Origin of the sequence: Exiguobacterium sp. SH5S4 (assembly GCF_004337045.1) — a bacterium.
In the GTDB taxonomy this organism is placed as follows: domain Bacteria; phylum Bacillota; class Bacilli; order Exiguobacteriales; family Exiguobacteriaceae; genus Exiguobacterium; species Exiguobacterium aurantiacum_A.
In genome coordinates this window covers 53,679-111,349 of sequence record NZ_SJUQ01000005.1, presented here as the reverse complement: position 1 = coordinate 111,349, position 57,671 = coordinate 53,679, and the positions used below count along the sequence as shown (strand labels likewise).

At 45.5% G+C, this 57,671-nt stretch carries 60 protein-coding genes and 3 pseudogenes (2 of these 63 cut by a window edge); 16 read left to right on the top strand and 47 right to left on the bottom strand.

The window, feature by feature from the left end:
• The 16 genes from EVJ32_RS05155 to EVJ32_RS05080 all read left to right on the top strand — a co-directional run.
• Nucleotides 1–425: the 3' portion of a tyrosine-type recombinase/integrase gene (locus EVJ32_RS05155; protein ID WP_131457213.1), read on the top strand. The gene continues 547 nt to the left of window position 1, outside the view; 425 of the gene's 972 nt are visible here — the last part of the coding sequence; its start codon lies off the left edge, out of view; it ends in the stop codon at nt 423–425.
• Nucleotides 426–440: 15 nt separating this feature from the next.
• On the top strand, nt 441–875 hold the full coding sequence (locus tag EVJ32_RS05150; protein WP_161568780.1) for a DUF1617 family protein: 435 nt from the start codon (nt 441–443) through the stop codon (nt 873–875).
• 98 nt (nt 876–973) lie between these two features.
• Nucleotides 974–3,508 carry a hypothetical protein gene (locus EVJ32_RS05145; RefSeq protein WP_131457209.1) on the top strand — a complete coding sequence of 845 codons (2,535 nt, stop codon included), beginning with the start codon at nt 974–976 and terminating at the stop codon, nt 3,506–3,508.
• Nucleotides 3,509–4,187: 679 nt separating this feature from the next.
• The gene (locus EVJ32_RS16470) at nt 4,188–11,186 is read left to right on the top strand and encodes a peptidoglycan DD-metalloendopeptidase family protein (protein ID WP_131457207.1); all 6,999 of its coding nucleotides are present in this window, start codon (nt 4,188–4,190) and stop codon (nt 11,184–11,186) included.
• Nucleotides 11,187–11,222: 36 nt separating this feature from the next.
• On the top strand, nt 11,223–11,975 hold the full coding sequence (locus EVJ32_RS05135; protein ID WP_131457205.1) for a phage distal tail protein: 753 nt from the start codon (nt 11,223–11,225) through the stop codon (nt 11,973–11,975).
• Between the two features lie 191 nt (nt 11,976–12,166).
• A complete protein-coding gene (locus tag EVJ32_RS05130; protein WP_131457203.1) occupies nt 12,167–13,537 on the top strand; it encodes a hypothetical protein in 1,371 nt (456 codons plus the stop codon).
• Complete coding sequence (locus tag EVJ32_RS05125) at nt 13,537–15,447, top strand: hyaluronate lyase N-terminal domain-containing protein (protein ID WP_131457201.1); 1,911 nt, start codon at nt 13,537–13,539, stop codon at nt 15,445–15,447. Before EVJ32_RS05130 ends, EVJ32_RS05125 begins: the two co-directional genes overlap by 1 nt.
• Before the next feature lie 170 nt (nt 15,448–15,617).
• The gene (locus tag EVJ32_RS05120) at nt 15,618–17,462 is read left to right on the top strand and encodes a hypothetical protein (RefSeq protein WP_131457199.1); all 1,845 of its coding nucleotides are present in this window, start codon (nt 15,618–15,620) and stop codon (nt 17,460–17,462) included.
• Nucleotides 17,463–17,675: 213 nt separating this feature from the next.
• The gene (gene xerA, locus EVJ32_RS05115; RefSeq protein WP_131457198.1) at nt 17,676–18,674 is read left to right on the top strand and encodes a site-specific tyrosine recombinase/integron integrase; all 999 of its coding nucleotides are present in this window, start codon (nt 17,676–17,678) and stop codon (nt 18,672–18,674) included.
• A gap of 66 nt (nt 18,675–18,740) precedes the next feature.
• Entirely contained in the window at nt 18,741–22,346 is a 3,606-nt protein-coding gene (locus tag EVJ32_RS05110; RefSeq protein WP_131457196.1) for a phage tail protein, read from the top strand.
• Between the two features lie 70 nt (nt 22,347–22,416).
• A complete protein-coding gene (locus tag EVJ32_RS05105) occupies nt 22,417–23,061 on the top strand; it encodes a M23 family metallopeptidase (protein WP_131457194.1) in 645 nt (214 codons plus the stop codon).
• Nucleotides 23,062–23,082: 21 nt separating this feature from the next.
• Nucleotides 23,083–23,643 carry a phage holin family protein gene (locus EVJ32_RS05100; RefSeq protein WP_161568779.1) on the top strand — a complete coding sequence of 187 codons (561 nt, stop codon included), beginning with the start codon at nt 23,083–23,085 and terminating at the stop codon, nt 23,641–23,643.
• 12 nt (nt 23,644–23,655) lie between these two features.
• Nucleotides 23,656–23,964: a hypothetical protein gene (locus EVJ32_RS05095; protein ID WP_131457190.1), complete on the top strand. Its 309-nt coding sequence runs from the start codon at nt 23,656–23,658 to the stop codon at nt 23,962–23,964.
• Between the two features lie 1,701 nt (nt 23,965–25,665).
• The gene (locus EVJ32_RS05090; RefSeq protein ID WP_131457188.1) at nt 25,666–25,923 is read left to right on the top strand and encodes a hypothetical protein; all 258 of its coding nucleotides are present in this window, start codon (nt 25,666–25,668) and stop codon (nt 25,921–25,923) included.
• Between the two features lie 191 nt (nt 25,924–26,114).
• Nucleotides 26,115–27,020 (top strand): ParA family protein, encoded by a 906-nt coding sequence (locus tag EVJ32_RS05085; RefSeq protein ID WP_161568778.1) that lies wholly within the window; start codon nt 26,115–26,117, stop codon nt 27,018–27,020.
• Nucleotides 27,001–27,510, top strand: a complete 510-nt coding sequence (locus tag EVJ32_RS05080) for a hypothetical protein (RefSeq protein WP_131457184.1) — start codon at nt 27,001–27,003, stop codon at nt 27,508–27,510. The genes EVJ32_RS05085 and EVJ32_RS05080 overlap by 20 nt, the downstream gene beginning before the upstream one ends.
• 18 nt (nt 27,511–27,528) lie before the next feature.
• Here the strand turns inward: EVJ32_RS05080 and EVJ32_RS05075 are convergent, their stop codons facing one another.
• The 47 genes and pseudogenes from EVJ32_RS05075 to EVJ32_RS04845 all read right to left on the bottom strand — a co-directional run.
• Nucleotides 27,529–27,990 (bottom strand): DUF1064 domain-containing protein, encoded by a 462-nt coding sequence (locus EVJ32_RS05075; protein ID WP_131457182.1) that lies wholly within the window; start codon nt 27,988–27,990, stop codon nt 27,529–27,531.
• Complete coding sequence (gene dnaE, locus EVJ32_RS05070; RefSeq protein ID WP_131457180.1) at nt 27,977–31,180, bottom strand: DNA polymerase III subunit alpha; 3,204 nt, start codon at nt 31,178–31,180, stop codon at nt 27,977–27,979. The genes EVJ32_RS05075 and dnaE overlap by 14 nt, the downstream gene beginning before the upstream one ends.
• 31 nt (nt 31,181–31,211) lie before the next feature.
• Nucleotides 31,212–31,868 carry a hypothetical protein gene (locus EVJ32_RS05065; protein WP_131457178.1) on the bottom strand — a complete coding sequence of 219 codons (657 nt, stop codon included), beginning with the start codon at nt 31,866–31,868 and terminating at the stop codon, nt 31,212–31,214.
• A complete protein-coding gene (locus EVJ32_RS05060; protein ID WP_131457176.1) occupies nt 31,865–32,551 on the bottom strand; it encodes a hypothetical protein in 687 nt (228 codons plus the stop codon). Before EVJ32_RS05060 ends, EVJ32_RS05065 begins: the two co-directional genes overlap by 4 nt.
• Entirely contained in the window at nt 32,505–33,083 is a 579-nt protein-coding gene (locus EVJ32_RS05055) for a dihydrofolate reductase (protein WP_161568777.1), read from the bottom strand. Before EVJ32_RS05055 ends, EVJ32_RS05060 begins: the two co-directional genes overlap by 47 nt.
• A 57-nt stretch (nt 33,084–33,140) precedes the next feature.
• Nucleotides 33,141–33,446, bottom strand: a complete 306-nt coding sequence (locus EVJ32_RS05050) for a thymidylate synthase (protein ID WP_131457172.1) — start codon at nt 33,444–33,446, stop codon at nt 33,141–33,143.
• Between the two features lie 216 nt (nt 33,447–33,662).
• Nucleotides 33,663–34,820, bottom strand: a complete 1,158-nt coding sequence (locus EVJ32_RS05045; protein ID WP_131457170.1) for an NUMOD3 domain-containing DNA-binding protein — start codon at nt 34,818–34,820, stop codon at nt 33,663–33,665.
• Nucleotides 34,821–34,934: 114 nt separating this feature from the next.
• Nucleotides 34,935–35,540, bottom strand: coding sequence for a thymidylate synthase (locus EVJ32_RS05040; RefSeq protein WP_131457168.1), 606 nt, complete (start codon nt 35,538–35,540; stop codon nt 34,935–34,937).
• A 105-nt stretch (nt 35,541–35,645) separates the two neighbouring features.
• Nucleotides 35,646–36,044 (bottom strand): ribonucleotide-diphosphate reductase subunit beta, encoded by a 399-nt coding sequence (locus EVJ32_RS05035; protein WP_131457166.1) that lies wholly within the window; start codon nt 36,042–36,044, stop codon nt 35,646–35,648.
• Nucleotides 36,045–36,286: 242 nt separating this feature from the next.
• On the bottom strand, nt 36,287–36,877 hold the full coding sequence (locus tag EVJ32_RS05030; protein ID WP_131457164.1) for a ribonucleotide-diphosphate reductase subunit beta: 591 nt from the start codon (nt 36,875–36,877) through the stop codon (nt 36,287–36,289).
• Between the two features lie 12 nt (nt 36,878–36,889).
• Entirely contained in the window at nt 36,890–37,840 is a 951-nt protein-coding gene (locus EVJ32_RS05025; protein ID WP_131457162.1) for a ribonucleotide reductase large subunit, read from the bottom strand.
• Between the two features lie 268 nt (nt 37,841–38,108).
• Nucleotides 38,109–38,540 (bottom strand): annotated as a pseudogene (locus EVJ32_RS05020) (ribonucleotide-diphosphate reductase subunit alpha); the annotation flags it as partial.
• A gap of 282 nt (nt 38,541–38,822) precedes the next feature.
• Nucleotides 38,823–39,539, bottom strand: a pseudogene (locus tag EVJ32_RS05015) (ribonucleotide reductase N-terminal alpha domain-containing protein); the annotation flags it as partial.
• The gene (gene nrdI / locus EVJ32_RS05010) at nt 39,511–39,891 is read right to left on the bottom strand and encodes a class Ib ribonucleoside-diphosphate reductase assembly flavoprotein NrdI (protein WP_131457156.1); all 381 of its coding nucleotides are present in this window, start codon (nt 39,889–39,891) and stop codon (nt 39,511–39,513) included. The gene nrdI and the pseudogene EVJ32_RS05015, both read right to left, overlap by 29 nt.
• 1 nt (nt 39,892) lies before the next feature.
• A complete protein-coding gene (locus EVJ32_RS16355) occupies nt 39,893–40,363 on the bottom strand; it encodes a dCTP deaminase/dUTPase family protein (protein WP_236639481.1) in 471 nt (156 codons plus the stop codon).
• A 75-nt stretch (nt 40,364–40,438) separates the two neighbouring features.
• Nucleotides 40,439–40,639: pseudogene (locus tag EVJ32_RS16435) on the bottom strand (hypothetical protein); the annotation flags it as partial.
• Between the two features lie 860 nt (nt 40,640–41,499).
• A complete protein-coding gene (locus EVJ32_RS05000) occupies nt 41,500–41,742 on the bottom strand; it encodes a hypothetical protein (RefSeq protein WP_131457152.1) in 243 nt (80 codons plus the stop codon).
• Nucleotides 41,743–42,018: 276 nt separating this feature from the next.
• Nucleotides 42,019–42,225 (bottom strand): hypothetical protein, encoded by a 207-nt coding sequence (locus tag EVJ32_RS04990; RefSeq protein ID WP_131457148.1) that lies wholly within the window; start codon nt 42,223–42,225, stop codon nt 42,019–42,021.
• Between the two features lie 32 nt (nt 42,226–42,257).
• Complete coding sequence (locus tag EVJ32_RS04985) at nt 42,258–42,623, bottom strand: hypothetical protein (protein ID WP_131457146.1); 366 nt, start codon at nt 42,621–42,623, stop codon at nt 42,258–42,260.
• Between the two features lie 140 nt (nt 42,624–42,763).
• Nucleotides 42,764–43,189: a hypothetical protein gene (locus EVJ32_RS04980; protein ID WP_131457144.1), complete on the bottom strand. Its 426-nt coding sequence runs from the start codon at nt 43,187–43,189 to the stop codon at nt 42,764–42,766.
• A 97-nt stretch (nt 43,190–43,286) separates the two neighbouring features.
• Nucleotides 43,287–43,562: a hypothetical protein gene (locus EVJ32_RS04975; protein WP_131457142.1), complete on the bottom strand. Its 276-nt coding sequence runs from the start codon at nt 43,560–43,562 to the stop codon at nt 43,287–43,289.
• 79 nt (nt 43,563–43,641) lie between these two features.
• Nucleotides 43,642–44,016, bottom strand: coding sequence for a hypothetical protein (locus EVJ32_RS04970; RefSeq protein ID WP_131457140.1), 375 nt, complete (start codon nt 44,014–44,016; stop codon nt 43,642–43,644).
• A 52-nt stretch (nt 44,017–44,068) separates the two neighbouring features.
• Nucleotides 44,069–45,274, bottom strand: coding sequence for a phosphoadenosine phosphosulfate reductase family protein (locus tag EVJ32_RS04965; protein ID WP_131457138.1), 1,206 nt, complete (start codon nt 45,272–45,274; stop codon nt 44,069–44,071).
• A gap of 20 nt (nt 45,275–45,294) precedes the next feature.
• On the bottom strand, nt 45,295–45,786 hold the full coding sequence (locus EVJ32_RS04960; RefSeq protein ID WP_131457136.1) for a hypothetical protein: 492 nt from the start codon (nt 45,784–45,786) through the stop codon (nt 45,295–45,297).
• Entirely contained in the window at nt 45,771–46,235 is a 465-nt protein-coding gene (gene nrdG / locus EVJ32_RS16480) for an anaerobic ribonucleoside-triphosphate reductase activating protein (RefSeq protein WP_370276216.1), read from the bottom strand. Before nrdG ends, EVJ32_RS04960 begins: the two co-directional genes overlap by 16 nt.
• Nucleotides 46,236–46,240: 5 nt before the next feature.
• Nucleotides 46,241–48,523, bottom strand: a complete 2,283-nt coding sequence (gene nrdD / locus EVJ32_RS04950; RefSeq protein ID WP_161568776.1) for an anaerobic ribonucleoside-triphosphate reductase — start codon at nt 48,521–48,523, stop codon at nt 46,241–46,243.
• A gap of 310 nt (nt 48,524–48,833) precedes the next feature.
• Nucleotides 48,834–49,376, bottom strand: coding sequence for a hypothetical protein (locus EVJ32_RS04945; RefSeq protein ID WP_131457130.1), 543 nt, complete (start codon nt 49,374–49,376; stop codon nt 48,834–48,836).
• A gap of 109 nt (nt 49,377–49,485) precedes the next feature.
• Nucleotides 49,486–50,469 carry a metallophosphoesterase gene (locus tag EVJ32_RS04940; protein ID WP_131457128.1) on the bottom strand — a complete coding sequence of 328 codons (984 nt, stop codon included), beginning with the start codon at nt 50,467–50,469 and terminating at the stop codon, nt 49,486–49,488.
• A gap of 5 nt (nt 50,470–50,474) precedes the next feature.
• Nucleotides 50,475–50,681 (bottom strand): hypothetical protein, encoded by a 207-nt coding sequence (locus EVJ32_RS04935; RefSeq protein WP_131457126.1) that lies wholly within the window; start codon nt 50,679–50,681, stop codon nt 50,475–50,477.
• A gap of 14 nt (nt 50,682–50,695) precedes the next feature.
• The gene (locus tag EVJ32_RS04930) at nt 50,696–51,070 is read right to left on the bottom strand and encodes a hypothetical protein (protein WP_131457124.1); all 375 of its coding nucleotides are present in this window, start codon (nt 51,068–51,070) and stop codon (nt 50,696–50,698) included.
• 34 nt (nt 51,071–51,104) lie between these two features.
• A complete protein-coding gene (locus EVJ32_RS04925; protein WP_131457122.1) occupies nt 51,105–51,410 on the bottom strand; it encodes a hypothetical protein in 306 nt (101 codons plus the stop codon).
• Nucleotides 51,411–51,440: 30 nt separating this feature from the next.
• Nucleotides 51,441–51,773, bottom strand: a complete 333-nt coding sequence (locus tag EVJ32_RS04920; protein WP_131457120.1) for a hypothetical protein — start codon at nt 51,771–51,773, stop codon at nt 51,441–51,443.
• Nucleotides 51,774–51,813: 40 nt separating this feature from the next.
• A complete protein-coding gene (locus EVJ32_RS04915) occupies nt 51,814–52,272 on the bottom strand; it encodes a hypothetical protein (RefSeq protein ID WP_131457118.1) in 459 nt (152 codons plus the stop codon).
• Between the two features lie 64 nt (nt 52,273–52,336).
• Nucleotides 52,337–52,843, bottom strand: a complete 507-nt coding sequence (locus tag EVJ32_RS04910) for a Panacea domain-containing protein (protein WP_131457116.1) — start codon at nt 52,841–52,843, stop codon at nt 52,337–52,339.
• A gap of 35 nt (nt 52,844–52,878) precedes the next feature.
• The gene (locus tag EVJ32_RS04905) at nt 52,879–53,061 is read right to left on the bottom strand and encodes a hypothetical protein (protein WP_131457114.1); all 183 of its coding nucleotides are present in this window, start codon (nt 53,059–53,061) and stop codon (nt 52,879–52,881) included.
• A 214-nt stretch (nt 53,062–53,275) separates the two neighbouring features.
• Complete coding sequence (locus EVJ32_RS04900) at nt 53,276–53,524, bottom strand: helix-turn-helix domain-containing protein (protein WP_131457112.1); 249 nt, start codon at nt 53,522–53,524, stop codon at nt 53,276–53,278.
• Between the two features lie 26 nt (nt 53,525–53,550).
• Nucleotides 53,551–53,721, bottom strand: a complete 171-nt coding sequence (locus EVJ32_RS04895; protein WP_131457110.1) for a response regulator — start codon at nt 53,719–53,721, stop codon at nt 53,551–53,553.
• A 65-nt stretch (nt 53,722–53,786) separates the two neighbouring features.
• Nucleotides 53,787–53,975 (bottom strand): hypothetical protein, encoded by a 189-nt coding sequence (locus tag EVJ32_RS04890; RefSeq protein WP_131457108.1) that lies wholly within the window; start codon nt 53,973–53,975, stop codon nt 53,787–53,789.
• A 25-nt stretch (nt 53,976–54,000) separates the two neighbouring features.
• Entirely contained in the window at nt 54,001–54,201 is a 201-nt protein-coding gene (locus EVJ32_RS04885) for a hypothetical protein (protein ID WP_131457106.1), read from the bottom strand.
• A 411-nt stretch (nt 54,202–54,612) separates the two neighbouring features.
• Complete coding sequence (locus EVJ32_RS04880; RefSeq protein WP_131457104.1) at nt 54,613–55,023, bottom strand: hypothetical protein; 411 nt, start codon at nt 55,021–55,023, stop codon at nt 54,613–54,615.
• A gap of 8 nt (nt 55,024–55,031) precedes the next feature.
• On the bottom strand, nt 55,032–55,400 hold the full coding sequence (locus tag EVJ32_RS04875; protein WP_131457102.1) for a DUF2493 domain-containing protein: 369 nt from the start codon (nt 55,398–55,400) through the stop codon (nt 55,032–55,034).
• Nucleotides 55,401–55,438: 38 nt separating this feature from the next.
• Nucleotides 55,439–55,681 carry a hypothetical protein gene (locus EVJ32_RS04870; protein ID WP_131457100.1) on the bottom strand — a complete coding sequence of 81 codons (243 nt, stop codon included), beginning with the start codon at nt 55,679–55,681 and terminating at the stop codon, nt 55,439–55,441.
• Nucleotides 55,668–56,213, bottom strand: a complete 546-nt coding sequence (locus tag EVJ32_RS04865) for a hypothetical protein (protein ID WP_131457098.1) — start codon at nt 56,211–56,213, stop codon at nt 55,668–55,670. The genes EVJ32_RS04870 and EVJ32_RS04865 overlap by 14 nt, the downstream gene beginning before the upstream one ends.
• Before the next feature lie 35 nt (nt 56,214–56,248).
• Entirely contained in the window at nt 56,249–56,521 is a 273-nt protein-coding gene (locus tag EVJ32_RS04860) for a hypothetical protein (protein WP_131457096.1), read from the bottom strand.
• A gap of 12 nt (nt 56,522–56,533) precedes the next feature.
• Nucleotides 56,534–56,896, bottom strand: coding sequence for an HIT family protein (locus EVJ32_RS04855; protein ID WP_131457094.1), 363 nt, complete (start codon nt 56,894–56,896; stop codon nt 56,534–56,536).
• Nucleotides 56,893–57,489, bottom strand: a complete 597-nt coding sequence (locus EVJ32_RS04850) for a 3'-5' exonuclease (protein WP_161568775.1) — start codon at nt 57,487–57,489, stop codon at nt 56,893–56,895. The genes EVJ32_RS04855 and EVJ32_RS04850 overlap by 4 nt, the downstream gene beginning before the upstream one ends.
• A 27-nt stretch (nt 57,490–57,516) precedes the next feature.
• On the bottom strand, nt 57,517–57,671 hold the 3' portion of the coding sequence (locus EVJ32_RS04845) for a hypothetical protein (RefSeq protein WP_131457091.1). 619 nt of this gene lie beyond the right edge of the window; only the last 155 of its 774 coding nucleotides appear in the window; its start codon lies beyond the right edge, outside the window; it ends in the stop codon at nt 57,517–57,519.

Here is a 57,671-nt window from a genome sequence, read left to right as displayed (position 1 = left end):
GTGACAAGAAGGACAACCAGAAGGATTACTATGTCACCCACGAGATTCGTGCCAAAGGCCGAGGCAAAGAGGGCAAGGTGCGCGTCTTCCAGTTCGACGACAAGGCGATGTATTACCTCCGTCGTTGGATCGAGGTTCGTGGCGAGGATGACTGCGAAGCGGTCTTCGTCTATAAACGAAAAGGCAAGGTCGAACCGCTCAGTCTCACGGCGTTCAACGACTGGTGTACGGACACGTTCACAGAGATCGTCGGACGACGGGTTCACCCCCACTTGTTCCGCTCGAGCCGGGCGACAAACCTCGTCGTATACGAGGGCAAATCCCTCGAATCGGCGGGCGCATTGTTGGGACACAACAGCACAGAGACCACGAAGATCTATGTCGTCAAGGATGACTCAGACGATATCGATGACGTGTTCAACTAAGAGAGGAAGATGAAGATGAACGAACTTCAAATGAAAAAGTTTGAGTTGGAAGGATTCCACGGGTTCCTGTTGGGTCTGAAGCTGAAAGGCAAACAGAACCGTCACCGTATGCGGATCATCAAAGAGCTCGAGTCCGCGATGGATGCGTTCCAGAAGGATATGAGCGATCTTGCCGAAGAGTTCGCCCTAAAAGACGAGGACGGAAACCCCGTCATCATCAAGAAGGAGCGGGACGGCGAGATGTTCGACGCATATGACATCGAGGACATCCAACAGTTCGCGAAAGAGAAGCTAGACCTGTCCGAAGAGACTTTTGTTCTCGACGGGAAGAAGTATCAGGAAGAACTCCAAACATTGCTCGTTGCAATGGATGAGTCGGAGATTGAATTGAGCGGAAACGAAGCAATCATCGAACAGCTCGTCTATGAACGAATCGAAAAGGCACTCTAATTTTGGAAACTGCTGCTGACCGGTATCAAGATGTCGGCAGTAGCATCGAGAAGAAGAACGAATAACGACAAAAATATAAGAATAAAAGGGGAATTTTAATGGCTAATAATGCTCAAAATTACTCTTTAGTCATGGCTTTCGATGTCGATCGTGCCGTATCGAAAACGAATATGGAGACCGCTCTGTCCGACCTACAAAAGTTGACCAAGAATTTTAACGTCTCTTTACAGGTCGACACGGCCAACTTCGACAAGATGATGAAATCGATGACCGAAGATATCGAGGGAGCGATCGAGAAGAACACGAGGAAGATCATCAGTACCTATACATCTGCCCTCCGTGGAGCTCGTAAGGAACATCGTGACGCGATGCAGTCGACGCTCAAAGAGATCGAACAGATGGCGAGAGATTCGAAGAAGAAGATTCAGAACATCTTCTCCGAACCGATCAAGATCAAGACGAACCTTCAATCGGTATCATCTGCTGAAGCGGCTAAAACGAATCCGGCTCTCGCGCAGAACCAATCGGATGCCAAGGGCGTCAAGACGCTGACAGACGACCTCAATAAAGATATTAAGAAGATGTACAAGGATATCGCAGACGTCGAGCGTGACATCGAGGCGATGGGGAATCGTGTTAAGAAAAGTACGGCCAAAAAATCTCAAGGCGAACTGAAGGGCTTTGCGGTCGAATATACAGATTCGGTCGGATCTCTCAAGAAGACGTTTTATGAGATGCGCGGTGTCGTCGACGAGACGACAGGCGATATCGCCCAGATGCTCATGCAGACGAATGAACAGGTCGTCCGCGACTACAAACGTATCGAAGCCGAGCAAGAGAAGCTTCTGAAGCGTCAAAAAGAGGTTCAGAAACAGATCGACGGCTTCAAACAGAACCGCTTCAACAACAACGGCGACCGGACGGATCTCGAGAAGGATATGAAGAAGTTCGAGAAGACGCTCCAAGGTGCAGACCTCTACGACACAAAATCATTAAAAGAATTTGCTTCGACGATGGATGTCATGGAAGAAAAAACCAAAAATCTTGGCGAAGTGTTCGAACACAAGACGCTTCGCAAGGGACTTCAGAACGAACTGTCTCAGTTGATGACCATCACGGCAGGACTAGAAGACGCCGGTGTCAAACTCGGAAAGTCGAAACAGAAGATCTTCGCAGAGTTCGATAAGAAGATCTCGGGTGTCAACACGGTCGATGAGAAGAAGTTGGTCAACGCCGAGATTCGACGCATGAAGGCTGCGTTCAACCAGGTTCCGGCCATGCTGTCCCGTATGGATTGGGTCGAGAACAACGGACTGGTCGACGAGAAACGGATCAAATCGATGCGGGAACGTATCCGTAAGACGCTGACACCAGAAAATAATGCGGTCATCGGGGTGGGTATTAATGACCTCGCGGCTGAAGTCCGTGTAATGAACGATGCGGCTCGTTATCAGAAGCGTATCAACGATATGAAAAAAGACGGACGTATGGCCGATAAGGAAGGCGTAGAATATACAGAGAGACAAGTCTCAGCGATGCAGCAATCACTCGAAATGCTCAAGAACGACCCGACGTCCAAGCGGATGGCCGAGTTCAAGAAAGAGTATGGGGAGATGCTTCGTGGTCAGACGGGGGTCGATAAAGAATTCCTTGGCAAGAAACGAGGGATGATTGACGGTCTTGACGATATTAGATCCAAATATAAGCTTCTCGGAGCTGACGTTAAACGTCTTGACGATTTCTCGGTTAATATCAATTCTGCGAAAACGATCAAAGAGATCGACGAAATCCGTAAAAAATATAGTCAACTCAAGCGTGAGATGTCGGAGCGTTATCGCGGTGGTGTCGGACAAAAAGAAGACATCGCAAGCGCATCTTCGATGTTCGCCCAACGTGAATCGTTGTTGGCAGAGGTTCGTCAATCGTATAGTCGAGGCATGAGAGGTCGGTACAAGGAAGAATATAAACAAATCCAAGCGTTGGCCAAAGAAGCGGAAGATCGTCTTTCGGCGGTCAGACGAGGAGATAAGGGCGCTTCGCTCATCCAGTCGATTACAGACGACAAAGGTAACACGACATACAAAAACTGGACGACGCAAATGGACGAGATTCAGGCGCGTACCGTCCGCCTACGGAACAACATGAAAGAGTTGCGCGGGGCGACCGACACGGTCGGTTATTCGATGCGTACCGCATTCGAGAAGTTCCCGGTATGGATGCTCGCCTCGAGCGCGTTCTATGCGCCGATCCAAGGTCTGACCAGCATGTACAACATCATCATGCAGGTAGACACGCAGATGACGAACTTGAAACGTGTCATGGACGCCGACACGAACTTTGACGAGGTCTTGGCCGGAAACATCGAGATGGCGAAAGAACTCGGGAAGACGGTCACAGATATCAACTATGCGATGGAGAACTTCGCGAAGTCGGGCAACTATTCGGAAGAACAGTTGAACGCATTGACGAAGACATCTGTCATCGCATCGAACGTATCCGATTTGTCGGCACAAGAGATGTCTGAGACGTTGATCACCGGAATGTCGGTCTTTAACGTAGAAGCGGAAAAATCGATGATGATCATCGATAAGTTGAACGAGGTAAAATGTCTGCCTCCCTTCACAGGAATGTGATTGACGAAATGGTGTATATCGGTGAAACCCCTATCTGATTCAAAGGGCAATACCGACGGAAATCCTAAACAGGAGACCGCTAGAGACTGCCATCACCTATCCAGAACGGATAAAGGTACAGTCCGACCTCATGCGATTCAGAATAAGCATGAGAGGTATGCAGAAATGTATATCCGCCCAAAAGGGTCAGTAGCCGAAAGGTGAAAGTAACAGTTAGAAATTATTAGTTATTTTACAATAATTTCCATGAGATAATTCGTATGCTACAACTACAAAAGACCTGGCAATCGCGATGGGTCGATCTGCGGCCGCCGCAAACACTTACGGCGTATCGATGGACGAACTACTTGGCTATATCACGGCAGTACAGGAAGTAACACGAGATTCAGGAGCGAATATCGGTAGAGTTGCCGATGTAAAATCTTTTCTAATCGACTTGGAACTCCCTCATATGGGACAACAGGGCGCAAGCGTAATGGCAGCGTGAACGACTAAACGAAAAGACACATACCCATGTGTATGTGAAGCGATAGTCTGAACTTTGCAGGAGACTGCAAGAGAGAGGTTGAAGCGCCTCTCCGCCAACGGGTTTCAGGTATATGTTGGTCAGTATTTTGTTCTAACATTAGAACTTATATATTCTAACATTAGAATATTAGGACAAAAGAAAGTAACAGACATGAACTCGCTCAAGACAATTTTCTCTCGTGTAACAATGAGTGGATCAGTAAGTTCTTTAAAAGACGTCGGAATCGAAGTATTTGAAGAAGACGGAACAACACGGGCTTACGCAAGAATCTTAGAAGATCTTTCTGGCAAGTGGAACAATCTCACGAATGCACAACAACAAAACCTTGCTGTTCAATTGGCAGGCCGCTTCCAAATCTCGAGATTTCTTGGTCTCATGCAAAACTACGACGTCGCCGTCAAAGCGACGAACACGTCTATCAACTCGCAAGGGTCGGCCATGCAAGAGAACGCCCGTTATCTCGAGTCGGCGCAAGCCAAGGTCAACAAGCTCAAGGTGGCGTGGGAAGAACTCGCATTGTCGGCAGGAAACACCGTGTTCGTCGATATGATCACGACCGTCACGAACGACCTTCGTTACATGGTCAACAGCATCAACGCATTGATCTCGCTGGACTTCTCTAAAGGAAACTTGCTCGCAGGTTTCACGATGCTCGCAGGGGTCACGGGTGGTCTTACGACGCTCATGAACGGTGGAGTCCGTAATGCCGTATTCGACGAGAAGCCTTTGGCCGCTTTCAGAGAGAAATTGCAAGGTGTGACATCTTCTTACCAGGATGCCACCGCTGCTGTTGTGAAAAGTCGGAACGAAAATCAAAAGGTCGTCCCGATAAATGGTAACGTCGCGACGTCTTTGGATAAAGTCAAAGGTGCGGCTCACGCCACAGCCGGAGGATTCCGTATTGCAGGAACGGCCGTTAAAGGATTCATGGTGACGACGATGGCGGCAATCGGAACATCTCTTGTCATCGGGGCAGGAATCGCAGCGGCTACCGTAGCAATCGGAGCTCTCATTTCTGCGTTCACAAAACAACGTGCGGAAGTCGCGAAAGCAAAACAAGAACAAAAAGAGCTTGTTAAAGCATATAGCGATAATTCTGACACGATCGACATGCTTGCAGAACGTTACGAGAATCTTCAGGCCAACACGAACCGTTCGGCGGAAGAGACCGAACTTATGTATTCGACGGCCAAATCTCTAGGAGGCTATCTGCCCGAGCTCGTGACACACGTCGACGAACTTGGACGGACGCACCTATCGACATCCGTTTCTGCCCAAGAGTACATCAAATCGCTCAAAGAGATGCAACAGCTCGAAGCGATGAAGAAGTCAGATAAAAACGAAGACTCTTTGGTTGATAATGCGGAACAGCTTGAAAAAGCGAACAAGGACTACGAGAAGTATCTGAACAAGAAGAAGATGACGGATGAAGAATATGCGAGAGACATGGAGATGGCGCAAGGCGCAATCACCGACTCCGCAATCTATTCGGCCGGAGCAGATGATGTCGGCAAGGCTCGAGAGAGAGACAAGCGAGGAGAACTTGCGGCGGAACGTCTGTTGAAACAGTCTCAGATGGAACGGATCAAGCTTACGCGAGACCAGATCACACTGTCTATCCAATCTTCGGATGAATACGCAAATCTTGCTGGAGAACAGCAGAAATTAGTTGACTCCCTCGTCACAAACATCGATCAAGATATTGTCGACAAAGCGTTGAAAAACGCGGTTGACGAAAACGGCGAATTCAACGTAGACAAGCTGTTGGTTGAGATCGAAAAAGTTAAGATGGATATCTTGGACATTTCTAATATCCTTACAGATATGCCTAGCTTTGATGAGACGTTGTTTAAGAGCGCGAGCGGAAATAAACAGATGGAAGAAGCCACGAAATTCATCAACACCTACGCTCAAAAAATCGTCGAACTTGAGAACGAACAGAAGAGAATATTGGGCGCTGCGAATGTGGCAACGGATTCAGGCTTAACTGGAAGCTACCTCGCGCAATATCAAGCCTTAGAGCAAGCGAAGACCGATGTCGCCAATTCTGGCAGACAGATCATTCAGGTAGCTTCTGAAGAGGGACATGCGATCAATACTGCGACAGCGGCTATCGTCATGCAAAATGCGAAGATGGAGGAAACGCAGAGCGCGGCCTACGATGCTTTGGCCGGCGTATCCGACTTAACCGAAGGCAACGAAAATCTTGGTGAGTCTGCCGAAACAGCAGCCACAGGGATCGGAATGCTCGAAGAGGCGTTGGGATACCAGAAAGATGCGCTGAGAGATGTTGTCGGTACGGTAGACGCTTATAACGACGTTTTACATAAGAGTGCAGAAGGACATCAATTCACGGCGAGCGAAATGATGGGGTTGATCGACAAATATCCAGAGCTGATCGACGCATTCGATGTATCGAACGGCATGGTGACGGTCAACACAGGTCTTATCGAGGAACTTCGTGAGACGCAACGACTTCAGTTCGAAGAAAAACTGAAACAGGCGACTGCACAACGTCTCCAGGATGAATTTACTGCAAGGTTCTCCGCAGAATTGACGGCAGATCGTATTGCAGGGATCACCTCGATCGCAGAAGCAGAAAAGGCTTTAGTTCTAGTAAAACAAGAGACAGCCAAGCAGATTGCTGATATTGAGAATAAAATGAACTCGATCGACCCGGATGACCCGAACTACGGCAGACAGATGTACGCCGGAGATATGATCGGAAGACTTACGGCAGACTTATCTAGCACAGACGAGTTCATTAACGGAATGAAAAAGTCCGAAGAAAACGCTCGTAAGATTGTAGCTACGGTCACAACTTCGACACAAGACCTTTACAATGCGAACAAAGCGGCTGAAGAAGCGAACAAGGATTCATCTAAGTCAGAGAAGAACAAGCAGGATACAATCTCTCGTTCTACCTACTTGACGAATAAATATACGGAAGCTATCGACAAGGCGACATTGGCCGTCCAGAAGCAGTCTGCGTTCAAGAACAAATATGCTAACGGTTCAAAAGCCTATATCAAGGCGCTCGAGTCCGAGATCAAAGCAATGGATAAACAGAAAAAATCTGTCACAGATTACATTAAGGCGCTTCAAGATGCCAACAAATCTAAACAGGTTATTGCGAGTACGGGTGTTCAAACATCGACACAGGAAGTCGTCACAGACGCCAACGGGAATATCGTCGCTCGAGGCGGAACAACCAACAGCTACGACGTCGCATACAATGGTTCTAACTCTTCTGCAACAGGAGGATTTCAGAAAACCGGGACACGTTCGTTGAGCGGTTGGTCTGGCGCAAAAATTAGTTCCTCATATGGTTCTATGCGGACGATCAACGGAAAAACGTGGCAACACGAAGGGATTGATATTGCCAACAAGCGCGGAACTCCTTTAGAGTCGAACGTCAACGGTACGGTCATTCATGCTGGTGGAGCGAACAAATCTCTAGGAATTCCTTCCGAGTATGGAAACAACGTCGTCATCCAGGACACGTCGGGAATTTTCCATATCTACGGACACCTCGATAAGATTGAAGCCAAAAAGGGCGCTAAAGTCGGCGTCGGCCAACGCATCGGGACGGTTGGTAACACAGGAAACTCGACCGGCCCTCACGTCCACTACGAACAACGTTCTTCTATGGGTAAATGGAACACAAACCTTCTTAACCCGACTGTAGCAGCAAGACAAGCCGTATACAGCAAACGAAATACATATGGATACTCTTCAAGTGCCTCTTCATCGATTTCTAAAGCATCAACTTCTTCGTCGTCGTTTAATAAGGTTTCGAGCGGCGTCGGTCAAGGCGCATTCAAGGGTCAGGAGCATCTTTTCAATAAATATGGAGAAAAGTACGGGGTAGACCCTGCTCTTGCGATGGCGATAGCGATGTTCGAGACAGGAAACGGGACGTCTAACGGGGTTAAAAACTACAACAACCCAGGCGGATTAATGAGTCCTTCTTCGAACTGGACGAAGCAGACGGTGTTCAAGTCGCTAGACGAAGGCATCTCTGCGATGATCAGCAATTTGTCTCGAAACTACATCACAAAAGGTCTTACATCTATTGCTGAGATCCAGAAGAAATATGCGCCAAACGGAGCCGGGAACGACCCAACTGGACTAAATGCTCATTGGAAAAACGGCGTCACATCGATGTATACGAAGGTTTCGCAAGGTAAATCTCCTTCAACTTCGGCAGCATCCGTCTCTTCTACTCAGGTAGACCAAGAGAAGAAGATTGCCGACCAAACAAAAGCGCAGGCAGAAAAAGCACAGAATCTAGCTGAACAGAAAGCCGAAGAAATCCGTCAGATTGAAGAGCTCAACAAGATCGAAGACAGCAGACAACAGATTATCCTCGACTACCTCAACGCTCGGGCGAACACGTATAAGTCGATGTACGACAGATACGGGAAAGACGAGGAGCTTGTCCGCGCGAACATGGAGACGACGGTCGAGTACACCCGTCAATCGTTGGCTCTCTACGAGAAACTGCAAAACAACGCGAGACTCCAACGTCGTGCCGTCGAGCTCGAGATCATTCAAATGGAAAAAGATCGAAAAGGCGCTTATTACAAGCAGTTATCGCTATCTCGTCAAGCCGAGTTCACGGCACGACTCGACGACCTCAGATGGGTTCTCAAACAAGAGATTCAGGAAGAGCGTCAGGCGGCGATGGAAATCGCGCGCGAGCGTACAGAGATTCGTAATAAACTGTACGAAAATCAAATGCGTGACCTTAAAAAAAATCAAGATTTCTTCCAACGTCAATTGGCGATCATGGACGGTGAGTCGAACACCGACCTCGTCAAGAAATATGTCACGACCGTCGAGCAAGAAAAGACGGAGCGCAAGCTTTGGGACATCAAGAAGCGGCAACTAGAGGCAGAGAGAGCCATCTTGTCAGAGGTTCGCAAGAAATACGGGGCATCCTCAAAAGAGTACGAACAACAACTTGAATTCGTGAAGCGGTACAGCGAGGAGCTGTTGTCGCTCGAGGATTCGGTGAACAGCCTTAACTCCGCTCAAAAAGACATGCTCGGAGGTTTCTCTGACAGCATGATTGAAACAATCCGCGAAGCTTTGGAGGCGCAGCGCGACGCGGAGATCAAGTCGATCGAGAAGATTCAGCAGGAGCGCGAGAAGGCCATTCAGCGTGAACGCAACGTCCGACAGAATGCCCACGAGAAGACGATGAAGGAGCTAGACAAAGAGCGCGAGAAGATGAACGACTTCTTCGACGAGCGTATCAAACGTTTAGATGAACAGAACGACGAGCGAAGCCATCAGAAACAGATGGACGAGTATTCGGAGCGTGAGCAAGAGATCCGTAGTTCGATCAACCGCATCTCGATGGACGACTCGTTCGAGGCAAAGGCGAAACGCAAAGAGTTGATGAAAGAGCTCCAGACACTCCAAGAGGAGCGCGAGGAATACCTGTATCAACGAGACTTCGAGAAACAGAAGGAAGCCATCGATAAAGAACGTGAATTGTACGAGAAGAACCTCGATGACAAACAGAAGGTAGAGGACGAGAACTACGAGAAGTTCGAGGAAGACATGGATCGTCGTGAAGAAGCGGAATCGGCATTGTTCGACAAGATGCTCGAAGACCTGAATAAATATTACGACGACGTGTTGAACGACGAGCGGAAGTGGAACGAAATCCGCGAACAAGCCATGAAAGGGAACTTCGACGAAGTGAAACGGATGGCGAACGAGATGTTGATCGATACATCGAAAGGATTCAGAACGATGTACGACAACCTCGGTAAGACGTATCAGGACGTGCTCAAAGATTTGTCGTATCTCTACGACGACACAGAGTACGAGACCATCGCGCTCGCAGACACAATTTCAAAAGCGTTGGGCGATATCGTGCATACGTCTCAAAGTTCGTTCGACTCTCTCGGACAGGTCTTGCAGACGAACTACATCGACAAGCTGAAAGAGGCGTTAGACCTTCTTTCGCAATTGACAGGGAAAGATTTCGATACGGATTACAAGAATCCGAGCTCGGGAGACGACTTATCGCAAGAAGCACCGGTGACAGGGTTATCGATGTATGCGGCTCAAACGGGTTCTGCCAAACCGGTATCGGTGAGAGCAGATGCGAACGGCAGTTCTAAAGTGATCGGGTCGTTGGTCGACGGAAAAGGGTACGAGGTTCTTGAGCAGACGGGTACACATTCTAAAGTTAAGCTTTCTAACGGTCAGACGGGTTGGGTAAGTAATTCAGAACTGTCCACATCGAAACAATCGAACTCATGGGGTGTGGCGATGAGCCATACGAGAGCGTCGGAGCTCAATCAGGCGAGCGCACCGATCAACGAGTTGTTGAAGCAGTACAGCGTGACGGCAAAAGCGCATAACGCCCGTGTCGACTCGATCTCTTACGATTCCGGCAAACGTGTCTATGACGACATGGTGACGGATAGTACGAACCGGATTAAATCGAAACAACAGTCGGCTCTTCAGAAGTATTATTCGGCTTACGAGTCGGCATCGACGAACGAAGATCGAAACAAGGCGCTCGACGAGTACGTCAAGTCCCTATCGGACATGCAGTCGGAGATCATCCGAGCCAAGCGCGAGTTCGACGCCCTGTACGAATCATTAAAAGGAAGCACGACGATCGACAAGAACGCGAAGACGAGCTCGAACGCCGCACTTTATGCGAACCCGTATATCTCGGTAGAAGGAATCATGACATCGATCCCGAAAGGGACGTCGATCAAAATCCTCCGTGACCGTGGGCTCATGTATGAGGTGCAATACGGAGACAAGACGGGGTATGTGAACAAGAACTTCGTCGGGTCGTTCGCTTCGGGCGGTATGTACACGGGCGAGTTCAACGGCGGTATGCCGGCGATCCTCCACAAGAAGGAGCTCGTGCTCAACCAAGAGCAGACGAAGAACATGTTGAAGACGGTAGAATTCACCGACCGCCTCATCTCACCTCTCCGTTCGCTCATCAACAAGATGCAGAGCGTCAAGGGGTCTAGCGCTCCGACGGTTCATATCGAGAACATCAACAACGATTTCAGCAACAACGAGATCAAGGACGGCAAAGAGGCATCGGACGACTTCATGAAGCGCACGATGAACCTCATTAACAACAAGTACGGAAAACGCTAAGGAGGGCTTCGGCTCTCCTTTTTAGGTGGTGGATAAATGAAGCATTTTATGGGTTTCAACTATGACGGCAGACCGTCATATGAGTTCGGATTGGTACAGGTTTCGGTGAACGGGGGGCTGTTCGAGGACGATATGATGTCGTCACGGACGCTCGAGACGGAACAGGTTCGGGGTTCGGACGAGACATATCTGAAGCACGTCACTCGGGACACAATCTCGTTCGAGATGACGCTGTATTTCGAGGACGGTTTCGACCGTTTCAAGCTCGACAAGGTGTTGTCGTGGCTCGACAAGGATTACTACAAACCGTTCTATTTCGACGAGATGCCCGACCGTATCATCTGGGCGATGGTCGAGTCGTCGCCAAGGCTCTCGCACGACGGGATCGGTGGCTACTTCACGGTCAACGTCCGGGCGAATTCGTCCTATTGGCATACGCCTGTCGTTGCCATCGAGTACGAGGATTCTGGTGACTATCAGTTCGTCAACAAGGGGATCACGCTCGTCAAGCCGATCTATGAATTGTACGCCAGGACGAACATCACCGCAGACAACCCGTTCCGCATGAAGAACCTGCGGACGAACGAGGAGATGGTCGTTCATGAGATGGCCGAGGGCGAGAAGATGGTCATCGACACCAACCGGGAATCGGTCGAGTCGTCGCTCCCGAACGTCTATCGCTATGACTCGTGGAACGAGAACTATATGTGGCTCGCGACAGGGAACAACCTGTTGGAGTTGAGCGGGGACGTCCATCTCGTCATCAAGTATCGAGAGAAGTACCGTTGACCACGGGTATCTTCCGTTGGGGCATAATGTTCTAACGTTGGTATATAAAGGTTCTAACATTAGAAACTAAAACATCTAATTGTAGAAGATTAATAATCTAATGTTAGAACATTCATATAGAACATAATTAACAAGAAAGGGCGGCCTAGAGCCGTCTTTTTGCATTTCTTAGAAAACAAGGAGGTCTTTGGATGGCTTCGCAATTAACGAACCCATTGCTTTATCAGACACGGGAGGGTTCTCTAGAAGATCCATACGTGGACAAGATTGAAACGATCAAGTTGGTAGGCGGAAAAGCGGTTCTCGAAGAGGTTCCTGTCAAAGAGTTCGGTGTGATCGTGGACGGGTATACGGAAAAAGCTACGAACACACCGGAAGGGACTCGCTTCTACGTGGATTACACGAACGGAGTCTTATACTTCGAACCGTCACTCGTAGACACCGTCACGGTGCGCTACAAAGGACGAGGGGTCGTCAAGATCCCGGCAGAACGTATCTATTACGGGGATGCTGAAAACAACGAGTCGGTCGGCGTCACCTTGAGTCATATCGCAGCGCTTGGAGCAAGACTTGACGAAGATATCGAGATGACGAACGAAGCAACCGCAGCGGCCAGTACTCAGGCAACGTTCGCCCAAACACAGGGGGAATTTGCGTTGAATCAAGGCGATTACGCCAAGTCTATGGGGTTAGAGGCAAAAGGAAGCGCGGAAGCAGCGGTCTTGTCTGCCAATAACGCACGAGACCTGGCACTAGAGAAAGCACAGCGCGCAGACGAGGCGGCGCTATCGGCCGTCGTCAACTGGTTGAACCCGGTCTCAGAGTTCGCGGGGATCTCGACCACATATCCGAATCCCGAACACGGGGATCAGGTGCAGACACAAGATGACGGGAACGTCTACCGGTATCATTTCGACAAATGGATCAGTCATAGCTTCTCACCGACCCATCCGCAGAACATGGCTCGCCGTAAGGATCGCCTCGTGGGAACACAAGGTCAGACGGTCTTTACGACATCAAAGGCATACTTTACGAACCAAGATCGGATCGATGTGTATGTCTCGGGGGTCAAACAGTCTTCGGGCGTCGATTTTAACGAGACGTCTCCGACCAAGGTAACACTTATCAACGGCGTGAACGCAGGGGATGTGGTCGAGCTTGTTTACTTCAAGACGACAGAGGCACAAGCATTGGAGCTGATCGAACAGACAGAGGCGGCAGAGGCGGCCACGCTCGCAGCGAACACGGCGGCCAACTCATCTACGTCAGCGACACAGGCTGCGATGGATGCGGCAGAATCTACTAAGTTCACATGGCAAAACCCGGTCAACACGTTCTCGAATATTGCGACGACGTATCCATCGCCACAAAAAGGATGGGCGGTCATGGTTCGAAACACAGGTCAGGTCTATCGATACGACGGATCTGCTTGGCTCGAGAGAATAGATTTATCTGTCATTCTTATGGAAGCCGTATCGGAGCTCGTGGACACTAGCGACATCAACGGGGGCATGTTCGGAGAGGTCGTCACGGGATCATATATTAATGGGGGTACATTCTAATGGCACAAAAAATTCAATTGAAACGCGGTATTCAGGCAAACCTACCGGCTCTCGATGTCGGGGAAATGGGGTTCACGACAGACCAAAAACGCACCTACGTAGGAAGCTCTTCGGGCAACGTGGAGTTGGCTAAAAAAGAAGAAGTTATGACGCAGTTGGCGGAAACTGAGACGTATTTAACAGAACGAGGATACAACGCTTCTTTTTTTGGCGTAACATCGGACGGGGTTGACTCATCCATTAGCTTCATGAACGCAATTCAAGAACTTCCGGATAAGTCAACACTCCTACTCCCGGCAGGAGAAATCAAGCTTTCGGGTTTGGGCGAATCTGTGTTTGATAAAAAACTCTACATCAAGGGGTCGGGGGTTGGACGAACAGTTATTAAAGGACAGTCTGGGCAAAGTCTTTTCAATCCTAACAACAGTTTTATTTTGACAGATGTAACAATCGAAGGTGCCGGAACGGTCGTAAACTTTGGTGGGTCAGACGTTTCCCTCGACTATCTACGAATCGAAAGAGTTCATGTGAAAAATTGCAACGCGCTTATAATTTGGGATAGCGCCGCGATTGATGTGGCAGGGAAAAGCACAGAAGAGATTAACAATATTGGGATAAGTAATGTCTTCATCCTTAACAATATCATTGAATCATGTACTCGCGGAATCCTCTTAGCCCCGCCAAAGTTGGAACACGTATTTATTGACAAAAACGTGATTAAAAACATCCAGAACGGCCGCGCGGTACAATTAGGTAACAACGTAGGCTACCCGCTTAGAAGCAAATATTTCATCACAAACAACATTCTCGACACCATTTTTCGTTCAGGCACGTCTGATGTTCAGGGTTTTATTTGTTACGGAGTTTATGCAAAGATCGACAACAACTTTATCAAAGATGTTTCGAATGAAGGAGGAGATAGCGAGGGGATTTATACAAAGTGTGCGTATTCGACAATCACAAACAACACATTGATTGACGCCGGATCTAAACAGGGTTTTATCAACGTTAAGGGTGCGAATCGGCAGATGGTCGAAGATGGGATTTCCGCTAGCGTTGCGGGTCATACTGCAATCGTTAAAGGGAATCTGTTGCGAGCGACTAAACCAGATCGGGTTGCATGGGCGATCAGCATGGCAAACGATAACATACTAACCGAAGGTAACGTTATCGAAGGTGTGTTTCAATACGGAATTCGTGTATTACTCGGGGGGTCGCGAGGGAAGATATCAAACAATTATTTTCAAAATATCAAAAAGAACGGGAACTTCTATGGCATATACTCCTCACAAGCGGAACATTTGCAAGTAAACGGGAACTTGTTTGATGGTATCGAGTCTTTTGATGGAGGAACAGTTTACGGCATTAATCTTATCGACATCCCCGGATCTATCGAAATTTCAGACAACACCTTCCGTAATTTTGCGACGTCATCCACTGACGCTATAGGGGTTTATGTTCAGTCGACAACCGGATTCGGCAGACTAAGGATTAAGGGGAATGTATTTGATTCGCTGAAAAAAGCGCTTAGGTTTACTGGTCGGATTGATTATTTGTCAATCGTCGGGAATGATATGAAAGATATTTCAACCACAAAAATCCAATGGGGTTCTAGTAACCCTATCGCTTCGCTCGTTTTAAAAAACAATAACGGATTTTTGACCGAAAACAGCGGCTCCAGAACTACTTGGGCAGGGTTGACGGCAATCACGATGACACATGGATTGGATGAAATTCCGCGTTTGCAAGATATTTATATAAACGCAGGGACGGATATCGGTTCGGGTAATCGGATGTGGGTGTCCAACCCAACCGCGACCCAATTTACCGTAAACTTCGCAAATGCGGTTACTGAGGGTGTCGTTATTTACTGGAACATTCAGAAAGGCGCAATCGGTAGCCGCGCCTAATCTTCGTCACAGTTGGTTCATATGCTTCACTAGTTAAAATTCACCAAAACGGCCTTTTATGAGCAAATCCTCTGTCAATACTGTGATCAGTAACAGAGGATTTTTAAAATAAAAACGTCGGTCTCGATGAAAGTAAATTAAATAAAGAAATAAAACGGAGGTTTTATCTTATGGCAAGAAAGATTCAGGTGAAACGAGGGAATCAGTCCGACATACCGAATCTAGACGTAGGCGAATTTGGGTTTACAATGGATGAGAGTCGCACATATATTGGAAGCTCATCAGGAAATATTGAGCTCGCAAAACAGTCAGAGGTTGCGTCTCAGTTGGCGGAAATGACGCTATATACAAAGGTCACACCTAACGAACCTGTTGATATTTTAGCTAGCGGGTCGGGTACGACGATCACAATGGGCGCAAACCACAATTTAAAAGCGGGCGACTTGATCGCTATTGCAAACGGCGGAAGCGCCAAAAGTGCTATGGAACCGCTTGAGTACAACTACCTGCGGTCAACGGTTTCAGCGGTCAACGGGCAGACGATCACAATCTCTAACGCCTTGCAGCGCACAGTCACGAACGCCCTTGTCAAAAGAGACGACACGGAATTACTACGTGGCGCTTTGGCTGCATCAAAGACATCTACCAAAAAGTTACTTATCACAGACGGTGTGCTGAATGTTTTCGACAAGATGCCGACTATCCAAGGAATCGAAGAATTTGAAATTGTATACAACAACGCACGTATCGACGCGACGAACATCGTGGGTATTAAACAACCTTATGAGTTTAATGGTTCCACGCTCTTTTATACGGACGGGCAACTATTTAGCTTTGGCGAACTGAAAAAAGTCATTTTAAGAAACGTTGACGCTTTAGGAAAAGAACAAATGTTGTTCAAATTTTCAGGGACGCAGAACGTCTATTTCGAAAAATGCAGCTTGGAATTTAGTAAGTCAAATCTCATGAACCATGCTTTGATCGGAGTATACTCCTCAGCGTCTGGTCAACAGCCTAAAAACTTTAATTTTACAGACTGTAAATTGAAAACGGGCGGTATGTGCTTTATCGCGAACGGCGACATCAATAACCCTGTAAAGGGCGTCTCTTTTAACAAATGTAATTTCGAGTTGCTCGACGATGGGAATTACGGCGCTTTAAAATTAACGGAGCACGTCAAGATAGACACCGGAACGGATGGCGTTAAATTTATCGACTGCGAGTTTAATGGCGGAGAGTTGTCATCAGTGACGATTGAGGAAGGGTCGAAAAACATCGAGTTCGAGCGCTGTAATTTCAACAAAACAAAAGATAAGGCGGTACGTATCGCTGTAGGTCAGACTCTTGTCAAAAACGGAGAAATCAAGTTTAAAAGCTGTAACTTCAAAAATTACATCTTCGGCGTTTATCAGGAAACGACAAGCGCAAGTATGCGTGTGTCTGACCGGCTGATATTGAAAGACTGTATCTTCGACGTCGGAACGGCAAGCAACCCAGGGACGTCAATCTACGCGGCAAAAGGTGCTTACGTCGGAATTGATAACGTTGAGTTCTTGAACGCGAACAATGCTTTGGGCGGATTGATCGTAGTACCTTCGACGGACGTCGTCGTGATCGGCCGTGTAGAAGCGAGGAACCTCTCGTTAAACGCGCGCATCCGAACGCTCGACACCGCAAGCGTGACGATTAAAGACACGAACGTTCCGACGACATTGATCGAGCGCGCGTCTACCGTTCGGTTTTTACGAAACTCGTTGCAGTACATGGCAATTTTTGACGATGTCGTCACCGCAGATATCATGTCATCTGAGTTCGGGCTAGCAAACTCCGCGAGTCTCGCAGGAGTCAACCCATTGATCGAGCTAAAAGGAACGAATCAGACGTATGGGAACTACAGCATACACCAAAACAGGCTGTACAGTTTGCGTGCCGGTCAGCAAGGTATCGTCAACCGAGACACACAACGCATCACGATTACCCAAAGCCAAAACATCTTACAAGGGACTGTTGTATAACGTCGTAATTGGTTCAAATGCTTCACTAAAATACATATAAAAAAGAGCGACATAACCATTAAAAAATCGCTCTTTTTTATATTTCAAACCACAAAAACCTTATCAACATGACGTTAATAATAGTTTTGCAATTTATATTTTTTCAATTGGCTTTTCTCTTCAAATGATGTATGATGAGTCTGTACTCACAACAATCAAGAAGGGAAAGATCATATGCAAACAGCAAACGAACAAATTGTCACGGAACTTACGTCCTACATAACGAGACTTACGTCTGCCACCCCGGTCGATGTCGACGGTACGAAAAATGAATTGTCGAAGATTGTGTCGAAATATAATGTTACCGCAGTATCGCTCACAGAAGTTCATCCTGATTTAAATCAAAAAATATTTTTATTTGAATCAGCTAAAAAGCTAGAAGGTTTGAGTTTTCTGACGCTGAATACATATGCGAGAGACTTGAGGGTGTTTGCAGAAGATGTCAAAAAGAGAACGGATGAAATCTCTACTGCCGACATCAGAAGTCACCTCTCTAAATTTTCGCATCTGAAAATGAGCTCGCTCGGAAGAAAACAGAGCGTACTGAAATCGTTCTTTGGATGGCTGACTTCAGAAGAATACATATTGCGTGACCCATCTAAAAAGTTAAAGTCACCTAAAAAAGAAAAACGACTACCCAAAGCGTTGTCTATCGAAGAGTTGGAAATGCTTCGTGAGGGATGCAAGACGAATCGACAACGGGTGTTTCTCGAGGTGTTATATGCCACGGGATGTCGCTTGTCAGAGATTCAGCAATTGAACAGACGAGATATCAACTTCCAGGACAAGAGCTGTAAGGTGGTCGGGAAAGGCGACAAGGAACGCGAGGTCTATTTCAGCTACAAGGCGATGTATCATCTCGAAAAATATCTAAAATCACGCACAGACGACAACGAGGCATTGATGGTCTCTGAAAGAAAACCTCACGGACGTTTGTCGAAGCGAGGCATTCAGCGTGAGATTTCTGTCATCGCTAAGCAGTCGAGCGTCAAAAAGCATGTCAGCCCTCACTCTTTGCGCCATACGTTTGCTACTACCATGCTTAATGCTGGAGCCGATATCACGGGCGTACAGGCGTTACTCGGACACGCTAGCGTAAGCACCACGCAAATCTACTGTCAACTAACCGAGGAGAAAAAACGGGAGCAACACCGCAAGTTTTTAGTTCAATGATGGAGGCCGTCGAGATGACGGTCTTTTTTCTATACACAAATCACACAGAATGAAAGGAAGCTTGCCATGTATTTCGACATCAAGCAACGCAACACCAAACCCATCCTTTATCTCGCAAAACCCGATCGGACGACGATTGCTCGGCTGTCGGAAGCTCGGCAAGAGACCGAATCATTCAACGGGGGGCAGCTCAACGAGTTGTCCTTTGTTTTGCCCTTGAAGCATCAGACGCTCGAGGAGAACAAGAAGAACCTTCACGCCGAGATGATCCGGGAACGTATGGTCATCAAGCTGCACGACAAAGAGACGGACAAGGATCGATACTACGTGATCACGGGGTTCAACTTCGATATGGACGCCCTCACGGTATCCGTGTCCTGCAAGTTGAACCCTTATACGTTATCGGACATCCCGATCAAGGGCTTCACGACCATCGACAACGAACATCCTGACGGGCTCGACTACTCGTCGTGGACGCTCTCAGAGATCGTCAGAGCCACGATCGACCGGGACGAGGATACACCTTGGCGCTTGGGAGACGTGGACTCCGAGTTCGACCTGAAGCGACGTGAGTTTACGTTCGACGGGTCGTTGGGTGAGTTGGCCGTTCAGGTCGCACAGAAGTTCGGTGCGGTCTTGGAGTACGACGACACCGAGTACCTGATCCACTTCCGAAACCCTGAGACGTTGGGTCGTAACCGTGGTCTGAAAATCAGTGAGCGCAACTACATGAAGTCGCTCACGAAGGACACGAACGCCGACAACATGGTGACACAGCTCGCCCTCTACGGGAAGGACGGTCTGACGATCCATGAGGTGTCTCCGACGGGGTCGCCGTACATCGAGGACTTCTCCTACTTCCTCTATCCGTATGAGGAGGACGAACAAGGAAATATCGTCAAGAGCAGCTACTTCATGTCCGACTCGCTCGCACAGGCGATGGTCGCGTACAACCGGAAGCTGTCGCAACTGACACCGACATTCGACTCGCTCGTCGTCCAGTTGGACGGGTTGATGGCACAGGTGTCCGAACAGAACGACATGCTCGCAGACCTCGACATCGAGCTCACACAGGCACAGGAGCGGGTCGATATCCACCTGGCCTTGAACAACGGGCAGTCGAACCCCGAATATGAGGCAGATAAAATCCGTATTTTAGAGGCCAAAAATGTCATCGAATCGGTGGTTTTGGGCTTAAAAGAGGACATTTCGGACATCGCGGGAGCGGATTATTACGAGTTAGGGTTCGTCGTCATGGGTGCTTCGGGCGGCCAGATCGGACTCCTGAAAGAACAGATGCTCATCCGCAACAACTTCACGCCGGCTCAGATCGCGGAGCGGTCACATTTCATCATCCGCAAGGAGTGGACGAACGACTCGATCGTCGAAGCGAAGGACTTGCTCGAGGAGGGGCGTAAGGAGCTCAAGGAACTCATCAAGCCGAACATCAACCTGAACGTCGGGTTGGTCGACTTCCTCAGCATGGTCGAGATCCCAGACGGCCACAAGGACTTCCGCATGTGGGACGAGATCCGAATCGAGGAACCGTGGAACAGGGGCATCACAACGGCGCGCATCACAGGTATCGTCCGCAACTACGACACGAAAGAACTGACGGTCACGATCACGAACGTCAAGGACTCGAACGACGGGACGAACAAGTTTCTCGAGATGCTGTATCAGTCGAGTTTTGCGGCGACGGTGGTCAACGAGAACCGGTTTAAATGGGATCTATCGAAAGAGAACAACGGGCAGATCAACGCCCTTATCGAACAAAACTTTGACGCGGTTAAGAAGAAGGTGTCGGGGGGTGTCGCAGGACTCACCGAGTTCAGCGCACGAGGATTGACGTCCCGTGACTATGAGGACAACCGCAAGTATCTCGTCGTGCAGAACGGCGTCCTGGCGACGACGAACGATGACGGGGTGACGTGGGGCCATGCCATCACACCTACGGGTATCGTTGGGGAACGTATCTTCGGGAAGATTATCGCGGGTGTTAACCTGACGATCGAGGACGAGGACGGTATCTTCCGTATCCTCGGGAACAAGGCCAGTATCTCGAACCGTCTCGGAGAAGAGGTCGTCAAACTTGGCCTTGTGACGGACGAAGGAGAAGACGAGCGCTTCGGCTTGGTCGTGGACAACCGTAAAAACCAGGTGGGTATCATCGACGGTGAAGGGTTCTACATCTCCCGTTACCAGGGCGGAAACCTCGAGAAGCTTCTTTGGACGGATGCGAACGGAAACTTGAACACGCAGAAGATCACGGCCACACAGATGACGGTCGTCAACGGAGATCTCGCATCTGCGGTCGTCAAGAACAGCGCAGGAATCCCTGTCGTCAGTTTTGGTACGTTCGGGATGGATATCGACGGCGGATCGATCTCGATTGCGGGCGGAGCGAACGGGATTCGGTTGAATGATGCTGAAGGTCTGGTGTCGGAGAACTCGAAGACGAAAGTGACGCTCAATGCGACGGACGGGATCAAGATTCGGAACAAAAACACAGCCAAAGACGTGTTCTGGGTAGATTCGAACGGGAAGTTGAATGTCCGAGACATCGTCATCAACAGCGGTAGCATCTCGTGGGGAGGGGTAAACAGCCAACCGATGCCGGACGTCTCATGGGAGAGCATGGTCGGGAAACCGACGTACCTCGATAGCGACCGGATCTGGTCGCCTCTTATCCAGGGGGGATTGATCGAAGGGGGAACTTTGTCGGCAGGTACGATTACCGGCGGAACGATTACCGGTAATACGATCACGGGCTCGACAATCTCGGGTACGACGATCTCGGGTACGACGATCACGAGCGGTTCCGCCTACAACAAAATAGAGATGTCGAACAGTGAGATATACACCTACTATCAATCAGGGTCGGAATCTTCGACCACAAAACTCGCAGACGGTCGGATCTCTTTCAGCAACACGTACAACTCGTCTACACGCTCCGGGTACATCAGACTCAACCCGTTCTCTGGAACGTCTAACAATTATACGTCTGAGTTCGAGATCAACACGACGTGCGATATTTTGACGATTTACGCCCCGGCAATCAACTTATATCCGACGAACGGCGCGGCTTCAGCGATGTTGCGAGGCAATGCGATCGCAACGAGACAGTGGGTGTTGGATCAGGGTTACAGCTCGTCTGGCGGTTCTAACGACTATGCGACCGAGTCTTGGGTGTCCTCGAACTATGCTTCGAGATATCACTCGCACTCACAATATGCAGAAGAAGGGACTACCGTCTACTTCAATGCGATCGGTGTCGGCGGCTCGTATCAGAACACGATCAACCCGTCGAACACGATCATCAACGTAAACAATATCGCCGTACCAGGGATGGTTTACGCCCAAGGGACGAGATTGACGTCATCCGTGACGTTCAAAACAAACATCAAACCCTTGCAGGACGGTGCGATCTCAGTCCTTAAGGACGTGAACATATACGAATACTACTACCAGTCTGACGTGGACGATTTTAATTTTGACAATCGACAAATCGGGATACTGGCAGAGGCAGTCCCAGAGATACTGCGTGGCGGAGAAAACAAGGCCGTCAACCCGTATGCGATGACATCCGTACTCTGGAAGGCCGTACAAGAGCAACAAACGCTCATCGAGACGTTAGAGGCCAGAATCGCAGACTTGGAAGAGATCCAATAATCGTTCAACAGAGACCTGTCTTCGGACGGGTCTTTTTCATATACAACTACGAAAACAAGGAGAGATTTTAATGGCTAAGTTTCAAAAGGCAATCCTACCGATCAACGATATGGTGATCACATGCGGGTATAAGCATCCCGAGTACACACGATGGTTCCAGCGGACTTACCGCTCGGCGGGGGTCGTCCACTTCGGGTCTGACTTCGTCGACCGTCAACGCAAGGACACACAGCTTCGCGCGCCTTTCGATATGGAGATTGTTTACGCGGGACTCGATTACCTCATGGGTTACACGGTCATCGCGCGTTCGCTCCTTCCCATCGACATCCATTACGGGAAACACAAGGGACGTAAGCACATCGCTATCCGTATCGCTCACATGAGCCGTCTGAACGTCAAGCGCGGACAGAAAGTGAAATGGGGTACGACGCTCGGCAACTACGGTGGTACAGGTAAGTACGGAGGTGCGCCACACGCCCATATCGAGTTGGACGCGGACGTCAGCTTCCCGAACTACTCGCCTAGCTTCAGAGGCAACTCGACGATCTGGAAGGGCGGAACCGACAGCACCATCAACCCGATGGACGTGTTTAAGGTGGCTCGAGGACAGACGTTCTCTTATGAGCGCCGCAACCAGTCATTCTTGGATCAGGACGATATCTACACACTAAGACACGATGGACGTTCGACGGCAGCGAACTTCATCCGGGTTTGATAAAGAGAGGGGTGAGCCATGATGATCAAAGAAGCAAATTTGTTCTTGAAAGAATCGACTGAATATATGTTGAAGGCCTGGCTCGCCATCAACCCGTATCTGCTGATAACTTGGGGTTTTGTGTCTTACATCCTTTTCCCGGTCGACTCGTATCAGACATACGCGATGATCGTGTTAGGGGTATTGACGACAGACCTGTTGACAAAATACTATGCGATCTCCAAGACGAACGGCGGGCTACTAAACTCGATCCGAATCGGCAAGCTGACGTCACAGGCCATGTGGATCGGTACTCGCAAGAAGTTGCTGAGTTACCTCGTAATCATGGTCTTCGTAGGGCTCGCCTACCGGTTCGAGCAGCTTTCCGCGCTTGCGCTGATGATCGGCAATATCTCTTACGCCATCATGTTTTTACGGGAGATGCAGTCCATCTTCGAGAACATGGTACAGGCGGGACATAAGGATTTGAGCATCTGGCTCGTGTGGACGAAACGGAACCGTGAGTCTCTGGAGAAACTGGCAGAGTCAGCAGAAGAGGAAGACTCGCAAGGTAATAGGCTAGAGCAAGAAAAAATCAATTAAGGGGTGTTACATATGGAAATGATCATGGAAAACCTGTTAGCGATCGTCGCGACGGGTATCGTGGCCGTGTTAGGCGTGGTGGCGAAGCTTTGGAAGAAATCGTATGGCGGTTTCGTCCCTGCGGACGTCATCGAGGAGGAGGCGGTCTTGGACTTCCTCGTCGACATGGCGAAGACACAAGGTCTCGAGATCGAGCAGACTCAGGATATCGATTTCTTGATCGAGTTCGGTCGTCTCAAGCTCGAAGATATCGGCGTAGACGTCGACAAGGTGATGCTTGAGAAGGTCATCGTCGACGTCAAGGAACAGTTAGGAAATTGAATACGAGCGGGCATTCCTTCGGGGGTGTCCGCATTTTTTTTGCGTTATGGATTAAAACCTCTCTTTTATTTCAGATACCTCATGTAAATAATAATCAATTCAGTGGTAAAAACTTCCCTTTTCTTCATCTCAGTCCTTTTAGATCTCCCTGAAATCCTGACGGATTAAGCGGTCGATCTGCCTTAGCTTATCTACTCTCCCCTACCGCTTCGTGTTTCGGCGTTTACGCCAAACACTCATTGCTCGCTACTGCGGAACACTTCGTCAGACTTCGCTAGACTCGTATCCCTCGTAGCACAGACTAATAAACCTCTTCTTCGCTTTGCGAAGTCATTCGCTTTCGCTCATTCAATTACTTAATTACTTAAGGAATTTTCTGTCCCAAAGGGACAGTTAACACTTGACCTCGATGGAGAACACATCATCCTGAAGCGAAATGACGGAAACGGTGGACAGAAAATTCCTTCCTGCATCCCGTAAAAATTTTTTACAGGGTGCAAGAAGGAAGAGATTCTGATCGGTTCATCCCTTGCTTCATGCTCGGTTTCCGTCGTATCAGCCCAATCAATCCTAAGGTTTCCCTATGACCACACTACACACTCAAATGACCCCTTGCGGTTTCCGCGCCCTACCCTTTCGGGATTCGTCCATTCTGTTTCGTCCGCCCGTTCTCACAGGCGTCCATTACGGACTCGTTTACGATGTTTGGCAACGTACTTATGTGTGATCCTTCGTCTCCGTAGAGACATCATCCGTCCTCGTACAGCGTTTTTATGGTAGCTATCACCCTCTCGAGCGACCGATTGGGAGATCGCTTCGAGATAAAAGTCACCACACATGATCGTATCGTTTCCGATCGCATGTGGCCGTTGATTGAGGGGTAGCTCCCATTCCGTTTGTGTACGGACGCACGAGGCACCAACTAGCCTCTGTCAGTTTTTAAGACAAGGTATCAGGCAATTCCTTGCAACGCAAAAAGGTCTATGCCAAAATGCACTTTTTCTAAAAAAGGCATGGCTAATAGACCAACTTCTCTTGAATTTTTCCGCGCTGCAAGGTACAATGAATTTAAGAAAAAACTCGTAGGAAAAGTTTTTCTTGTATTCTTGCAACGCTTTGTTGTTTCAAGAGTTAAGGATTCTGATCTGAAGGTTGCAGCCGTCAGAAAAGTTATCCACAGTAGGTTTGCGTCTTAATTCAGTTGTTGAGTTAATTGTATAGCTAAAATTTCTGAAATGCAAGTCTTGACGGCGATTCTCTTTTGAGAGTCGTCGTTTTTTATTTGTTTAATTGTCGGTGTGTAGGTAGGACAAAAACGGCTCTGTTAAAGGGTTTCTGTACATTTTATCTTCTAACTTTGTAATATTTATTTTCTAACATTAGATATAAATACGTGGACACCAATACTATTTTATATTTTTGCGATACAAGTTATCCACATCTTTTGTTGTCGTTGAGAAAGATAAAGGCATGAGGTTAGGAATGGCAGATATCCATTTCCAAGATCCACTTCTGGTTTCTAAATAATTAATTATGTAACCCTGTCTCATACGAAAATCTATGTATCAAGACGCACGACATACGGTTTCGATGCAAATGGATGGCTTGTATGGATCTTGTTTTATTGAAACGGCTTATTTAGGTCGGTATGTTTGCGTGAAATGTTCATTTCACGCAAGGTTTGAAAATGGAGGTGATGAAATGAAGATTTTAGCGCAAAAAGAAGTCTCGTCTGATATATGGGGAGAATACATGGCGACACGGAGGATCATCGGACATTCCGAAAAGTCTGATGTGTTTGTCGGGAAGGAAGACGGGTTGATCGTCATCCTGACAAACATTGGTTCGGATAGCTACTTGTCTACGTTGGTCGCGATTGACTGGCCTTCTGTCGACGGAGAACTGTACACGCCCAACGCAGAACTGGTTGACGAAATCGTGGGGTTTATCGAATCCTAATTGCATTATGGTTCTTTTTTTATTTTAATTAAGGTATCTGAAATAATATACTTTAATTGTTTGTTAGAGCCATATTTTGACGCATTAAACTCTAACGTTGTATCTTATATATTCTACAATTAGAACTTTTAATGTTCTAATGTTAGAACTTAAGGTAATATAAAAGTATCAACAATTAGGGGTGTGAGATGATGGCAAAGAAGCTAACGATAGGTAACTCTAAGGGTGGGGCCGGGAAGACGACAACATCTTTGCTCGTGGCGTATGAGCTCGCCAAAAGAGGTCAGAGGGTATTGTTTATGGACTTTGACCCTCAATCCAACTCGACACGAACATTGTTTAAAACGTTCTATGAGGACGGATTCTCTGAGAGCGCAACAACCGTGTTCGATGGTCTGAAATCAAAAGACCTGTTGCCATCGATCCTGAGACCGACGGTCAATTTCCACTTCATTCCAAGCTCGCAAGACACGGCCAATTTCGGTCTTTTATTGAACGAAAAGAATGAGTTCACGTATTTCCGAAACATGGTCAAAAAGATTGAGGATGACTATGATTACATCTTCTTTGACACACCGCCTACGACGTTCAGCGTGTTCTTGAACAGCTCTTTGGCTGCTAGCGACTACTTTATCGTCGTGAGCGAGGTGAGCGCATATTCGTTCGAGGGAATCGGAGACTTCTATGATGTGGCCGAACGGATCAATCAGCACGTCAACAAAGACCTTCAGTTCTTAGGAGTCCTGGTGAACAAACGTGAGGACAACAAGGATACGATGGTGGAGATTGCGCGAGAGTACGACTTATCGGACTACGACACGTTCTTCCGGGCGTTCATCCCTTATCGGACACGGATCAGCAAGTACGCCAAGCATGGCCTGTATGCGTACCACAGAAATGTCTTAGTGCCGAAGATGATCGAGACCCGTATGCGCAAGGCGGCGGAAAAAGGGAAGTCTTTTAATCCCGACACAACCAACTTTGGGGAGTACGACAATTGGGATAAAGAGGTGATGACCCACTTCGAGACCGTCGTGGACGAGGTGTTGCTGCGGATCAAGGAAATGAGTGAGAGCAATGAAGAAGTTAAACAGTAATTTTGACAAGAACAAGGTGTTGGACAAGAAGTCGAGCATCTTGACCGAAGAGGATATGGCAAGACGAAACAAGGATAGAGGGAAGATCGTGAAGGTGTACGAGCGGGACTATAAGATCCTTAAGATGCTCTCTTACTATTCGGGTACTCCCGTCAACGATCTTATGAAAGAGATCGCGGACGACTTCCCCTTAAACGTCGAGAGCGGCGACTACACTCCCCCCTTGATCCCGATTCGTGTCAAAAAGATCGACTGGAAAGTCAAAAGCCTTCTGATCCCGACGGCACTGTATGGAGAGATCAAGGATTATTCGGCCACGACGAAAACCCCTTTCATATATGTGTTCTCGGACTATATCGAATATCATTATCGTCGGTCGAGATACTATACGAACAAGGACGCAAACACGCCTCGATACTTTCAGAAGATGGAAGGCAAGGTGGATAAGATCATTGCGGATAGAGAAGAAGCTAAACGAAGAAGATGGTGAGCATATGCCCACCATCTTTCATTTTGTTTCCATTTTCTTTTTCAGCTTATTCTCTTCACGCTTCATCCGCTCGTTGTCGTCGTAATCGATCCATCCACCGCGCTTGGCGACCCACACGATCCACCGTAGATGCTTGTCGGGGTATCTGTACTCGAACAGCTTGCGCTTCAGCTTGGCGTCCGTCGTCGGCTGTCCCTTGACGTCTACGACCACCTCAGTTCCGTCGTTATGGTAGATCAGGAAGTCGGCCACATACTTGATGGCGAGACGTTTCACGCCCATGTATTCGTACTTCGACTGCAACTCGTAGGCAGGTTGGAGAGAGAAGTCTTTGATCAGACCTCTCTCCTTCTCCTGTTTGAGAAGCAGGTAATACTGTGACTCGATCTTGGAGTCGAACTTGATATCGTCCACGACCGTCTTCTTCGCCTTGTACTTGCTCGCCTTCGGTGTTGTCGTTTTCTTCTTAGCAAAACTCATGATTCGCCACCTCAAACTGTGCAAGCCACAATTCTTTCTCGGGAAGTTTGACCCACTCGCCAGGTTCACCGTTCTCACCTTTGACGAACTTCGAGCGGTTCTTCATGTTCGTCTGCTTCATACGGATGATGTCGCCCAGCTTCACTCGGGCGTGTCCGCCGTTCTGATAGTCATAGAACGTCTGCTTCGATACCTTCATCGTCCGCGACTTCCCGTCGGAAAGACGGATGACCGTCAGTTTCGGGCTGTATTTCGTGTCGATATTGACCGTTAAAAGAAGGGTTTTATCGGTGCTCTTTGGGAGGGTTTGGACATATCCCAGGAGCTCCAATTCGGCCACTATTTGCTCTGTGAGCGGTAACGAACGGTCGATTACCTTACTCTCGAATTCTCGAAGTAACTGACGGCGCTTATTTTTAGTGTTCTCCTTGTGCGATTTCTTATATTGCGCCTTACCGCCCTTAAATTCGTCATAAATCTCCAAAAGCTTCATATTCTGCCCGTGTACGTCAAAAAAGTTGAGTTTTATCAAATTTACCAAACTCGTTTTGTTACAGAGGCCGTTTTCTTCGATATCGATCAAAAGGTCGACAAAATACTCATATTTGTTGTCTCGGAGCGCGTACAGATTGTCTCCCGCGACGGACTCGACACCTTTGATGGATTTCGTGTCCTTGAAGATCGTCTTCGACTCCTTGTCGACCGAATACTTCGATTTGGCGAATCCGAATTTCGGAGGAGACAGTTTGATCCCACGTTGAGCGACATATTGGATCACCTCTGCCGATTTCTCCATATATCCCTGCTTGGCATCGTCGGCAAGGAGTTGGAGCTGTACTGCTGCGAACTCGAGCGGATAGTAATACCGTAAGTAGGCGTTGATATATCCGATGTACGAATAGGCTTGCGAGTGGTTGATTGAGAATCCGTAGTTCGAGGCGTCATGGATGACCTGAAGGAACGAGACAATCAGCTCTTCCGCTCGTTCTTTTGTGACGTTGTGCTTCGACGTCATCGTCTCAATGAACCGCTCTTTGATTTGAGGAATGTAGATATCCAAATCTTCCTTCCTTTTTTTTCCAATGGCGCGACGCACCAAATCGCTGTCTCCTCCCGAGTAGCCGCAAAACTCTTTGAGAAATTCAATGATTTGTTCTTGGAAAATCATCCGAGAAGCGGTGGGAGCAAGGAAGTCGTTGAGTGCCTTGTGTCCATAATCAACTGTCACCCCGCTTGCTAATTCGTCTCGATAAGAATCTCCTGATGGACGGATAGCGGCGTTGCCAATAGAGAATAAATTCATGTATGTAAGATCGTCGCCAATTTTTTCTTTTAGCAAGGATACGGTGTTAGGATTGAACAGTTTTTTGTAATATGAGAAAGCTGTGTCTGATTCCCATTGAAAACATGAGAGCGTGGACTCTAACATCGATCTCCATACGGCCTCATCTTGATCATCAACATTGTCCGGTGTCAACCGCTCGATACCAGCCATTCGGCAAACCTCATTTGTAAGCTCAATTGAGCTCAAACCGAGAATGTCCAACTTGATCCAGTTGAGTCCATCGATGTCTTTCATATTGATTGCTGAAACTCGACGTGATGAATCTTTAGTATAGATTGTCCCCATATTCTCATCGATAGGCAGGGGTGCTACGACGAATCCAGACGGGTGAGACCCTATTGCATGAATGACGCCACGTAATCGTTCGGCAAACCACATCGGTTCGGGGTATTTTTCGCCCAACGAACGCCACTGACTTTCAAAACGCTCTTTTTTCGTTTCGTCTAGATCTCTCGTGATGTCGTTGCAATCAGCCTCAGAGTAACCGAATGGCTTGAAGGCCATCTTGATCGCGCCTTTTGCCTTTAGTGTTTGAAACGTTAGAATTTCAGAGAAGTAGAAGTTCTCAAATCTGTTCTCCATGCTCGCTACATAATCAATAATCTCTTGACGTCGAGAGACTTCGTTGTCAATATCGATATCCGCAAGACTGATTCGCTCTTTACTCATGAACCGTGGGAAGCTCAACTTATGCTTCACGGAATCCATCTCCGTGATCTTCATCAGGTAGGCAATCAAGCTGCCCGACACCGAACCACGTCCGTATCCAGGCTCCGCTCCGATCGATCGTGAGTAGTCTAAGATGTTTTTCTGAAGCAACATGTAGTCAATCGCCCCGACCTCGCGGTAGACGTTCAGCTCTTCTTGGACACGTTCTTTGTACATCTTACGTTTCTCTTTTGGTAGTTTATGTAATCCGCGCTCTCTGATCCCTTTGTTGATGGCATCTAGAAATTCCTTCTCAGAGTTCTTGCTGATCTTCGGATACTTGTACGAGTAGTCGAGCTCAAACTCTTCGACCATATCGGCCATGACGTTCGTGTTCTCGATTGCTTCCAAGATGAGCTCGTTCTCGAGGACGTCTTGCTTCTCAAACATCTCGACCAGTCCGTCATACGACTTCATCGTGAGGTCTAAATCATCCTCGTATCCGTAGCTGACACCCTTCGCCTTCATCAAATGCTGTCTAGCCTTGTAATGATCTTGGTCGAGCGCGTGGGTGTCTGTCCCTGCGATCAGACGAATACCCGTCTCTTTGCTGAGGTTGACCAAATATTCGTTGAACTCTTTTTGGTCGTCGATGTCGTGATATTGAACCTCTAAGAAGCAGCGGTGTTTGTTTTCTTTCATCCACGCAATAAATCGGTTTGCAGCGTCTTGTCGTCCGAGACGTACCCGACCCTTCCAGAGCAAGCTCGCAAGGCAAGCAGACGTCACGATGATGTTGTCAGAGGTATTCATCACCTCGTCCATCGATACACGGGGGTCATAGTAGTAGTGACCGTCCTTCTCGTAAGCAGCAGAGGATAACTTGTTCAGTTCTTTGACGCCCTCGAGGTTTCGTGCGATCAACATCATATGATAGTTGTCCCGAACCTTCTCCTCGAGCGTTTCGGTCATATAGATCTCGTTGGCATGGATATATTTCAGTCCTGCCTTCTCGGTCATCTGTTTCTTCTTGACCCATCCCAGGATGTTTCCGTGTTCGCTGAATGCGATGGCCTTCATACCCAACTCTTTCGCCTTCTCGATATACTCCTCGGCCTTCGTGATCGAATCCGCTCCTGTCGAGTTGGCGTTACTCATATCCGTATGTAAATGGTAGATGACATAGTTCTTATTCACTTTCTCACACCTTTACTTTTTGATTTCGGTATCAATCGATGTATTCGTAGCGAATCTCGTATAACCCTTTCGGATTTCCGTTGTCGTCTCCGTCATATCCGAAGAATTCGCGCAATGATTCCATACAGTAGTACGAATCTTTGACCTTCGTGAAGTCCATCCCGTCGAACTTGAGCTCCGTCGTCATCTGAAGCGGGCAGTCCAGCACCTTCATCTTCGACCCGTCATGAGGGCTCGTCCGAGAAATCTCATCTCGCACAAAGCTAAAATGATTGCGGTCTTTATCGGGCGTTCGCTTTGAAGGAATCCCTGTCAACAGCTCATAACGTTCACGAATCGCACTAAGCTGCTTGGTCGTAAGTCCGATCTCTTTACGCAATTCTCTTACACTCCAATGGTTCAACATCTCACCGATCAGATAAACGAGTCCGTCCGAGCAGACGAAGTCTCGTGTCAGTTCGTTCTTTTGTCCGAGAGACATCGCCATCTGATAAAGCTCTTTCGTACAGGTCGTCACGTCTTTTTCTGAGATTTCGTAGTAGCACGAGATCCATTTTGCGTCACTCCCACGTATCCACGAGCGACACACCTTCTTCTTCTGTTCTAATGTTAGAACCGAGAAACACTTGTACCGATACTGTTGAAGGCGCTTGACGCCATCCTGATTCTTCAACAACTCTTTGATCATGACGCGATCTCCTGGCGCTGTTCCGTGTCGGTCAAAAACTCGAACCGAAACTCATATGTACCCTTGGGTGTGTTCTTGTCACCCTTGTATAACATGAATTCGCGCAACGAGTCTTTGCAGAACAGTACGGCTTCGATATTTCCCGACTTCATCTTCGTCGACTTGATCTCGTCCGAGTAGAAGGTAGAGGAGTCAAGGACGTTCATCGGTTTCCCCGTCGACGGTGAAATGTAGACGTATTCCGTATCGATCATTCGGAAATACTGTCGCTCTTTCGTCTTCAGACGGATCTCGACCCGCTCGCCCGACAAGTCTTCGAACCCTGCCTTGTAATAGCGAAGCATACTGCGTGTCAGACCGAGGCTATCGATCGCTCCGTGAGGGTTGTACCGCTCCGAGATATGACCGAACAGATAGAGAATCCCTTCTGACAAGGTGATTTTCGGGGAGATCTGAATCCGCCGCCCCGTGTGTTTCGCCTCAGAGACGACGTCCTTGACGATAAGTTTATACTCATCCTCCGTGATGGCGTTCAGACGGCAGAACAACACACGTCCACCGCCTTTAGACCACGATTTCAACACCTTTAATTTCATTGCTTCTGGTAACTCGCTATGCGTCTTGTGTTTGCGCTGCTTAAGTGACGCCACTTGCGGATAGTTCTTCAATAGTTGTTTCAACATGTCGATCGACCTTTCTTTCGTAGATTTTGATGGTTACATTCTCGATTAATGACCGCTCTTCGACGACCTCAAATTTAAGCCAATTGAATTCAGGGAAATATTTATCCGCAGGTCGGACGTCGTCCACTTCCGTAAGGATCAGCTCGCTTGCGAACAATAGGAACTGTGTATAGATGGACTCGCCTCCGATAACGAAAGCCTTACGGTCTTTTTGGCGCGGTTTTGCGATGAATCGAAGCACTTCCTCGACAGAGTTGACGAATAAAATATCAGTTTTGTCGGTCAAGTATTTCCCGTCTATTTTCCGTCGCTCGTTCACCTCTTTATTGTTGCCCGAGGTGAGGACGATGTTCAGGCGATCTTTGAGCGGACGCTTCAGCGACAGGTATGTCTCCGACCCCATGATGACGATATGGCCTCTCGTCGTCTTGATGAAGTGCTCCATGTCTTCCTTGTATGTATAGATTAGGTCGTTCCCTTTGCCGATACCGAGCTTCTTATCGACGCAAGCGATCAATGATAGTTGCAACATAATGCAGAAAACCTCTTTTCTCATACTTTACTTTTATATTTCGGTATACGTTTACATTCATTGGGCGATCTCTCCGAACTTGATCTGAGGATGTGTGATGTAGTCCTCGATCTCGAAGTCGTCCAACGTGATGTCGTAGAAATTTTTGCCGTAGGCGTTCAGGTGAAGGCGTGGTTTACAGTCGATAGATGAGCGTTTCAAAATCTCTTTCGCTTGTTCGACCTGGTTGTCATAGAGATGGGCGTCCGAGATGAAATGCGAGAACGTCCCTGGTTTATATCCTGTCACCTGAGCGACCATCATAAGTAATGCAGAATATTGGAGCGCGTTGATTTGTGATGCTAATAGGTAATCTGATGACATTGGTATTCGGATTGTTTCGCAACAACAATCCCGCTTGCGCAGCTCATATTCGCATATGAGATTAGACTATATCACGATCTGATTTATCAGACCCCTGCCGTTTCGATTTAAGGGATTCTCACCCACGCCGTTAGCTTGCGCCCTACTCCTAATGCCTCGTTTAAGGCCGATGGGATAGTCGTTAGACATTTAAAACCCCTGAGAATTTCCTCCTTTTCACTTCCGGTTGATCATACCGATATTTTTAATCACAATTCCTTCTAGGTGTTTGTGTATGTATTTCTTAGGCTTCCACGGTTCACCAGTCTTAACTAGACTGCTCACCGTACCACCACCAACAGAATGAAAGTCTCTGAGATATTCAGAAAGCATTTTTCCACTATAAAACTTTTTTTCTTTACCATCTGGAAAGTAGATGACGTGATCCATAGATGACGCTCTACCGACTTTATCTTTTGAAGCTTGGCTTTTCGGAGGAGCTTTCTTTCTCTTAGAGTAGTCGAAGTTGTTGGTTCTTTTTTCGTGTGTCACCCTCCAACAATCCGACCACTCTTCGTCTTTAGAATCTAAACGCTTGTAGAGAGTAGGAACACAAAGTCCGATCTTGTCGGCTATTCTTTGATAGTTGTTACCTTCGTACTCTTCTCCTTTATAAACCACTTTTACGATTCGATTCTCGGATATCTCTTTAAGCTTGATTTCCATCTTCGAACGATACTCTGGATTCTGCCAATTTCTGCGCGAACTTTCTGCTGTTCGATCACGCTCTTCTTGCTTGGAATATCGTTTTTTTAAAGCAGCAGAAGCAATTCTACTTAAATCCTCTTGCGTATATCGTTCTCGTCTAGTTTTAACCATTTTTTCTTTGTGCTCTTTTGTTAGTCTTCTTCCTGTGTGGGCGGCAGAAATTTTTCTTCTTGCTTCTTCGTCGTGTGTCTGACCGTACATATGGTTATTCGAACCTTTCATGCGCTCAGACATCCTCCTTTTAAACTCTTCGTCTCGATTTGCCCACTGATCTCTGGAAGCTTTGGATATTTTCTTTCTGATTTCAGCGTTGTTGGGGTGGTAAGATACAATATCTCCTCCAGAAGATACTCTCGATATGTTGTAGAGAAACTTCTTAAAGGTTTTGATTGTGTAAACCTCAATTTCCGACGCCTTCTCTTTGCTTAGTTCGTCAAATAAAACGATGAACTCAAAAGCGTCTGCGCCATTTTTATTGTAGGATCTTTGAAGATAGAGATTGTGATGAGAGTTTCGAGAGAGAGAAGAAAAATGGGTGATTTTTCTTTTTTCTGGATTAGACGAAATTCCAACGTAATACTTCTTTGCCTTCTTGTTCATGATAACATATAAAGAATATTTTTTCATTTAGTTTGTTTTCTCAAGGGTTTATTTAGTACGGTATTGTCTCGAGGATCAGTCGAGAGTTTCACCGTTTAGACAGGTTTGCTATACGTGTCACCACGTAAAGGCGCTCACAGATTAACGCTGTACCAATGTCATATGCAGTTCGTCTCCCACCACACGCCAGATCGTCTCGTAAGCGCACTCCTGTAACGATTTCTCGCCCTCTTCTTCAGGACTAAACATCGACATGATCATACGTCGGTCGGGTTTCGTCTCAATCTTGTTGATGAGCCAGTCCATCTGATCGAGATAAGCGTAACCAACAAGTTTGGTTACTTCATTTTGATATGTAGACGACAGATCTTCGTGCTTCACACGACGTTTCTGATTGGCAATCTGATACCCATAAGACTTCCCGATTGTACCGTCTTCAAGTTTCCACTCGTTCCACCATTTGACACCATACTTGCTCTCGAGCAAATTAACGTCGGTTGATTTATCTTGAAAGATCCAAAGAATCTCTTTGATGGCCGACTTCCATGCGGTCGGACGTACCGTCGTGAGCGGAAACTCTCCGTGTGACAGACGATAGTTATGTAGTACCGGGAACGGCAGCGAGCGATAGTTGATCGTCGAACCATCTGAAAGTTTTGTTCTTGCCTCGTAAGAGTTGGCGACACCGAAGTCCAAAAGATCGGCTAACGTTGCTTGATAGTGCATATCTGCTAGGTTTAATGACATATGTATTAGCTCCTTTGTTAAGTTCTAACTTGATTATATACAAAATACTTTTTGATTTCAATAGCTAAAACGAAAAACCCCGAAAGAATTTTCGGGGCGTGTGTGTTATTTGAGCCAGTCGAAGTCAAAGTCTTCGTCTCGAAGTTCTTCAACTTTGCCTTTTTGATAGCCGTTCCCTTTTTGCGAGAAGAAATCATGCGTCGTCGAATCGGTACTAAGACCGTTCATGACGACATGGTTAACCTCTTCTTCTTCGAACATCATGTCGGTCTGTCCGAGGTTTTGGAGCGCCTTGTTCATATTGTATCGAACAAACTTGCGGACATCGTGAGCAAGTCCGATCTTATCGTAAACCTCGTTGGTGTATAGCTTCTCGATGTCATAGAGGTTGGCGAACAGGTCTGCCGTAAACTCATCCGCTTCCAATTGTTCGTTCGAGGCAAGCTTCTTGTAGATGTCTTGCGCGATGAGACCCGTGAAAATCCCGTGAATACTTTCATCCATAATGTTCCCCCTCTCACGCTACTAAGAGGGGCGCTTTCGCAGCTACATGTCTCCATGCAGATCAGACCATATCATCGACTTTCGTCGCCTTCCGCTTCCATCGTCAATCGCTTACGATGTACTCTCTTTCGAGATGGTCGTTGCACCTTGTCACATATGCGACCTTGGCTCAGGATTGTCCTCGTCTCTACGTTAGGATGTTCCCTGAATTCAAAAGGTTTTACGTGCGCCATCTTTCATATTCAACGCACGATCAATTTAATAATCTCTCCGCTCGATGTCATCCGACCCTGACCTTTAAGAAGGAGTGGATAGTAGAAACCGCTGTAAAACGCTCCCGTTTCCAGGGCTACCGAAGCGACAAGACCCTTGTAGACAGACAAAGGATTATCTTTCTCTAAGTTGCGATATACACCCTCGAATAACTCTGCCTTACGTTGAAGCAATTCGTTCTCTTCAACCCACTTGAAATATCCGTCAATCTTAGATTTCGGAAGAAGGGTTGTAAAGATGGTCGAATAACTTCTTGCGTGAACGCACTCCATAGCTGCCTGGAATGTAAATACAGCTTTCACCTGAAGGTCATCCATCATAAGAGAGAGGAGCGGCATACCGCTCCCTCCTTGGATCGTGTCGAGTGCTGTGAGTCCGGCTAACACCTTAGAATAAGCGTCTTTCTCATCTTCATTCATGAGAGACCAGTCTTTTACGTCTTTCGACACCGGAATCTCTTCGGGAAACCATACTTGTTTCGTGTTCTGAAGCCAGAACATCTCAGCGTAATCATTTGTCGGCGTGTCCCAATTGACCGCCTTATGTGTCGTTTGTGTCATCAATAGTCCTCCTTATACCGCACAACTCACACATTCTTCAACAGAAAGAAGTTTTGTGCGTGTGTAGTATAGTGTTTTAAGTCCGATACGGTGAGCGTAAACGTAGAGTCGTGCGAGCTCTCGTGTCGTCATATCTGATTTCACATAGAGCGTCGTACTGATACCTTGATCGACGTGTTCCTGGATGACACGGATGAGATCTAGATATTTAAACATACTCATGTCATACGCTTCTTTGTAGAAGAAGTAGTTGCTGTCGTTCATATACGGCATCGGATAGATGGTCGTAGAATCTCCGTACTCTCGCATCTCCATCTTCTGAGTGATCGGAGATACCGATGCTGTCGCATTCGACAAATAACTGATACTTCCAGTCGGTGCGATAGCGAGGAGATACGAAGCCGTCAAGCCATACTGTTGAATATCTTTAATCAACAGAGCCCAATCTTCTTGCGTCGGGATGGATACGCCATCGAACAACTCTTTAATCTTGTCGAGTTTAGGTGAGTAATCATTCACCGTATACTTCGTAAGAGCCGTTCCTTTTGCGTACTCTGACTTCTCGAAGTCCTTGAACACCTTACCTGTATCACGAGCAATCTCCATCGCACGTTTTGTCGCATAGTAGCGAACCGTCATGAAGAACGCATTTGCGAAGTCTTTGGCCTCTTCGCTCTCGTACATAATCTTGTTTGAAGCGAGATAGCCATGCAGGTTCATCGCACCGAGGCCGATCGAACGCATCTCGCTGTTCGCCTTGGCGACCGAAGGAACTTCTGTGATGTTCGTTTCTTCGACTACCGCGATCAAACCATCGATCGCTGCCGAAACCGTCTTCTCAAAAGACTTATGTTTCATGACGTTCGCGATGTTTAGTGATGCCAAGTTGCACGAGATGTCGCGACGAATGACGTCTTCTTCTCCGTAACCGTTGATCTCTGATTCTTCTTGTACTTGTAAGATTTCTGTCCTTGTCTTCCGTTATTCACGCTACCGAACAACGCGTTCTCTTATGAACTGCTACATGTCGCCATGCAGAGGAGACTATATCATCATCTATGTAAGATGCTCCGCTTTTCCGCCATCAATCGCTTATGGCGTACTCCCAAATGGGATAGTCGTTAGAGTTTTTTATCGCATATGCGAATCTTTACTACGGGATTGTCTCATGTGAGAGTTTCCCCGTTTAACGGAGTTTTCGACTACGATCGCTCGTAGAAGGTGCTAGAATCTAACACAAGTTTGACATCTTAATCTTTCCGATGTCCTTTAACTGATTGTCTTTATTCGCATTGTCAATGTACATGATGTACGGATAACCTGACTCCATCTGAGTCTTAGCAATCTCATTCAGCAAGTCTCGAGCAATAACACGTCGTTTACGGACGTTCGGGTTCTCGACCAACTTGTCATACATTTCGGTCATATCCATTTCGTTTAAACGCACACCGTACTCTTTATAGACTGTATGAGGATAAAAGACATACATATCCTGGTCTTTTGCGGCCAGATCGAAGAACTTATCGGGCGCAATCAGACCGAGCGAGAGCGTTTTAATTCGAACCTTTTCGTCGCTGTTTACTTTTTTTGTACTGAGGAACATTTCAACATCCGCATGGAAGATATTTAGGTAAACAGCTCCGCTACCGGCGCGTTGCATTCTGTTACTTGTAGACCAACAATTGTTGGCGGTACGGTCATTTCTGCCGTACTCCTCATGTCGCCATAAGGATCAGACTATATATTCGCTATTGCGTGTGGTTCGGATTGAAAGATTGCTCTTACAATCACTTAGTCGTTGAACCTTCTTCTGATAAAGAAGCTTGGCTGCTGATTTTCCGCAATCCTCGATTTTCAGGGGTCGCCATCTCATCTCTGGATGGTATCCTACTCGGATATACTCGGGAGTTCCAGCAATTGACCACATTTATACTGAGCCGAATTAACCCAGTTGATTTGCATATGAAAACGAATCCTCCAACAATTTCATGACAGGAACTACACCGCTCGCTGCGTTTTCGATCTCTTTAATCGCCTCACCTTGAGCTCGAAGACTCGTCAAATCGATTGCTACACCGCCACCGCGTTTCGATAACTGTAAGGCGTTGTTTAAGTTGTGGCCGATCGAATTCATCGAGTCATTCACGTTGAGCAGGAAGCAACTTACCAATTCTCCTCGACGTGCTCGTCCAGCACTCAAGAAGGTAGGCGTTGCCGGTTGAAGTTGCTGCGTGATCATCGCCTCGGCCAGTCGCATCGCCAGTTCGAAATCACCTCGACCCAGATAGAGGGCGACGATTGACACACGGTCTTCGTAGCGCTCCAGGAAACGTTTCCCGTCATTTGTCTTCAATACATAGTTGTTGTATGTCTTGAAGGCTGACATAAACGATTGGAAACGGAACTTTTTGCTGTACACATACTTAAACAGCTTCTTGATCTGAGTGAATGTGTACTTCTCCAAAAACTCTCGTTCGTAATATTCGTTTTCAACCATGTACTCTAATTTCTCTTTTAGATCGTGGAAGAAAACCGTATTCTCGTTCACGTAGTCGACGAAGTAACTCTTCGTGGCCTCTTTGTCTTTCTCAAAATCAAAACCACCACCCTGTTTGATGATGGCGCTATTCAATTCAATCCACTTCGGGAGGGATGTCTGCAAATTTCTCAACCTCTTTCTTTACTTTTTCTAGATCGCTCTTTAATCCAAAGAGTTCAAACTTATGTAGTACAGGGATACCGAACGCAAAGGAAAGATTGTCTGCCGCTTTCGCATAATAATCTCCCCAATTTCGGTTTCCGCTCGACACGACACCTTTGCAATTCTTGTGATGTAAAACCATGAACCGATCCGTCGTTTCGGGCGTCTGTCCAAACTTTGTCGTATATGTAATCAGGATGAAGGGGTCTTCGGTATTATATTCATCGATGTGGACGGTTTCGACACCGAGTCCATTCAATCGCTGACAGAATCGTCGGACGTTTCCTGTTTTTGAGTCAAAGACGACTAACATCTTACTCTCCTGTGCTTCCAAATCCGCCGATCCGACCCTCGTACATTGGTTCGTCATCATCGACCGTCAAGAACATTTGGAAAATCCCTTGTGCGATTCTGTCTCCGACAGAGATCCGATACGGCTTATCCGATGTGTTTTTTAAGCAGATGCCGATATTCCCATCGTTAGCAGGGTTACTCCAATACGACCCATCGATGATACCTACCGAATTCGATAGCACAATTCCGTGTTTGATACCCATAGAAGATCGCGGATATACAGATAAATATTCGCCATCGCCCATATAGGACTTCACATCGCTCCAAAACACATGTTGCTCACCCGGTTTGAGAAGAAAATCTTCTTTGCTAAAGAAGTCATACCCCGCAGAACCTTTGTCTGATCGTTCTGGAAGGCTTGTATCTGAGTCAAACTTTTTAAACGTTAAATCAACCTCTTCAAATCCTCGTCCGTCTTTTTTGTTCTTCATTCTGTATTTCTCCCCAATCTGTTTATTTCTTGTATATCCTCGATTAATAAAGCTATGTATGGCCATGTGTTCTGATCTAGATACGATCTCAAGATTTTCAGACCTGTTATCATCTTTAATCTGATTCTTATGATGGAAATCGTATTCTCGTTTCAAGTAAAATTTGCCGTCAATTTCAACTTTTTGCTCATCTGTCATCGGAAGCTCGTTTTCAGCGACTAATCGATGTTCAAACACGTAATTGTTGCAGTCCGTAAACGGATGCTTATCCCTCATGTAGATCAGAGTGTAGCCGTTTCGCTTTCGTCCGCCTTTAAAGATTGGGTTTTTGCTACCTCTGTTGCCGTAGTTTGGATTTTTGTCTCCGTAGTAAACTTTCTTACGATATTCACCCATACACTCATACGAACAGCAGGAGTCGTGTTTGGCTTTTTTTGACCGAATATTGTTTTAAATAAAATTCTTTACTACAAACCGGACATATCATATTGTTTTTTCTTTGAGATTTTTTATATTTCGCAGCGCACTCTCGAGAGCAACAAATCGAAGGAGCCGTAAGTCTGATTTTGTGTTCAATATGAACATCTTCTCCGCACTGATAACACGCGATCACACCGTATCTACCCATCTAATCCACCTCCTGGTTTGTTTTTTGTCTACAAATTACCGTACTATCCATGCAATTTGCATCCCCCCTTTCACCGGAAAAGAGCGTTTACGTCACGCTCTTTCTGTTCAAGCTCGCTACGAATCTCTTTCATGATTTCTTTGATCCGCGGCTTATTGTCTATGTATACTTTTTTAATTGAATCATGATTTAACATTTTAATACTGCCTCTCTGTATGTAAATTGATTAGTTTGTTGACGGCCAAGGTTCTTTGCTGGACGTGATTACGAAGTCTCCGTTGATCACAGATAGCATTGGCACAAAATCCACCTGAAAGTCGCTTGTAAATAACAATTGAAGAACAGATCGTTCTCGATCTTTATCCCACATGACATTTACAATCTGAGGATTCTCTTTACCCCATCGAAATCCGTACTGATGCACCGCCCGTAAGTAGCTTACTCTTAGTTCCATCTTCATCATTCCTCCTCATAAAACCGCGCTTTTGTAGGTTATAAAACTGTCCTTTTAAGAGCTTGATTTTTCATAAGTTTCTTCAAATATATCCTTACGAACTGCGTAACGTTCGCCTTTGACGCCAGTCACGATATAGGCGTCTGTGTCGAAAAACAAACGACCTTCAAGAGTGTGGATAAACGGTCTGATTGGATGATTCTGGTCTTCGTCAAAAACCTTGTCAAACCCATCTTCCATGCCTGGTTTGTATTGAGTTGCTTCAACCGCGATCGGTTTCTTCGTATATTTCCCCATTCTATTCACTCCCTAATAAAATTAGACTTTTAACGACCTGTTACAGCTTTAAGGATAACGACTAATAGCATAAACCCTAGTGTAAAAATTGCTGCTAGAGCGAATACCGCCCAAGGAATCCATAGCGGAGATAACACCCACACCCAACTCCATTCGATCACGTTCTCAACCTTTAGGATAATGAACAGGATGGCAAGTGGGATGCAAAAGCTACCGCATCCAATCTTGATTGTTTTTGTATTGTTGCCCATCTGATTCTCCTTTAAATTCATAATTTTATTGGTTGATTACATCGATTTCGACTTCTTCCAAAAATATAATTTCGTCCGCCCCTTTATAACGGTTAATACGCACTGTGTGATGCACACCCTCGAAAGATTGCCCAGCTTCGATTTCATCAATCAAAATCCCGGCAGTTAACACACGACCCGAATTTTCGTTGTACAAAAAAGTATCTTCATGCAGTTCGGATAATTTTTTCATTTCATCCACTCCCCTATAAAATTTATCTTTGATTACCCTTTGATCAGCGAAACTCGAAAGTAGCCGGACGTTAGATTTTCGGTTTCGTACTTTTTACAGATCTTGTCTAAGAAATCTGTAACTCTATTAACGAGATACCCTTCTACGATTGCGGCTCCCGAATCACAGATTTGATCGACATACTTCTCAACAAAATCTCGTTCCTCTTCGGCGCGATCCTCTGGACGAATAACTCGTAAGCTGAGAATGTTTTGAGTAGGAATCATAAGGCGCAAGCTGTCTTTTGAGACATCGTTGTACAACAATGTGAAGCTGCCACTCTTATCCCACGCTTTAAATCTTTCCGTTCCAGGAACACCATTCGCATTCAGATATTCAACTACGATTTCGTTTTCCATCATCGATCATCTCCTTAATCTTTACATAGTCATTCGCAACGAACTTCAGTCGTTCTAACTCTAGGAAAGCTTTGCGTGTCGTGGCATTACCGTAAATTCTACGGAGCGTCACAACGTCTTCCGACTCAGTGTTCGTCTTTTTATACGTTGTCATAGATCCAGTCTTCTTTTGTAGATTTAATTTTCGACACATTTTTAACTCGAATATGCTCAATAACGACATATTCACCCTCGTTATCTTTTTGTTTCGTGTAACGTCGTCCTGGAATACTATTTTTGATATCGTATTCTGATTTAGCGATAATTGAGCGATGATCCTCGTAAGACACGTAAAGCGTTGGGTTTTCAGAGGTATGCAAATAGAGTTCTCGTATTTCGCGAATTGTGATTTTTTCGCTCTTTAAGCTCTTAGATTTTACAATCTGATCGATAAAAAGTTTATTCAAATCTAAGTCCTTAGCATCTCGAATCAAAATATCAATATGATTGAATTTCGATTCGCCATTTTCTTGATAAAAGTAAGAAGCTCGCATCTTCTTTATCTTGTTTTGTGTGTTTAATATCATCGCTCTTTATCCCTCCTAATAAAATAGTCGTTTTCTTGGATATTTCGGCCGAAACTATGTAATTATTTAATTATATACTTTTTTATTTAGATGGAGTTCATTGCAGATACATCCGCTTGACTTCTACCTCGACGATATCTAACTCTTCCTCGATCATGTCGAGCAGCGACCACATCGTCGCCAGGTTCTCACCGCTCTTCTCGAGCATCGATAGTTCGGCCAACGTGTTCACACGCTCACCGACACGACGGATCTTGTTGTGTGTACGGAGTTTCTGCGTCTTTTCTGCTTCAGACTTCTTGTTCGCCAACCCCATGTGGTGTTCGAGAACCTTTTGCTGAAGATCAACCTTCTCTTCTTCGTGTATCTTCATATAAATTCCACCTTTCTTAACTCGTATCTTCATTATACCGAACCGAAATCAAAAAGTAAATAGATAAATACTTTTTGATTTAGACATTTTTAAGGCTCAATATGTTGAGCAATCCGTCCTTGTTCGACACCAGCCAGTCCGTCTTTACATGCCCTTGTTCTTGGAAATAAGACCAAAGATAGTTCATGACCGGATAAACCTCTTTGTCAGAGAAATTCTTCTTCACATCGATCTCCAGAAAGTGATGGTAAGAGCGCTCGTACTCCTCTTTGTCTACCTTGTTGATCTTGTATGTATCGAGAATCGAACTGGATTCTGCCACCAGACGCTCGTTTCCTGCTTCTCCACGATATGTCTTCGCGTGTTTTTCGCTCACATGGATACTATGATCATTGTATTGCTGCGCTACCCATGTGATATACCCCATGTAGAACTCTTTTTTTACCGTTTCCATAAAAATCATCTCCTAAAATTTAGACGAGGATTTCTCCCCGTCTGATTATGTATTATTTGAACGAGTCGAACACGCATGGTTTAGCTTCCAGAATTTCCTTTAGGTGTTCGTGAGCATTTTCGGCGTCGATATCGACACCCGTAAATTCTAGGATCTCGTTCTTTACGTCGTCAGGAATCATATCTAGCAACGCTTTCCCATATCCTAGATTATGAACCATTGCGCTATATGTACGTGGGTAGTATGTACGCATCCACTGAAGATATCCGTATTTAACCGGAATCGGACACATCTGGCAGCCAACGCGAGGGGTGAATACTTTGTAGCCAAGCTTAGATAGAACGTTAGCTTGTTCCCGGTTTACTGTTTGGATCTGCTGATCCATCAGTTTATCGTAATCGATCCCAACTTCCTTAATCTTCTTCTGGAACATTACCGTCTTCGTAATATCGGTAGGATATTTTTGGATTAAGTTATTGTGATACAAGCCTACATGCGGAACATCGTAATGTTTTACGTAATCCCAAATATCATCATCTGTCATCCAAAGGATAGGACGCAACATCATCGTTCCATTCCATGTACCGCTCGAGTAGAAGTATTCTCCGTCTCGCAACGATGCTAACTTACGTTGGTTCGATTCGTCTGCTCGCAACCCTACCATGATTAGATCCCAATTGTTCTCTTTTGTTGCTCGTTTCATCGGTTCATGCTTCAACGTGTTGCAACAACGTTCGCTCAACGGCATTCCTTCTTTTCGAGATCCCTTCCGGGCGGTAAAATACGAAGAATCAATACCGCCATTGTCGTCGATGATTTTCTTAAGAGGCTTTTTGGGCTTTGTGATCGTGATGTTTAAATCCCAAGCCTCAATCATCGTTTCTGCAAATGCGCGAACCTCTGGAAACTCATTAAGCGTGTTGTTCCAAACAACTTCAACCTCGTTAGGTTCTCTGCCTAGTTCAATAAGCGCTTTTCGAGTGAGGTATAACACCATCATCGAGTCGATCCCGAAGCTACAAGATACGACCGGCTTCTTTGATCGTTGGATAGACATTTTGATCAAATCGATCGCCCAACGCTCTTTAGTAAAGATATCTACTTCTTTGTGAGATCGATAGTGAGCATATCTTACGTCTTTCTCGGCGCGAGTCTGATGCCACATCTTCTTCATCTTCAACTTTCCGCCCTTATACATACGTTCTTCTTCTGTGAAATGCGGTTGAACTTGCTCGTTATATAGATCAACAATATTCATTTTGTTCCCTCGCTTTTGTTTTATGTGTTTTTAAGATCAACCAAAACGACTAACTCTCGTTTGTATCCGTTGCCGTAAACGATCACTTCGCCTTTATTTTCTTCAAAATTAACCAAAGAATACGTCTCATATAATGCTTTATTTTTTGATTTCAATAAAGAATCATATGCTTTTCTGGAACTAGCAGAAGACGAGTCGTATTCAGCCTCAGCCAACTCCTCTTCTGCGTGTAATAGTTTCGCTCGCCAGATGGCTGCCACCGCTTCCTCGTGGATATGCGCCGGAACCACCTTGATCCGCTTGAAACCGGCAAACTCGTGCGGTTCGAAGCTTTTCTGGACGAACGTAAACCCGTCTTCGTCAACAACCTCGGTCAACACCTCGACACGTCGTTTCTTCAAGTCTTTGAAGAACTCTACGATCACCGCTGCTTCTCCGTCGATCTCGAAGCGTCCACCTAGCTTCAACGTCTGTTGGACGCCATCGTGTGTGAATTTTAGCTCGTTTTGCATATTAATCCGTCCTTTAGATGCAAGATTTTTTGATTAGAACTTCCTCTGTACTGAATCAACGGGCATTTCAGACTTTCTACGAAGCGTCCGTCCACGAGCGCATTGATGGAAGCTAGGATAGAATCGACGTCCTGAGACCCCATATTCTTCAACTCGTCGAACGTATACCCCGTGTACACCCATATATCGTAGTCTCGCTCCCTCAACTCTTTGACCAGTCCTGAGAGTGCGTTCGATTGAAAGAATGGGTCTCCGCCCGATATCGTCACCTTTTTGTGTCCGGCGTATTCAAGTCTCTCGACGATTTCGTTAATATCCATCTCCTCGCCGTTATTGATGTTCCACGACTTCGGATTATGACACCCCCGACAGAAATGAGGACATCCTGCCGTGAACACGACAGAACGAACCCCTTCCCCGTCAGCGACGGAATCAAATTTGATGTCCATGATTCTCATACATGTTTCACTCGATCACGCTCCTCGGCTTCCTTACCACCGTTCCAACGTCCCATGTCGCCCACAAGATACCCTGTGATGCGCCGAATGCGCTTGATGTCCTTGCTTCCGCACTTCGGACACTCGTCGTAGATAGTTGTCGTGAGACGACATTCATTACATTTGTCCACAGGGATGTTGATCGCGCCGTATCCGATGTTGTTCTCGGCCATACAGTATACGATATCTTTCATCGCCTCGATATTTCCTGAAGGCATTTCTCCGATCTCGACATAGGAGATGTGTCCGGCCAAACAGAGCTCATGGAACTTTCCTTCGACCTCTAACTTCTTGCGGTACGGGATGCTGTGCCACACCGGGATGTGGAACGAGTTCGTGAAGTAGTCGCGATCTGTCACGCCCTCTACGACACCGTGTAGGGCGACCGTCTTCTTGAGCGCTTTCCCGGCGAATGATTCGGCAGGGGTGGCGATCACCGCATAGTTAAGCGATAACGCTTCGCGATATTTGTCTGTGACCGATTTCATCACTTCGATCGTATGTAGTGCTTTTTCTAACACCTCTTCGTCCTGGGCGTGATGTTTGCCAAAGAGTCTCATCATCGCCTCTGCCAGTCCGACGAACCCGACACTCAGAGTCCCATGTTTTAAGGCGTCTTCGAGATTTCGGCTCTCTTTTACGTCCTCAGCACCAACCATCGTCTGTTGGTCATAGATAAACCCAAAGTTTTCGGGAGATCGTTTGATTTGATACCGATAGCGGTCATGCAATTGTTCGCAAGCGATTGTTGTAAAAGTCTCGACGTTATCGATAAATTCATCAAAGTTCTCTGACTCTAAGGCAAGCAACGGTAGGTTGATCGAAGTGAATGAGAGATTCCCTCGTCCGATTGCGCGAGCTTCACCATTTACATTTTCAAGTGTTCTAGTACGGCAGTTATGAGAGACTAGGTCGTTTACATCAAACCGATCGCTATCCGTCTCAAGATCAAAGCTGAATTTACCTCGATATCCAAAGTTATCTTTAGCCGTAAGTTTTACTGTCTTACGTTTGTCACTAGAGAACTTTGAAATATAGAATTCGTCAGACACATTGATATCGCTCACAAAAGTTCTGCCTTTGCCAACGATGTCGAAAGGATGATCTTCGGTAGCATAGATGCTAATTCCGTTTGAGAAAGTTAGTTTGAACCAGTTTGCTTGATCGGGGTTCTTAATAACCTTCAAGACCTTCACGAAGCGTCCTGCAATAGAATCGAAGACGAGTTGATCTTTTGGTTCGATATAACAAGATTGAGCTTGCCATTTAGCGCCCTCGGTTACTTCTAAAACATTAAATAGCGTTTCGATGCTCACTCTTCCTTTGTCTGTAACAATCTCCGAACTTCCATCCACACAGCCCATCGATGCAGCCCATGTCTCGGGTCTATCTGCGTCGTAATGACGGCCATTGAAACTCGCATCCAGGAACACGTAGTTCGGGAAGAAACGTTCTGCCGTCACCGACAACGACTCTTCGAACAAATCATAGTTTGGGTCTCCCTTATACATATTCACACCTTTTTTAAGCTGGAAAATCATGATTGGAAAGATTGGTTGTTCGCCTTTTCCTAAACCATTCTTCATCGCACGTAACAAGGCGAAGGAAATCGCTCTTTCTTCATCTTTAGTTCCCAAGCCAAAGTTAATAGAACTAAACACCGTTTGCCCTCCGCCTCGAGATGTCATTGAGTTCATATTATGAACAAATGCTTCGGCAGCCTGATAAGTTTCGTCGATCGTCTTTGCTTTAGCCAAGCTAAGTGCTTCGTGTTTATATAAACCTGCATCAACGAACCACTTATAATGTTTGTCGAACGTCTTTGTGACATACGGTGCTAAATCTACGTCTAATGCGCTCATAGCTTGCCCGCCATGCTGCATGTTTTGGTGGATCTGGAAGATAACCGCAACCAACGCAAAGGCCGATGTGATGTTCCCTGGCTCTCGCATGAAGCTGTCCTTCACCGAAAATCCGTCCTTCAATAATTTACCGACAGGAATCTGAAGACATGTCGTCGTTCCTGTCGGATAGTAATCAAGGTCATGAATATGTAGATATCCCATACGATGTAATTCAGCCACGTCTTTATCGACAAGCTTCTCGAGCGCATACTCTTGCCCGACGCTCCCTGCCATGATCGCCATGATCCCCTGTGGTTCTGATCCGCTCACGTTCGCATTCTCGTTCGTTACGTCTTTGTCAGCTTGGTTGATGATTCTATCGATCGCTTCAAACAAATAAAACATCTCCTATACTTTTTTATTTAGACGGCGTTTCAATCAAACACTTGCGGTCGGATTGTCTCGCTTTGGCATCTCTTTTTGAATCATATGTAAGACTTCTCGCGTCAGATTTGTCAGATACTCACGCTCTTTATGGTCTCTGGCCAACTTTCTGCCTCTAAATTCCGTCAAACAGACCACTTTTGTCATCATAATCCCTCCCAAAATAGATATTTTATTGCACAACCTTATTGTAGCACACATGATAATAAGCAACAATACTTTTTTAATTCATTCTTGTGACAAAAAAGAGACCATTTAGGTCTCAGTTTTTAAGGATGAATTCATTCACATCTTCAAAATATTCTATACGATCTGTCGACGCCAACCCATCTTTACGAGCATCGCTAGAGATTTTCATTAATTCTTCTAGTTTAGAGAAATCTTCGTTCTCGATCGCATCTTCGTACTCTTCTGTGATCAAATCTGCGATTCCGATTTCTTTGATCAATGATTCGTGTAGGGTCTTATATTCAGATGGAACCTTGTTATTTTTGTTGAAGATATAGATCTTTCCCTGGAGTTCTGTGTAGAGCTCGACGTAAGACATTGCTAGTTCGTATTGATTCAGTTTGTCGTCAGAACCTAAAATGAAAGCATATGTTAAATCTAGAGTCTTTAATTCTTCGTTGAATTTATTATACTCGATCACATACTCTATCAGTTCGCGGTCATCAGCCTCAAATGTCTCAAACTTACCATATCGATCCGCTGGTATTTCGGAGCTCGCAGAGCCAGAAATCATTGTATAACCAATCCCTGCCCCAACAATAATCAAAATACCTAGAATAACTAGCATTTTTTTCATATAAAAACTCTCCCTTGTTAATATTTGACTTAATTATATCATCAAAGGGAGAGTGTGTATATATCTATTAAAATACTTTTGTAATTGATTAAGTAATCAAATGAAAGTTTTATAACCCTCTTGACTTCATATCTTCAAACAACTCTGATTCGCGTTTAACCATATTTTCATACTGCTCGAACATTTCATCTACGTGAACCGCTCGATAGCTCGACATTTTCCCCTTGAACATTTGCTCCTCGGTTACACCATACAAGTACGCAGTTTTCATCATTCGACGATGCTTATCAAGCGCGTACCCGTTAGACTTCATTTGATCAACGTGTCCAATTACTCTCGACTCCCCAAATCTGCCGAATGTATCATGGAGAAGCGTTTGATCGAACTTTTCTGTATGATAGTCGTACCAAAGCCATAAGATTCGAACGATCCTTTCTTTGCGAGACAGAATCGGAGTGTCTAAGAATTTTTCGCTTAAATCTTTGCGTTTTTCAAACCAATCTACAAACACTTTAGAAGGTTGCTCAGACTCTTTTACCGATAATTCTCGTTCACGACACAACACCTCAGACACCTTCAAGATCCGCTCCTCAACCATCTCTTTCGGAATCGGTTGTCCGAATGGCAAACCCCAATCCTGATCGACTCCCACGTTAATCTGATTGCGTAGACGGCTTGGCTCACTATGAATGTGGCCGTGAATGTTAAACAAGTTTGGACGCTCCCCGATGTCCATCGGATAATGTGTCACGAACACCACAACGCCGTGAGTCTTGATCTTCGTCATGTAAGGCATTACTTCGACGCCAGCTTCGCTTTCGAGCTTCTTGAGTAAATTACCGTGATCATGATTGCCCGGCCATAATCGAAGATTTCCGTTTAGCTGCTTAACACACTCAACGATTTTTGCTTGAGCTCCGATACCAACGTCTCCGATAATGTTGACGACATCTTCGTTTGTCACGACAGCGTTCCAGTTTTCGATAATCGTCTCGTTCATCAGTTCGATGTTATCGATAAACTGAGTACGTGTTGATTCGAACTTTGGGATGTTCTTATGGCAGAAATGTAGGTCTGCTGTAAAGTATTCCATATGTATCAATCCTCCTCTTCGTCCATTAGGCGATTTTCTTCTCGTACTTTTTTCATTAGTTTTAGGAGGTCAGAAATTTGGTCTTCAACTTCTTCCATAGCGTCATCGTCATAGAAGCATTCTCCGTGTTCGATAGCAGCAGAAATGTCTTCAATCTTTTCGATTGCTTTAAACTTCAATGTAGGCTTTAGCGTAAACTTAAATGTGTTCATATGTATCAATCCTCCTATTGTTTGACCATATACCCCTTCAAAGAAACCATCTTCAATCTCTTATGGTCGATTTTCGCTTTTACTGAGATTCTCGAACCCTTACTGTTAAGAGCCATGATGTCGCATAGCTTTCTAGCTACGCTGTCAGGACAATCGATTGGAATTTTTACCCCGTCCTCCTCCACAACCACTCGATAATACCCGCCGTAAATGCTCGGCATATATTCGGCCTTCGACACCTCGTATGTAGAATATTCTATAAAAATTCCTTTAAACGACCAGAAAGTCTTTCCGATTAAACTTCCCGTCAACTCGAAATCGCAAAATATGAAGTCGAAAGACAAAAACAAAAATAGAGATAAAGCGACTAAAAATATTGCAACCCCCATAAAGATTTCTCCTCTCTCTAATCAAATCTAAATTTTATTCCATCCAAAATGATGCTTGATCTACAATATTTTTATATTTTTCTTCAAAGTCATCAAAATCTCTGTTGTAGAATATAGACGCATCCACCACCGTACCTCCGCCATAACGGTAGTCGACATAAAACTCAATTTCCTGATCATCCAAATCCACTTCGATTTTGACGTCGTATTGCTCGCTCTGAGCAAAGAATTCCATGTCATTTTGATTGACTTCGTTATATGGCTTAAAGCCTTCTTCGGTTAAGTAATTTTTAATCTGTTGCTTAAGATTGACACCAAACTTTTCTCTAATATAACTCATCTTCATTCCTCCTATAAATCTAAACTTTTATTATCTGTTCGCGAATACTAGTTGATTAAGATAATCTTCGTCTGGCAGGATGCTACCAGGGTCTCCGCCTTCGATCATCAACGTCATCTTTCCTGCGATCTGAAAATAGTCTACGCGTAAAGCGTTAGGAGTTTTGTTCAGGATGTCGTCTTCAGAAAACCCATCTTGCAAATAGACAGGAAATACAAGTCGTTCTATATGTGTTTTAGCGTCCGATACGAGTACGTAGTTTGTTGGATTGTCTAGTTCTTTACCTGTAACACTCGAACACAAAAGTTCGTCAAACTTGTAAATTCTCGCCGTTGGCAGCGTTTCAATCAGTTCAAAATTCACTCAAAATCATCTCCCTTATAAAAATTTACTTTCCTCGGATTCAACCTCGTTTTATAATTTTTCCGTCCAAAAACTCATACATCACACTTTCTTTCCACGCTTCGTACAGATATTCGATGTGATCAGATGACTCAATAATCTTGCACAAAACGTCTTCGAAGAACTTTTCGATTTCATTGTTTTCGTTCTTTAAACTACACTGGAACGACCATAGGCCAGTATTTAAATCTATATGGCGTTCAAAACCGTCGGTCGCTTTATACATAGGATATTTGCTTGCGCCAAATCCTGTAATCGGCTCTTCCCAATCATCCGGGAGGTACGCTGCGATCGCTCCTCTCGGGATAAATTCTGCTCTATAAAGTCGTGCGTATTCATTCAAGAACGGATATTTATCTACAAAATCAAACCAAGAGCCATCCTGGTTAATCTCTTTAATCATATTTCGGTACTCTTCTTTTACCGTCACTTTTACCCGAAGGCCAGTATAATTGCCCATTGTTGACACCCTCTTCTTCTTATTTGGTATGTAGGTCGAAAATCGGCCATTAATCCTAATCAAATCAAACTTTTATTGGTTCGACCGTGATATCCTCCCTGAAATGATTTCTGATGTCTTGATCAGACAAAAAGAGGATTCCTGAATCTCTTGCTTTTTTCCACGGCGGTTCAGATTGAGTTTGGCTAACCAGGTCAAAGGTTGGTTGATTCTTTAGTTGACCCCAAACAACTTTGATGGTTTCACGTTCGTCGACACTCAGACTTTTCTCATAGTGCTCCCAATTTCTATATTTGTCGCGACATTTGAGTTGCTTTAAATTGGGCAAATCGTTTTGACAAGTGTGTCGCAACTTATAGTAAATCGTTCGAATTACCGGCCCATATTCCCACGCTTCGAAGACATTGTCGCTTATCAGTCGCTCGTTATCCCAACGATAATGTCCTCCGTGACAGTAGTACAAGAGTTTTTGCAGTTTAAGGTTGCTTAAAGTGTTATAATCCCCGCGCTTTATCGCATCTACGTCTCTTAAATAGACCAGAAACATTGCCACATCTATCGCTCTAGCCATAGAATATCTCCCTAATAAAATTTACTTTTTCTCGGTCAAATATTTGTTTGATCGAGGTTTAATTCTGCCTTGATGTCCTCTAAAAGACAATATCCATCGCAGTCAGCGCCGTCGTAGCGCACTGTTTCGGTTAGTAGGTCGAGGACAATGAAGGAATTATCTTGTTTCTCTAGCAACTGCATACAGGCAACTAATAATTCCGTCTTTCTATCAGTCATAGGAACCGCTCCTTTTATTGAATTGTTTCTACATATGGCTTAAACGTATATTTTACCAAAAAGACAGTTTCGCAATGTTCACATTCCATTTCAAAACTACCCTCCATCTCTCCGGCTTCTACTAGATCATAAATCATATCTTCTTGAAACTTCTGGCACTTCGGGCATTGTACTCGCGATGTTTGTTTCACTTACTTTGCCACCTCCTATAAAGTCACTTTTTCTCGGATAATTTAAGTCTTTCTAGAAACATCTTATACTCATCTATACCATATTGTTCATCAGCGAATTCATACTTTGCTAAAGCGGACACTTCAATACCAAGATCATCTGCCAATTCTTCTTGCGACATGTTTCGTTTTACTCGGATATTAATAATTTCAAGAGACAACGGATAAATATCGAGCCGTGTCTTCCGTTTTAACTGCGGTGACAACTCAATCAAATAATCAACCACTCTCACTTTATCACCCCTATAAATGTCACTTTTTATTTTACAAACTCATACTCGCCGTCTTTAATGACGATTCCACCACATGTTGGAATAACAACATCTGCACCTTTAAGTTTAAAAGAAGGCCATATCGTTCCAATCAACCTTTTGACCAGGGGGTCGTTTTTAGTCGTCTCAGTCTTAATAATCAAAACTCTTCTCCCCATTGAATTCACCTCCTATAAAAGTTAGTTTTTATAAAGCGCCAACCCTCCGTCAGCGCCCGTCACACCTATTTTAAGCCACGACGACCCATTTCTGTTTTGATAATTTGTAACGCGAAATCATACGCCGCTCCGCGTCCGCTTTCGTAGTGTTCGTCATGCTCGAAAATTGCGGAATTAAACGCAGCTTCCGCTTTCTCCATTTCTTCTTCCAACCGCTTCCGTACTGCCTCAATAACTTCCGCTTCTAATGACATTTTTTAGCCTCCTAAAACTCCTAATTTATGAGATTGCCGTAAAAAAATCGAGCGTAGCAGCTATAAACAAAGCGATTCCTGGTAAACCCGTTAATAATAAAAGTGACCCAGAGAGAACCCGATCCCAAAACCCCGTCCAACTCAAGAAGTCGTCCATCATAATATATGCCAGAAACAAAAACATAGCTGCAAGAAACATAGTCATTACGATTTCAAAATAAACCATTTCAATTCCTCCTCTGTGTGATAAAACGTCAATTTGATTAGATATGTACTTCTTACTTCCTAATTTGATTCTATACTTTTTTAATTAGATATACAACACTTTTCTTTATTTATTTTTAATCATACAAAAGGCCGCCTATTGGCAGCCTGTCTGATCATAGTCCGAAGAAGCTTTTCGTGAACTGTTCGAGCGTATCTCCGCTCTGATCTTTGATGAAATACCCGTACACAGCATCGATAGCTCTGTCATCTAGAGCTTCTTCTTTAGTTTTGCTGGCGCTGCCAAGCGAGATCATCGCTCTCCTGAATCATACGCCGAATTTCGTCTTTCATATACGACTCTTTATCCGCCACCTTCATCGTCATCGCTCCTCTGTATTTTTATGTTTTCAATATACTCGAATCAATCTACTCACACAACCGTCAAATTATTGATAATTGTATCTTTGCCTAATCTCGTCCAGGTGCTATCGGGTAACGCATCGACTCTCCAATAGACCGCTGTGTTTGCTCTTCTTTCTGCTTTCTCGAAGTCTCCTGTGACCTCGCTGTACTGAAACGTCTGACCCTTCTCGTTCTTATAGTGGACGTAGGGCTCGAGCATCATACAGAAAGCGGCCTGAGTGGTTTCTAACAATATGTAATCCTCTACCGACGGGAAGGCCACCGAACGACCGTCTATACGTATCGCGCCGTCACAAGTAGGGAGTTTGATCGTCTCCCCTTTTAATATCCTTGTGCGCCACATAATAGCCTGTATAAACGGACATTCTTTTGACTCGACCTGTTTGCCGTTCTTAAGTGTTACTACTAGCTTCGGCATATGCCACCTCATGTTTCGTAATGGACAACGTGTACTTCTAGACCCTTCTTCTTTGCGAGATTGATCATGTGCATTGTTCCACGGCTCTGTTGATCCCAAAATGCGATCAACATATCTCCGTAGTCAGCCATCTCGCTATTACGTATGTATCCAGCTTGCTTGCCTATGTCCCAATTCGCCGGAAAGCGTTTAACCGAACACCTCATATCTTTAGCAAATCGTTCTCCTAGTACGTCCGCTCCCCTGGCTGCTCCTGACACTATCTCAACCTCAGAACGCTTAAATCGACCTCTTAGGATGCCAGAGATGGATTTTTTAAGCAGCTCGTAGTCGTCAAACTCACGTCCGCCAGCCACAACAACTTTAAATTTCTCCATGATTCCTCCGTTAAAAACTAGATTTTCTCGGACTCTTCTTATTTCTTAAACGGCTCAATGAATTGCCAATAGATGTAGAAAGTCACTAAAAACAAAACTATTAGCGCAAATATTGCTCCTGCCGCCCACATCAAAAAGACAACCACTTTCCACGCGTAGATCGTAACGAGCACCACAATGGTCATCGCAACGCTGACGACAGCGAGACAGGATAATATCATTAAGACAAATTGTCCTACACCTAGCAGCGATATTTTTAGCCGCTCTTTAAACAACTTCATTTTTAACCTCTTTGATTTTTGATTTCATTTTTTCTTCACTGTAAGCCGCATAGCCATCTACAATCGACTTGGCTAAATCGATAATAATTTCTGCCTTTTCCTCAAAAACCTTCTTCGAGAAGCTCCATGAAGAAAAATTACAGAAATGATCGTTTAATAACTCGTCCATTTCTTTTTGCTTGTTCTTATAGATATATGTAGCAAAACTGTCGCTATGCCCGTGATTGATAAACATATTTGTATATCCTAGCGCCTCAAACTCTCTACCATTTGTCGATAGGTCGTAACTATCAATAGCTTGCATAAATCGTGCCATATAAACTCCTAAGTTTTTTACTCGGTTTTTCCGTCGGTTCATTTCTTCTCTAAATTCATCTTTCGAACGATCTGCTTCTGTACGCTCTTGTGCTGGTGGCTCATCTACGACATAGTATTGTTCTTTTTTAGGAAAAACAGAACGACCAACTAAGATTCCGACCGATAAACCAATGATCAATACTGCTAAAATGATATAAATTACTGTTAATTCCATCGTTGTCCCTCCGATAAATTTATCTTTTTATTTACTTAAAACTCAAAGCGCCCATCAAAAAACTCTTCGCATGATCGAGTATGACGTACCGATGTAATGTCGTAACCGCCTACTTCGACAAAAGGATGATAGTTTACTGCCAACTCAGAACCCCCGTTCTGATTAAGTACGCTGAAGTGGCTAATCCGATAAACTCCTTTAGTCTTTACGTGTCGAACAAGTTTTCCGGCGTGTAATTCATCCATTCTGCCTAGCTCGTCCATCAACCCTTGAACACTCATTTTGTCTTCGATAATATACTTTTTCATCTAAATCGCCCCTTAATATTTTTGTTTTTCCGGTATTACGCCCCGTACTCCGCCTCGAGGATCTTTCATGTCTCCTTCAAATCTCGGGATGATATGGACATGACAGTGTGGTACAGTTTGTCCTGCGACTGAACCCACATTGAATCCTACGTTAAACGAACTTGTCCCAAACTCTGTTTCTAATTCTTTTTTGACTAGATCAACCAACTTCCAAATCTTCACCTTTTCTCCTTCGGTTAAATCGAAGTAGGTTTCAGCGTGTCGCACAGGAATGATTAAGCTGTGTCCAGGCGACACCGGATATTGATCTCTGATCACACGAAACAGGTCGTCTTGATATTTGTTCTCTTTGATCTCGCAAAATGGACAGTTCATAACTTGCCCATTAATACGTTATAGCAATACGAAACCAGTTTAACCTGAGCTTCTACATCGTCGAGTGCGTGATGTTCGGTAAGACGATCGTCTTTCAAGCGTTCTTTGATACTTACCTCAGTAACACCCATCTTCTCCGCAGCCAAATGCAAAATCGTCCGAACGTCGCGGTCATTCTTATATTTGATTGGATATTCATATCCACGTCCAATCATCTGCTCTCGCAGGAATCGGTTGTCGAAAATCACGCCATTCCCCCACAGTAACACGTCGTCATATAGTGTTCCTTGAATGTAATCGATCCAGTCTTTGAATTCGAGCAAGATATCGTCTGAAACCTTGCCACCCTTTTTAGCCAGCAGATCTCGCAAAAGCAACGGGTTGGTTTCTAGCCACCATAACAATGTACTTGGATTGATTGTGGCCGATTTAACTTCATCAATGTTTTGAATTACGTTGAAGTTCTCGCGGATCTCACCTGTTTTAATATCGAACTTTGATGCTGCAATCTGAAAGATTAAAGTGTCTGACTCCGTACCTAAAGTTTCGATATCTAGCATTACATGTACTTGTCCTCGTTTTTTCGTTCCCATCTTCATCTTCCTCCTAAAATCATCGTTTTATAATACGTCTTGCGGTGTTTTATACTTAATCACCAGCACACCTCTATCATCGGCAAAATGAGGAAATTCCTCTCGGATACCGTATAATTTTGCCGTTTCTTCATGTATCTTGTACCTCACCTGAGGCATAGAAAGTCCGGTGTACGGAATCA

Coding starts and splice junctions, on each gene's coding strand:
- EVJ32_RS05150 (WP_161568780.1), top strand. CDS start 441: ATGAACGAACTTCAAATGAAAAAGTTTGAGTTGGAAGGATTCCACGGG.
- EVJ32_RS05145 (WP_131457209.1), top strand. CDS start 974: ATGGCTAATAATGCTCAAAATTACTCTTTAGTCATGGCTTTCGATGTC.
- EVJ32_RS16470 (WP_131457207.1), top strand. CDS start 4,188: ATGAACTCGCTCAAGACAATTTTCTCTCGTGTAACAATGAGTGGATCA.
- EVJ32_RS05135 (WP_131457205.1), top strand. CDS start 11,223: ATGAAGCATTTTATGGGTTTCAACTATGACGGCAGACCGTCATATGAG.
- EVJ32_RS05130 (WP_131457203.1), top strand. CDS start 12,167: ATGGCTTCGCAATTAACGAACCCATTGCTTTATCAGACACGGGAGGGT.
- EVJ32_RS05125 (WP_131457201.1), top strand. CDS start 13,537: ATGGCACAAAAAATTCAATTGAAACGCGGTATTCAGGCAAACCTACCG.
- EVJ32_RS05120 (WP_131457199.1), top strand. CDS start 15,618: ATGGCAAGAAAGATTCAGGTGAAACGAGGGAATCAGTCCGACATACCG.
- xerA (WP_131457198.1), top strand. CDS start 17,676: ATGCAAACAGCAAACGAACAAATTGTCACGGAACTTACGTCCTACATA.
- EVJ32_RS05110 (WP_131457196.1), top strand. CDS start 18,741: ATGTATTTCGACATCAAGCAACGCAACACCAAACCCATCCTTTATCTC.
- EVJ32_RS05105 (WP_131457194.1), top strand. CDS start 22,417: ATGGCTAAGTTTCAAAAGGCAATCCTACCGATCAACGATATGGTGATC.
- EVJ32_RS05100 (WP_161568779.1), top strand. CDS start 23,083: ATGATCAAAGAAGCAAATTTGTTCTTGAAAGAATCGACTGAATATATG.
- EVJ32_RS05095 (WP_131457190.1), top strand. CDS start 23,656: ATGGAAATGATCATGGAAAACCTGTTAGCGATCGTCGCGACGGGTATC.
- EVJ32_RS05090 (WP_131457188.1), top strand. CDS start 25,666: ATGAAGATTTTAGCGCAAAAAGAAGTCTCGTCTGATATATGGGGAGAA.
- EVJ32_RS05085 (WP_161568778.1), top strand. CDS start 26,115: ATGGCAAAGAAGCTAACGATAGGTAACTCTAAGGGTGGGGCCGGGAAG.
- EVJ32_RS05080 (WP_131457184.1), top strand. CDS start 27,001: ATGAAGAAGTTAAACAGTAATTTTGACAAGAACAAGGTGTTGGACAAG.
- EVJ32_RS05075 (WP_131457182.1), bottom strand. CDS start 27,990: ATGAGTTTTGCTAAGAAGAAAACGACAACACCGAAGGCGAGCAAGTAC.
- EVJ32_RS05065 (WP_131457178.1), bottom strand. CDS start 31,868: ATGATCAAAGAGTTGTTGAAGAATCAGGATGGCGTCAAGCGCCTTCAA.
- EVJ32_RS05060 (WP_131457176.1), bottom strand. CDS start 32,551: ATGTTGAAACAACTATTGAAGAACTATCCGCAAGTGGCGTCACTTAAG.
- EVJ32_RS05055 (WP_161568777.1), bottom strand. CDS start 33,083: ATGTTGCAACTATCATTGATCGCTTGCGTCGATAAGAAGCTCGGTATC.
- EVJ32_RS05050 (WP_131457172.1), bottom strand. CDS start 33,446: ATGTCATCAGATTACCTATTAGCATCACAAATCAACGCGCTCCAATAT.
- EVJ32_RS05045 (WP_131457170.1), bottom strand. CDS start 34,820: ATGAAAAAATATTCTTTATATGTTATCATGAACAAGAAGGCAAAGAAG.
- EVJ32_RS05040 (WP_131457168.1), bottom strand. CDS start 35,540: ATGTCATTAAACCTAGCAGATATGCACTATCAAGCAACGTTAGCCGAT.
- EVJ32_RS05035 (WP_131457166.1), bottom strand. CDS start 36,044: ATGGATGAAAGTATTCACGGGATTTTCACGGGTCTCATCGCGCAAGAC.
- EVJ32_RS05030 (WP_131457164.1), bottom strand. CDS start 36,877: ATGACACAAACGACACATAAGGCGGTCAATTGGGACACGCCGACAAAT.
- nrdI (WP_131457156.1), bottom strand. CDS start 39,891: ATGTTAGTCGTCTTTGACTCAAAAACAGGAAACGTCCGACGATTCTGT.
- EVJ32_RS16355 (WP_236639481.1), bottom strand. CDS start 40,363: ATGAAGAACAAAAAAGACGGACGAGGATTTGAAGAGGTTGATTTAACG.
- EVJ32_RS05000 (WP_131457152.1), bottom strand. CDS start 41,742: ATGGGGAAATATACGAAGAAACCGATCGCGGTTGAAGCAACTCAATAC.
- EVJ32_RS04990 (WP_131457148.1), bottom strand. CDS start 42,225: ATGAAAAAATTATCCGAACTGCATGAAGATACTTTTTTGTACAACGAA.
- EVJ32_RS04985 (WP_131457146.1), bottom strand. CDS start 42,623: ATGGAAAACGAAATCGTAGTTGAATATCTGAATGCGAATGGTGTTCCT.
- EVJ32_RS04980 (WP_131457144.1), bottom strand. CDS start 43,189: ATGATATTAAACACACAAAACAAGATAAAGAAGATGCGAGCTTCTTAC.
- EVJ32_RS04975 (WP_131457142.1), bottom strand. CDS start 43,562: ATGAAGATACACGAAGAAGAGAAGGTTGATCTTCAGCAAAAGGTTCTC.
- EVJ32_RS04970 (WP_131457140.1), bottom strand. CDS start 44,016: ATGGAAACGGTAAAAAAAGAGTTCTACATGGGGTATATCACATGGGTA.
- EVJ32_RS04965 (WP_131457138.1), bottom strand. CDS start 45,274: ATGAATATTGTTGATCTATATAACGAGCAAGTTCAACCGCATTTCACA.
- EVJ32_RS04960 (WP_131457136.1), bottom strand. CDS start 45,786: ATGCAAAACGAGCTAAAATTCACACACGATGGCGTCCAACAGACGTTG.
- nrdG (WP_370276216.1), bottom strand. CDS start 46,235: ATGGACATCAAATTTGATTCCGTCGCTGACGGGGAAGGGGTTCGTTCT.
- EVJ32_RS04945 (WP_131457130.1), bottom strand. CDS start 49,376: ATGAAAAAAATGCTAGTTATTCTAGGTATTTTGATTATTGTTGGGGCA.
- EVJ32_RS04940 (WP_131457128.1), bottom strand. CDS start 50,469: ATGGAATACTTTACAGCAGACCTACATTTCTGCCATAAGAACATCCCA.
- EVJ32_RS04935 (WP_131457126.1), bottom strand. CDS start 50,681: ATGAACACATTTAAGTTTACGCTAAAGCCTACATTGAAGTTTAAAGCA.
- EVJ32_RS04930 (WP_131457124.1), bottom strand. CDS start 51,070: ATGGGGGTTGCAATATTTTTAGTCGCTTTATCTCTATTTTTGTTTTTG.
- EVJ32_RS04925 (WP_131457122.1), bottom strand. CDS start 51,410: ATGAGTTATATTAGAGAAAAGTTTGGTGTCAATCTTAAGCAACAGATT.
- EVJ32_RS04915 (WP_131457118.1), bottom strand. CDS start 52,272: ATGGGCAATTATACTGGCCTTCGGGTAAAAGTGACGGTAAAAGAAGAG.
- EVJ32_RS04910 (WP_131457116.1), bottom strand. CDS start 52,843: ATGGCTAGAGCGATAGATGTGGCAATGTTTCTGGTCTATTTAAGAGAC.
- EVJ32_RS04905 (WP_131457114.1), bottom strand. CDS start 53,061: ATGACTGATAGAAAGACGGAATTATTAGTTGCCTGTATGCAGTTGCTA.
- EVJ32_RS04895 (WP_131457110.1), bottom strand. CDS start 53,721: ATGGGGAGAAGAGTTTTGATTATTAAGACTGAGACGACTAAAAACGAC.
- EVJ32_RS04890 (WP_131457108.1), bottom strand. CDS start 53,975: ATGTCATTAGAAGCGGAAGTTATTGAGGCAGTACGGAAGCGGTTGGAA.
- EVJ32_RS04885 (WP_131457106.1), bottom strand. CDS start 54,201: ATGGTTTATTTTGAAATCGTAATGACTATGTTTCTTGCAGCTATGTTT.
- EVJ32_RS04880 (WP_131457104.1), bottom strand. CDS start 55,023: ATGCCGAAGCTAGTAGTAACACTTAAGAACGGCAAACAGGTCGAGTCA.
- EVJ32_RS04875 (WP_131457102.1), bottom strand. CDS start 55,400: ATGGAGAAATTTAAAGTTGTTGTGGCTGGCGGACGTGAGTTTGACGAC.
- EVJ32_RS04870 (WP_131457100.1), bottom strand. CDS start 55,681: ATGAAGTTGTTTAAAGAGCGGCTAAAAATATCGCTGCTAGGTGTAGGA.
- EVJ32_RS04865 (WP_131457098.1), bottom strand. CDS start 56,213: ATGGAATTAACAGTAATTTATATCATTTTAGCAGTATTGATCATTGGT.
- EVJ32_RS04860 (WP_131457096.1), bottom strand. CDS start 56,521: ATGAAAAAGTATATTATCGAAGACAAAATGAGTGTTCAAGGGTTGATG.
- EVJ32_RS04855 (WP_131457094.1), bottom strand. CDS start 56,896: ATGAACTGTCCATTTTGCGAGATCAAAGAGAACAAATATCAAGACGAC.
- EVJ32_RS04850 (WP_161568775.1), bottom strand. CDS start 57,489: ATGGGAACGAAAAAACGAGGACAAGTACATGTAATGCTAGATATCGAA.